The sequence below is a fragment of the Sinorhizobium sp. CB7 genome (assembly GCF_041357635.1).
Classification (GTDB): Bacteria; Pseudomonadota; Alphaproteobacteria; order Rhizobiales; family Rhizobiaceae; genus Rhizobium.
On sequence record NZ_JAULLL010000001.1, the window covers coordinates 226552 to 284222 of the forward strand.

The 57671-nt window shown below is 59.6% G+C and carries 49 protein-coding genes (2 of these 49 only partly in view); 22 read left to right on the top strand and 27 right to left on the bottom strand.

The annotated features are described in order from the left end of the window. On the bottom strand, positions 1-33 hold the 5' end (the start) of the coding sequence (locus AAE029_RS01115) for a hypothetical protein (protein ID WP_371070940.1). The gene continues 669 nt to the left of window position 1, outside the view; only the first 33 of its 702 coding nucleotides appear in the window; the start codon lies at positions 31-33; its stop codon lies beyond the left edge, outside the window. After that, complete coding sequence (locus AAE029_RS01120; protein ID WP_371070941.1) at positions 33-506, bottom strand: MaoC family dehydratase; 474 nt, start codon at positions 504-506, stop codon at positions 33-35. The genes AAE029_RS01115 and AAE029_RS01120 overlap by 1 nt, the downstream gene beginning before the upstream one ends. A gap of 160 nt (positions 507-666) precedes the next feature. Between AAE029_RS01120 and AAE029_RS01125 the strand changes: the two genes are divergently transcribed. The 10 genes from AAE029_RS01125 (at position 667) to AAE029_RS01170 (ending at position 10775) form a co-directional block, all read left to right on the top strand. Beyond that, positions 667-2265, top strand: a complete 1599-nt coding sequence (locus tag AAE029_RS01125) for an acyl CoA:acetate/3-ketoacid CoA transferase (RefSeq protein WP_371070942.1) — start codon at positions 667-669, stop codon at positions 2263-2265. Between the two features lie 43 nt (positions 2266-2308). Next, on the top strand, positions 2309-2521 hold the full coding sequence (locus AAE029_RS01130; protein ID WP_371070943.1) for a TIM barrel protein: 213 nt from the start codon (positions 2309-2311) through the stop codon (positions 2519-2521). Between the two features lie 40 nt (positions 2522-2561). Further along, the gene (gene denD, locus AAE029_RS01135; RefSeq protein ID WP_371070944.1) at positions 2562-3530 is read left to right on the top strand and encodes a D-erythronate dehydrogenase; all 969 of its coding nucleotides are present in this window, start codon (positions 2562-2564) and stop codon (positions 3528-3530) included. Positions 3531-3684: 154 nt separating this feature from the next. Beyond that, a complete protein-coding gene (locus AAE029_RS01140) occupies positions 3685-4596 on the top strand; it encodes a LysR family transcriptional regulator (protein WP_371070945.1) in 912 nt (303 codons plus the stop codon). 122 nt (positions 4597-4718) lie between these two features. Further along, entirely contained in the window at positions 4719-5879 is a 1161-nt protein-coding gene (locus AAE029_RS01145) for an ABC transporter substrate-binding protein (RefSeq protein WP_371070946.1), read from the top strand. Between the two features lie 123 nt (positions 5880-6002). Next, positions 6003-6989: an ABC transporter ATP-binding protein gene (locus tag AAE029_RS01150; RefSeq protein WP_371070947.1), complete on the top strand. Its 987-nt coding sequence runs from the start codon at positions 6003-6005 to the stop codon at positions 6987-6989. Next, positions 6986-7936, top strand: coding sequence for an ABC transporter permease (locus tag AAE029_RS01155; RefSeq protein ID WP_371070948.1), 951 nt, complete (start codon positions 6986-6988; stop codon positions 7934-7936). Before AAE029_RS01150 ends, AAE029_RS01155 begins: the two co-directional genes overlap by 4 nt. Next, on the top strand, positions 7926-8741 hold the full coding sequence (locus tag AAE029_RS01160; protein WP_371070949.1) for an ABC transporter permease: 816 nt from the start codon (positions 7926-7928) through the stop codon (positions 8739-8741). Before AAE029_RS01155 ends, AAE029_RS01160 begins: the two co-directional genes overlap by 11 nt. A gap of 13 nt (positions 8742-8754) precedes the next feature. After that, on the top strand, positions 8755-10182 hold the full coding sequence (locus AAE029_RS01165) for a gamma-aminobutyraldehyde dehydrogenase (protein WP_371070950.1): 1428 nt from the start codon (positions 8755-8757) through the stop codon (positions 10180-10182). 230 nt (positions 10183-10412) lie between these two features. After that, the gene (locus AAE029_RS01170; protein ID WP_371070951.1) at positions 10413-10775 is read left to right on the top strand and encodes an SPW repeat protein; all 363 of its coding nucleotides are present in this window, start codon (positions 10413-10415) and stop codon (positions 10773-10775) included. A 171-nt stretch (positions 10776-10946) separates the two neighbouring features. On the opposite strand, the gene AAE029_RS01175 is transcribed toward AAE029_RS01170, so the two are convergent. Both AAE029_RS01175 and AAE029_RS01180 read right to left on the bottom strand, forming a co-directional pair. Next, the gene (locus AAE029_RS01175) at positions 10947-12932 is read right to left on the bottom strand and encodes a CHASE2 domain-containing protein (RefSeq protein ID WP_371070952.1); all 1986 of its coding nucleotides are present in this window, start codon (positions 12930-12932) and stop codon (positions 10947-10949) included. Beyond that, complete coding sequence (locus tag AAE029_RS01180; RefSeq protein WP_371070953.1) at positions 12932-16576, bottom strand: FecR domain-containing protein; 3645 nt, start codon at positions 16574-16576, stop codon at positions 12932-12934. The genes AAE029_RS01175 and AAE029_RS01180 overlap by 1 nt, the downstream gene beginning before the upstream one ends. A 111-nt stretch (positions 16577-16687) precedes the next feature. Here AAE029_RS01180 and AAE029_RS01185 point away from each other — a divergent pair, with 111 nt between their 5' ends. Then, on the top strand, positions 16688-17227 hold the full coding sequence (locus tag AAE029_RS01185; RefSeq protein WP_371070954.1) for a Pycsar system effector family protein: 540 nt from the start codon (positions 16688-16690) through the stop codon (positions 17225-17227). A gap of 52 nt (positions 17228-17279) precedes the next feature. On the opposite strand, the gene AAE029_RS01190 is transcribed toward AAE029_RS01185, so the two are convergent. Together AAE029_RS01190 and AAE029_RS01195 are read right to left on the bottom strand one after the other, a co-directional pair. After that, positions 17280-17756: a ProQ/FINO family protein gene (locus AAE029_RS01190; RefSeq protein WP_371070955.1), complete on the bottom strand. Its 477-nt coding sequence runs from the start codon at positions 17754-17756 to the stop codon at positions 17280-17282. A gap of 84 nt (positions 17757-17840) precedes the next feature. Beyond that, positions 17841-18077 (bottom strand): hypothetical protein, encoded by a 237-nt coding sequence (locus AAE029_RS01195; RefSeq protein ID WP_371071550.1) that lies wholly within the window; start codon positions 18075-18077, stop codon positions 17841-17843. Here AAE029_RS01195 and AAE029_RS01200 point away from each other — a divergent pair. Both AAE029_RS01200 and fhuF read left to right on the top strand, forming a co-directional pair. Further along, positions 18010-20193, top strand: coding sequence for a TonB-dependent siderophore receptor (locus AAE029_RS01200; protein ID WP_371070956.1), 2184 nt, complete (start codon positions 18010-18012; stop codon positions 20191-20193). The genes AAE029_RS01195 and AAE029_RS01200 overlap by 68 nt on opposite strands. A 3-nt stretch (positions 20194-20196) precedes the next feature. Then, on the top strand, positions 20197-20985 hold the full coding sequence (fhuF, locus tag AAE029_RS01205; RefSeq protein ID WP_371070957.1) for a siderophore-iron reductase FhuF: 789 nt from the start codon (positions 20197-20199) through the stop codon (positions 20983-20985). Between the two features lie 140 nt (positions 20986-21125). Here fhuF and AAE029_RS01210 read toward each other — a convergent pair whose 3' ends face one another. Genes AAE029_RS01210 through AAE029_RS01220 form a run of 3 tightly spaced genes read right to left on the bottom strand, consistent with a single transcriptional unit; the run spans position 21126 to position 23603 of the window. Next, complete coding sequence (locus AAE029_RS01210; protein WP_371070958.1) at positions 21126-21722, bottom strand: TadE/TadG family type IV pilus assembly protein; 597 nt, start codon at positions 21720-21722, stop codon at positions 21126-21128. Then, positions 21722-22231, bottom strand: a complete 510-nt coding sequence (locus AAE029_RS01215; protein ID WP_371070959.1) for a TadE/TadG family type IV pilus assembly protein — start codon at positions 22229-22231, stop codon at positions 21722-21724. Before AAE029_RS01215 ends, AAE029_RS01210 begins: the two co-directional genes overlap by 1 nt. Positions 22232-22238: 7 nt before the next feature. After that, positions 22239-23603: a TadE/TadG family type IV pilus assembly protein gene (locus tag AAE029_RS01220; RefSeq protein WP_371070960.1), complete on the bottom strand. Its 1365-nt coding sequence runs from the start codon at positions 23601-23603 to the stop codon at positions 22239-22241. Between the two features lie 440 nt (positions 23604-24043). On the opposite strand from AAE029_RS01220, the gene AAE029_RS01225 reads away from it, so the two are divergent. Further along, entirely contained in the window at positions 24044-25045 is a 1002-nt protein-coding gene (locus AAE029_RS01225; protein WP_371071521.1) for a helix-turn-helix transcriptional regulator, read from the top strand. Positions 25046-25101: 56 nt separating this feature from the next. On the opposite strand, the gene fhuB is transcribed toward AAE029_RS01225, so the two are convergent. From fhuB to AAE029_RS01240, 3 genes are read right to left on the bottom strand one after another with little or no spacing between them, the layout of a single operon-like run. Further along, positions 25102-27072, bottom strand: a complete 1971-nt coding sequence (gene fhuB, locus AAE029_RS01230) for a Fe(3+)-hydroxamate ABC transporter permease FhuB (protein WP_371070961.1) — start codon at positions 27070-27072, stop codon at positions 25102-25104. Next, on the bottom strand, positions 27069-27968 hold the full coding sequence (locus AAE029_RS01235) for an iron-siderophore ABC transporter substrate-binding protein (protein ID WP_371070962.1): 900 nt from the start codon (positions 27966-27968) through the stop codon (positions 27069-27071). Before AAE029_RS01235 ends, fhuB begins: the two co-directional genes overlap by 4 nt. Then, entirely contained in the window at positions 27965-28438 is a 474-nt protein-coding gene (locus tag AAE029_RS01240; RefSeq protein ID WP_371070963.1) for a GNAT family N-acetyltransferase, read from the bottom strand. Before AAE029_RS01240 ends, AAE029_RS01235 begins: the two co-directional genes overlap by 4 nt. A gap of 166 nt (positions 28439-28604) precedes the next feature. Here AAE029_RS01240 and AAE029_RS01245 point away from each other — a divergent pair, with 166 nt between their 5' ends. Beyond that, positions 28605-29267, top strand: a complete 663-nt coding sequence (locus tag AAE029_RS01245; RefSeq protein ID WP_371070964.1) for a sigma-70 family RNA polymerase sigma factor — start codon at positions 28605-28607, stop codon at positions 29265-29267. Here AAE029_RS01245 and AAE029_RS01250 read toward each other — a convergent pair. From AAE029_RS01250 to AAE029_RS01260, 3 genes are read right to left on the bottom strand one after another with little or no spacing between them, the layout of a single operon-like run. After that, entirely contained in the window at positions 29158-30345 is a 1188-nt protein-coding gene (locus tag AAE029_RS01250) for a PLP-dependent transferase (RefSeq protein WP_371070965.1), read from the bottom strand. The genes AAE029_RS01245 and AAE029_RS01250 overlap by 110 nt on opposite strands. Positions 30346-30354: 9 nt before the next feature. Continuing rightward, positions 30355-31773 (bottom strand): MATE family efflux transporter, encoded by a 1419-nt coding sequence (locus AAE029_RS01255; RefSeq protein WP_371070966.1) that lies wholly within the window; start codon positions 31771-31773, stop codon positions 30355-30357. Continuing rightward, positions 31770-32756 carry a GNAT family N-acetyltransferase gene (locus AAE029_RS01260; protein ID WP_371070967.1) on the bottom strand — a complete coding sequence of 329 codons (987 nt, stop codon included), beginning with the start codon at positions 32754-32756 and terminating at the stop codon, positions 31770-31772. Before AAE029_RS01260 ends, AAE029_RS01255 begins: the two co-directional genes overlap by 4 nt. 222 nt (positions 32757-32978) lie before the next feature. On the opposite strand from AAE029_RS01260, the gene AAE029_RS01265 reads away from it, so the two are divergent. The 3 genes from AAE029_RS01265 to AAE029_RS01275 are packed head-to-tail and all read left to right on the top strand — an operon-like array spanning position 32979 to position 38571. Continuing rightward, the gene (locus tag AAE029_RS01265) at positions 32979-33197 is read left to right on the top strand and encodes an MbtH family protein (protein WP_371070968.1); all 219 of its coding nucleotides are present in this window, start codon (positions 32979-32981) and stop codon (positions 33195-33197) included. 20 nt (positions 33198-33217) lie between these two features. Continuing rightward, entirely contained in the window at positions 33218-37216 is a 3999-nt protein-coding gene (locus AAE029_RS01270) for an amino acid adenylation domain-containing protein (RefSeq protein ID WP_371070969.1), read from the top strand. Beyond that, positions 37213-38571 carry a lysine N(6)-hydroxylase/L-ornithine N(5)-oxygenase family protein gene (locus AAE029_RS01275; RefSeq protein ID WP_371070970.1) on the top strand — a complete coding sequence of 453 codons (1359 nt, stop codon included), beginning with the start codon at positions 37213-37215 and terminating at the stop codon, positions 38569-38571. The genes AAE029_RS01270 and AAE029_RS01275 overlap by 4 nt, the downstream gene beginning before the upstream one ends. Here AAE029_RS01275 and AAE029_RS01280 read toward each other — a convergent pair. Then, the gene (locus AAE029_RS01280) at positions 38544-39275 is read right to left on the bottom strand and encodes a 4'-phosphopantetheinyl transferase superfamily protein (RefSeq protein ID WP_371070971.1); all 732 of its coding nucleotides are present in this window, start codon (positions 39273-39275) and stop codon (positions 38544-38546) included. The genes AAE029_RS01275 and AAE029_RS01280 overlap by 28 nt on opposite strands. Positions 39276-39385: 110 nt before the next feature. Here AAE029_RS01280 and AAE029_RS01285 point away from each other — a divergent pair, with 110 nt between their 5' ends. Together AAE029_RS01285 and AAE029_RS01290 are read left to right on the top strand one after the other, a co-directional pair. Continuing rightward, positions 39386-40114, top strand: coding sequence for a GntR family transcriptional regulator (locus AAE029_RS01285; RefSeq protein WP_371070972.1), 729 nt, complete (start codon positions 39386-39388; stop codon positions 40112-40114). 108 nt (positions 40115-40222) lie between these two features. Further along, positions 40223-41377 carry a M24 family metallopeptidase gene (locus AAE029_RS01290; RefSeq protein ID WP_371070973.1) on the top strand — a complete coding sequence of 385 codons (1155 nt, stop codon included), beginning with the start codon at positions 40223-40225 and terminating at the stop codon, positions 41375-41377. A gap of 57 nt (positions 41378-41434) precedes the next feature. Here the strand turns inward: AAE029_RS01290 and AAE029_RS01295 are convergent, their stop codons facing one another. The 6 genes from AAE029_RS01295 to AAE029_RS01320 all read right to left on the bottom strand — a co-directional run bounded on the left by AAE029_RS01295 (position 41435) and on the right by AAE029_RS01320 (position 48654). Further along, positions 41435-42337, bottom strand: a complete 903-nt coding sequence (locus AAE029_RS01295) for a dihydrodipicolinate synthase family protein (RefSeq protein ID WP_371070974.1) — start codon at positions 42335-42337, stop codon at positions 41435-41437. Between the two features lie 126 nt (positions 42338-42463). After that, positions 42464-43564 (bottom strand): ABC transporter ATP-binding protein, encoded by a 1101-nt coding sequence (locus AAE029_RS01300; protein WP_371070975.1) that lies wholly within the window; start codon positions 43562-43564, stop codon positions 42464-42466. Positions 43565-43573: 9 nt separating this feature from the next. After that, positions 43574-45517, bottom strand: a complete 1944-nt coding sequence (locus AAE029_RS01305; RefSeq protein WP_371070976.1) for a glycoside hydrolase family 127 protein — start codon at positions 45515-45517, stop codon at positions 43574-43576. Between the two features lie 28 nt (positions 45518-45545). Further along, on the bottom strand, positions 45546-46415 hold the full coding sequence (locus AAE029_RS01310; protein ID WP_371070977.1) for a carbohydrate ABC transporter permease: 870 nt from the start codon (positions 46413-46415) through the stop codon (positions 45546-45548). After that, complete coding sequence (locus AAE029_RS01315) at positions 46415-47338, bottom strand: carbohydrate ABC transporter permease (RefSeq protein ID WP_371070978.1); 924 nt, start codon at positions 47336-47338, stop codon at positions 46415-46417. Before AAE029_RS01315 ends, AAE029_RS01310 begins: the two co-directional genes overlap by 1 nt. 68 nt (positions 47339-47406) lie before the next feature. Beyond that, complete coding sequence (locus AAE029_RS01320; protein ID WP_371070979.1) at positions 47407-48654, bottom strand: sugar ABC transporter substrate-binding protein; 1248 nt, start codon at positions 48652-48654, stop codon at positions 47407-47409. Positions 48655-48834: 180 nt separating this feature from the next. Here AAE029_RS01320 and AAE029_RS01325 point away from each other — a divergent pair, with 180 nt between their 5' ends. Beyond that, the gene (locus AAE029_RS01325; RefSeq protein ID WP_371070980.1) at positions 48835-49842 is read left to right on the top strand and encodes a LacI family DNA-binding transcriptional regulator; all 1008 of its coding nucleotides are present in this window, start codon (positions 48835-48837) and stop codon (positions 49840-49842) included. Positions 49843-49899: 57 nt separating this feature from the next. Here AAE029_RS01325 and katG read toward each other — a convergent pair whose 3' ends face one another. After that, a complete protein-coding gene (gene katG, locus AAE029_RS01330) occupies positions 49900-52098 on the bottom strand; it encodes a catalase/peroxidase HPI (protein ID WP_371070981.1) in 2199 nt (732 codons plus the stop codon). 445 nt (positions 52099-52543) lie between these two features. Here katG and AAE029_RS01335 point away from each other — a divergent pair, with 445 nt between their 5' ends. After that, on the top strand, positions 52544-53455 hold the full coding sequence (locus tag AAE029_RS01335; protein ID WP_371071522.1) for an HNH endonuclease: 912 nt from the start codon (positions 52544-52546) through the stop codon (positions 53453-53455). 160 nt (positions 53456-53615) lie between these two features. Here the strand turns inward: AAE029_RS01335 and AAE029_RS01340 are convergent, their stop codons facing one another. The 4 genes from AAE029_RS01340 to AAE029_RS01355 form a co-directional block, all read right to left on the bottom strand. Beyond that, positions 53616-55292 (bottom strand): ABC transporter ATP-binding protein, encoded by a 1677-nt coding sequence (locus AAE029_RS01340; RefSeq protein ID WP_371070982.1) that lies wholly within the window; start codon positions 55290-55292, stop codon positions 53616-53618. After that, positions 55289-56200, bottom strand: coding sequence for an ABC transporter permease (locus AAE029_RS01345; protein ID WP_371070983.1), 912 nt, complete (start codon positions 56198-56200; stop codon positions 55289-55291). Before AAE029_RS01345 ends, AAE029_RS01340 begins: the two co-directional genes overlap by 4 nt. Then, positions 56200-57207 (bottom strand): ABC transporter permease, encoded by a 1008-nt coding sequence (locus AAE029_RS01350; protein WP_371070984.1) that lies wholly within the window; start codon positions 57205-57207, stop codon positions 56200-56202. Before AAE029_RS01350 ends, AAE029_RS01345 begins: the two co-directional genes overlap by 1 nt. 101 nt (positions 57208-57308) lie before the next feature. Further along, a protein-coding gene (locus AAE029_RS01355) for an ABC transporter substrate-binding protein (RefSeq protein ID WP_371070985.1) crosses the window boundary here: on the bottom strand, positions 57309-57671 show its end. It continues 1230 nt past the right edge of the window; 363 of the gene's 1593 nt are visible here — the last part of the coding sequence; its start codon lies off the right edge, out of view; its stop codon occupies positions 57309-57311.

Consider the following 57671-nt stretch of genomic DNA (forward strand, 5'->3'; position numbering starts at 1 on the left):
GATCGCCAGAACTGCGGTTCCTGCGAGAGCCATCACGCCGGATCCTGCGCTGAGGAGGAAAGCTTCTTGGCCCAGCGCATAATGTGTTCGCTGACGGCAACGAGTTCGTTCTTCTGGTTGAAGACCTCGACCTTCGCGACGCTGCGACCCCGCTCCTTGTCGATGGATGCGATGGTGTAGCGCGCCGTAATCGTATCTCCCAGGACGACGGGCTTGAGGAACCGGACCCGGTCATAGCCTGCCGACACTGGAAAATCGGTGAGCCCCTCCTTGTGGATGATGTGAGCAATGCTGATCGTTGAAACCGTTGACATGTATCCGACCGTCAATGCGCCATGCGCAATGCGTTTCCCGATGGACGATTTCTCCTGCATATATTGCTCGTTTACATGCGTGTCGCTGAAGTCGCCAGTAATTCCCGCAAACAGCACGATATCCGTCTCGCCAACGGTCTTAGCAAATGTAAATGACTGATCAATCTCAACAAAATCCAAACCAGATGTCATCGTCTATAGATCCTCCATGATTTGTATGCGGCTTTTGGATGGGCCGTAGAGCGCCTTGACAAGGCCTTCATCAACCGAATATGTATCCGGTTACAACTGAATTGCTTGGCGGTCAATGCCGCAAGCCGAATATTGCGCTCACATCTGGTTGGATCCTGCGATGAAACTCATCACTGCTGAAGAAGCGGCAAAGCTCGTCCGTGATGGCGACAGCATTCTCGTAAGCGGCTCGGGCGGCGGACATGCCATACCCGAGGCTGTGCTGGAGGCCATCGAGGCACGGTATCTGAAAACCGCGGCACCAAAGGGGCTGACGCTTATCCATGTCGTCGGCCTCGGAGATCGTGCAGCAAAGGGCGCTGCCCGCTTCCATCATGAGGGCATGCTTAAACGCTCCATTACCAGCGCCCTGATCGATTCGCCGGTGCTGATCGAGCTTGCCGCTCGTGATAGGATTCAGTCCTATACGTTGCCGCAGGGTGTCCTGTCGCAGATTATGCGGGATATGGCTGCCGGCAGGCCAGGGCTGATCACCAAGACCGGTCTCCACACTTTCATCGACCCCCGGCAAGGCGGTGGGCGCCAGAGTCCGAGCGCGAAGGAAGATCTGGTGGAACTGATGACAATCGACGGCGAGGAATACCTTCGTTTCAAGCCGTTTCCGCTCGACATCGTATTCCTGCGAGGCTCGACGGCGGACGAGGATGGCAACATTACCATGGAGCACGAAGCGATCTTCGGCGAAATGCTTTCGACCGCGCAGGCGGCGCGTCGCAACGGAGGCCTCGTCATCGTCCAGGTCAAGCGAATGGCGAAGCGGGGAACGTTGCCCGCCAAGAGCGTGAAGATCCCCGGTATCCTCGTCGATTATGTGGTTGTCGATCCCGAGCAGCGACAGACCTACGCCACCGACTATAATCCGGCCTATTCCGGCGAACTGCGGGTCCCGCTGCATGCACTGCGCCGCCTGCCGTTCGACCATCGGAAGATTGTGGCTCGCAGAGCTGCGATGGAAATTGTTCCCGGCGCCATCTGCAATCTCGGCGCTGGCATCTCGACGGGCATATCGGCCGTCGCTTCGGAAGAGGCGATCCTGGATCACATCGTGCTGACGAATGAGCAGGGCTTCATCGGCGGCGCCCCACTTACCGGTCCGGATTCCGGCGCCTCGCAGAATTACGATGCGATCGTCGATCAGCCATATCAGTTTGACTTTTACGACGGCGGCGGTCTCGACATTGCCTTCCTCTCATTTGCCGAGGTCGATCCAATGGGCAACGTCAATATCAGCCGTTTCGGGACTAAGATCGTCGGCGTCGGCGGTTTCATCAACATCAGCCAGAATGCCAAGCACGTCGTGTTCAGCGGAACCTTCACCTCGGGAGGGCTCGAATTGAAGACCGGCGACGGAACGCTAGCCATTGCCCAGGAGGGACGCCACAGGAAGTTTGTCAGCAGTATCGAGCAGATCTGCTACAATGCCGAGTTTGCCGAACGACAGGGCAGGACGGCGCTCTTCGTGACGGAACGGGCAGTCTTCCGCGTCATCGATCGCAGTCTGGAGCTTGTCGAAATCGCGCCGGGGATTGATATCGAGCGCGATATCCATCCTTACATGGCCTTCAGGCCCAGGATATCCCAGAACCTGAAACTCATGGACGCGCGTCTTTTCCGGCCGGAGGCGATGAATCTTATTTCGGACATTGAAAGCAACCGAGCGAAGGCAAGCGAAACGCCCATTCGCCGGACGGGAACGTGATCTCAGATGAAGACGGCTTCGCGCCTCGGAAGGCGATCTCACCATGCGTCTCAGACGTCATGCCGAGATTATCGGTCATGTGCAGCTCGCATCCGTGCCCGACCGAACGGAGCTGGACGATGGCAAAATCAATCTCGTCCGTGTCCTGCGGACGCTTGATGCAATCGGTTATCAGGGCCTGATAGGACCTGAATACAAGCCGCGTGCCGACACGACGATAGTCTTGTCGTGGATCGACCGGATTGATCCGGCTTGAGAGAAATTGAAATGGCTTCGAACGAACTGAGGAAATTCTAATGCGTGTTGCTGTGTTGGGCGCTGCCGGTATGCTGGGGCGTAAACTCGTTGATCGGCTCGTGGAGAACAAGGCGTTGAGCGGTCAGCCGATCCAAGCGTTCGTCCTGCACGACATCGTGCCTCCGGTGCCCCCCGAGGGGGACTTCGGTGTCGAAGTACTGTCCTCGGATTTTTCAGCCGAGGGCGCCGCGCAAAAGATAGTTGCTTCGAAGCCGGACGTCATTTTCCATCTCGCCGCGGTCGTCTCCGGAGAAGCGGAGGCCGATCTCGAAAAGGGCTATTGCGTCAATCTCGACGGAACACGCGCACTATTGGAGGCGATCCGGGCGATCGGCGGGGGCTATCGGCCGCGCTTCGTTTTCACTTCGTCCTTGGCAGTCTTCGGTGCGCCCCTGCCGGACGTCATCCCCGACGATTTCGTGCTGAGGCCGCTTTCGAGCTATGGCGCGCAAAAGGCCATCGGTGAATTGCTTGTCGCCGATTACAGCAGGCGGGGCATCATCGACGGCATTAGCATCCGCCTGCCGACCATCTGCGTTCGGCCCGGTCGACCCAACAAGGCCGCATCCAGCTTTTATTCAGGCATTATTCGTGAGCCGCTGAATGGCGAGGAGGCGGTCCTTCCGGTTGCTCTCGACATGCGTCACTGGTTCGCATCGCCCCGTGCCGCCATCGGATATCTGGTGCGGGCGGCCGAAGTCGATAGCAGCAAGCTAGCCGTCCGCAGCTTGACGATGCCGGGCGTATCCGCAACGGTCGCCGACGAGATCGAAGCATTGCGGAAGGTCGGAGGAGAGAAAGCCGTATCGCTGATCCGCCACGAGCCCGACGGCACCATTCATGCCATCGTCAGTACATGGCCGAAGGCTTTCGATGCCCGCAGGGCGCTCGAACTGGGCTTCACCCCGGACGAGAGTTTCGACGAAATCGTGCAGATATACTGCCAGGACGAGCTGGGGCGCGCTTGACGCCTGCCGCCATCCCTGCACGATCGCCGGACGGCAGGATTATCGGAGGATAAGGAATGCTTCTGGGTGTCATCGCCGCAAAGGAGGTGCGATGACACGATTGGAAGACTGCGCGACGCTTGCAACCAGCCGGGCCAGCGTGCTCTAACCGGCCATGGCCTTCACGCTTCGCCAGCTTCAATATTTCGTCGCCGTCGCCGAGCAAGGCTCGGTGACGCGCGCTGCACAGAATCTGTCCATTTCGCAGTCCTCGGTGACCGAGGCGCTGAAGGAGCTTGAAACGGACCTCGGCGTCGCACTTTTCGAACGTCATCCGCGCGGCCTGACGATTACCCATAACGGTCACCAGTTCCTGCGGCACGCGACGAAGATCCTCGCCACCGTCTCCGATGCGCGCACCAGCTTTGCCGGCCAGCAAAGCGCGCTCACCGGCACGCTCAACATCGGGGTTACCTCGCTGGTGGCGGGCTATGTGCTATCCGACCTTCTTGCGCGATACCGCCGGGCATGCCCGGGCGTCGAAATCAGCGCCATAGAGGACAATGGCAGCTATCTCGAGCACCTGCTGGTGGGCGGAGAGCTGGATGTTGCGGTCATGGTAATTTCCAACCTTCGCGACCGCATGGCGCTGCAGGCGGAAATCCTTGAGACGTCGCCCTACCGCCTCTGGCTGCCGATCGGGCATCCGCTCGTTTCGGCCGATATCATCTCGGTTGCCGATATCGCCCGGGAACCGCTGATCATGCTGACGGTCGACGAGATCGAGGAAAATACCGGAAAGCTGCTTTCGGCGCTCGGCGCGCGCCCGCATGTCGCCTTCCGCACGCGATCGGTGGAAGCGGTTCGCAGCCTTGTGGCCACCGGAGCAGGCGTGGCTCTTCTGCCAGATCTCGTCTACCGACCCTGGTCATTGGAAGGCGACCGCATCGAAAGCCGCGATGTTTCAGGTTCTCTGCCAGTCGTTCAGGTCGGCATGGTATGGCGCAAGGGCTCCAGCCTGCCGCAGGCGGCGCGCGACTTCGTGGGGATCGCGGAAGCGATGCGCTCAGGGCGACTGAGGTCCTGACATATCGGAAATTCCGATATCACCCTTCTGATAAATGAATTTGCGAAAGCGACTTTTTCGCGTCACCTTTCCTTCCGGGAACAAAAATGCCGCTGAAGTGGCAGAAAACCGGGAGACTGACGATGATGGATCTCTTGAAATCCTGTACGGCGGCACTCGCCTGCACGAGTTTTGCGACGCAGGTGATTGCTGCCGAACCTTTGAAGGAACTCGGCAAGGGCGAAGGTGCTGTCAGCATCGTTGCCTGGGCCGGTTATGTCGAGCGCGGCGAGACCGACAAGAATTACGACTGGGTCACCCAGTTCGAAAAGGATACCGGCTGCAAGGTGTCGGTGAAGACGGCGGCCACCTCCGATGAAATGGTTTCGCTGATGAATGAGGGCGGTTTCGATCTCGTCACCGCTTCGGGCGACGCTTCGCTGCGCCTCGTTGCGGGGAAACGCGTTCAGCCGATCAACACCGATCTCATCCCCAGCTTCAAGAACGTCGATGAGCGTCTGCAAAACGCACCCTGGAATACCGTGGGCGGAGTGCATTACGGCGTCCCCTATCTCTGGGGGCCGAACGTTCTGATGTACAACACCGATACGTTCAAGGATAAGGCGCCGACGAGCTGGAACGTTGTCTTCGAGGAGCAGACGCTTCCTGACGGGAAGTCGAACAAGGGTCGTGTTCAGGCCTATGACGGTCCGATCTATATCGCCGACGCCGCCTTGTATCTGATGGCGCACAAGCCGGACCTCGGCATCAAGGATCCCTATGAATTGAACGAGGACCAGTACAAGGCCGCGATCGATCTGCTGCGCGGGCAGCGCAAGATCGTCTCACGCTACTGGCACGATGCGATGATCCAGATCGACGATTTCAAGAATGAAGGCGTCGTCGCTTCGGGCTCCTGGCCGTTCCAGGTGAACCTGCTTCAGACCGACAAGCAGAAGATTGGCTCGACCTTCCCCGAGGAGGGGGTCACCGGCTGGGCGGATACGACCATGCTGCACGCCGACAGCGAGCATCCGAACTGTGCTTACATGTGGATCGAGCATTCGCTGCAGCCCAAGGTCCAGGGCGACGCCGCCGCCTGGTTCGGCGCCGTGCCTTCGGTTCCCGCGGCTTGCAAGGGCAACGAGCTGTTGACCGACGCCGGCTGCAATACCAACGGCTTCGACCATTTCGACAAGATCAAGTTCTGGAAGACGCCGGTCGCCAAATGCACGACGGAAAGCGAATGTGTGCCGTACCATCGGTGGGTGTCGGATTACATCGGCGTGATCGGCGGGCGGTGAGCCCGGCCTGATCTACGAATTGCCCGTCATTCTCTCCCTCTCTCCGCAGCGCGGGGAGAGGGGAGGTTCTCCACGGAATGCAGAAGGCGAAAACCGCGCCATACAATGAATATCGGAATTCCAATGACATCCGCCGTCCGCTTTCAGAAGGTATCGCGCCATTTCGGCCAGGTTCGGGCCGTTGATGGAGTCGACCTCGAGATAGCGCCCGGCGAATTCTTCGCCATGCTTGGCCCCTCCGGCTCCGGCAAGACGACATGCCTGCGCCTTATCGCTGGCTTCGAACAACCGACGAGCGGCCGCATCCAGATCTTCGGCGAGACGGCGGAAGGCATCCCGCCCTATCGCCGCAACGTCAATACCGTGTTTCAGGATTATGCCCTATTCCCGCATCTCAGCATCCTCGACAACGTCGCCTACGGGCTGATGGTCAGGGGCGCCGGCAAGGCTGAAAGGGCCAAAGCCGCCGAGCAGGCGCTAGAGCTGGTCAAGCTTCCGGGCTATGGCGCTCGCCGCCCGGGCCAGCTTTCCGGCGGTCAGCGGCAGCGCGTGGCGCTCGCCCGCGCGCTTGTCAACAAGCCGAAGGTTCTGCTCCTCGATGAGCCGCTCGGCGCGCTGGACCTGAAACTGCGGGAACAGATGCAGGAGGAGCTGAAAAGCCTGCAGCGCGTGCTTGGCATCACCTTCGTCTTCGTGACCCACGATCAGGGCGAGGCGCTGTCCATGGCCGACCGTGTTGCGGTTTTCAACAATGGCGGCATTGTACAGGAAGGCACGCCCCAGGATATCTATCGTCGCCCGAAGACCCGCTTCGTTGCCGATTTCGTCGGCTCGTCGAACGTGATCGCTCCGGATCTGATGGCTTCCCTTGGCGGCAGGAGATGCTGGGCGAGCCTGCGCCCGGAAGCGATCCGGCTTGCGAGCGAGGGCGTGGAGGCCACGGTGGAAAATGCCAGCTTCCTGGGGGCTGCGACGCGTCTTTCGGTCGATATCGGGGGCATGCGTCTACATCTCACGCTTCCCGCGGGGGTGGAGGTTCCCAATGTGGGGTCAACCGTCCGTCTCGCCTGGCAGCCGGCCGACGTGCAATACATGGACGAGCCGATATGACGACGGTCGTTGCAACATCCATCCTGCCCGTTCGTGGCGGATTTGCCGGCAGGCTTTCGGATGTCTTCTGGCGTCACCCGAAACTGCTGCTCTTCCTGATGCTGACACCGCCGCTCCTCTGGCTCGGCGTCATCTACATCGGTTCGCTGATCGCGCTGCTGCTGCAAAGCTTCTTCTCGATCGATGACTTCTCGGGGATGGTGAATTACGAGTTCACCCTTGCGACCTACGCGCAACTGCTGAGCCCGAGCAACTTCGACATCATCGGGCGCACGGTCGCCATGGCGGCGCTCGTGACGATCACCTCGGCTTTCATCGCCTTCCCGATCGCCTATTACGCGGCGCGATACGCACAGGGAAAATGGAAGGCCCTCTTTTATCTCGGCGTCATGCTGCCGCTCTGGTCGAGCTATCTCGTCAAGATCTATGCCTGGAAGCTGATTCTTGCCAAGGAAGGCATTCTTACCTGGCTCTTCGAGAAGCTCCACCTTACCTGGCTCCTCGACGGCATCCTTGCCTTGCCCATCGTCGGCGGGAATTCGCTGTCGGTCAGCTACCTCGGTACTTTCATTGTCTTCGTCTATATCTGGCTGCCCTACATGATCCTGCCGACGCAGGCGGCCCTCGAGCGCGTACCCGCCAACCTTGTCGAGGCAGCCTCCGATCTCGGCGCCACACCGCGCCAGACCTTTCGGACTGTGGTTTTTCCCTTGGCGCTGCCGGGCATTGTCGCGGGCTCGATCTTCACATTCTCTCTGACGCTTGGCGACTACATCATCCCGCAGATCATCGGTTCCTCGCGCCTCTTCATCGGCCAGGCGGTCTATATCCAGCAGGGAACGGCTGGAAACGTACCGCTCGCCGCCGCGTTCTCGGTCGTACCGATCGTCATCATGGCCATCTATCTGTGGCTCGCGAAAAGACAGGGGGCTTTCGATGCGCTCTGACCGTGATCGCAAATCCCCGTTGCTTCTGAGGGCCTCCGCCGCCGGCGGATTGCTCTTCCTGCACGTGCCGATCCTTTTGATCTTCGTCTACGCCTTCACGACGGAGGAAAAAAGCTATCAGTGGCCCCCACCGGGCCTCACCTTGCAATGGTTTGCAATTGCCTGGAATCGACCGGACGTGTGGTCGGCGCTCGGGCTTTCCCTTCAGGTCGCCTGTATCGCAACGGCAATCGCGTTGGTGCTCGGCACGCTGTGTGCGGCTGCCGTCAGCCAGACCAAGTTCTTTGGCCGCGAAGCGATCTCGCTGCTCGTCATTCTGCCGATCGCCTTGCCCGGCATTATCACCGGTATTGCCCTGCGCTCCGCTTTCAGCCTGTTCGATATTCCGTTCTCGGTCTGGACGATCGTGCTCGGGCACGCCACCTTCTGCGTCGTCGTGGTTTATAACAACGCCGTCGCCCGCTTCCGCCGTACCTCCGGCTCGCTGATCGAGGCCTCGATGGATCTGGGCGCCGACGGCTTCCAGACTTTCCGCTATGTCATCCTGCCAAATATCGGCACGGCGCTGCTCGCCGGCGGCATGCTCGCCTTCGCCTTGTCCTTTGACGAAGTCATCGTCACCACCTTTACCGGCGGTCAGCAATCGACGCTGCCGATCTGGATGCTGGAAGAGCTCATTCGCCCGCGCCAGCGGCCTGTCACGAACGTGGTCGCCATGGCCGTCGTCCTCGTCACTTTCGTGCCGATCCTGGCAGCCTACTACCTCACGCGCGACGGCGACCAGATCGCCGGAGCCGGCAAATAAAAGGGAGAACATCATGGACACTGCGATGCTGATTGGATCCCGCTTCGAAGCGGGCACGGAAACGGAAGAGCACATTCTGAACCCGAAGACGGGCGAGACAGTGCTGAAGCTGCCGGAAGCCTCGCTCGGTCAGATCGACGCCGCCGTGGGCGCTGCCGAGAAGGCGTTCAAAACCTGGTCGCAGACGACGCCCGCCGAACGCTCAGGCTATCTGCTCAAGGTCGCCGACGCGATCGAGCGCGATGCGCAAGGATTTGCAACCCTTGAAGCGCTCAACTGCGGCAAGCCGATCAATGCCGTGCTAAACGACGAAATGCCTGCGATCGTCGATTGCTACCGCTTCTTCGCGGGTGCTGTCCGCAATTTGCATGGCCCGGCTGCCGGCGAATACCTGCCCGGACATACCTCGATGATCCGTCGCGATCCGATCGGCATCGTCGGTTCGATCGCGCCGTGGAACTATCCGTTGATGATGATGGCCTGGAAACTGGCACCGGCGATCGCCGGCGGCAATACGGTCGTCTTCAAGCCGTCCGAGCAGACGCCGCTGACGGCGCTGAAGATGGCGAAGCTGCTCTCGGAGATCCTGCCCGAAGGTGTCGTCAACGTCATTCTCGGGCGGGGCGAGACGGTCGGCAACGCGCTCATCAATCATCCGAAGATCGCGATGATCTCGATCACGGGGGATGTCGAGACCGGCAAGAAAGTGCTGCAGGCGGCTGCCAGGACGGTGAAGCGCACGCATTTGGAACTCGGCGGCAAGGCTCCGGTCATCGTCTTCGACGATGCCGATATTGAAGCGGTCGTCGCCGGCATCCGCACCTTCGGCTATTACAATGCCGGTCAGGACTGCACCGCTGCCTGCCGTATCTATGCCGATGCCAGGATTTACGACAACTTCGTCGCAGACCTTTCGTCCGCCGTCTCCGGCATCAAGTTCAATCGGGCCGACGACACCGAGAACGAAATCGGCCCGCTGATCTCGAAGCGCCAGCGCGACCGCGTCGAAAGCTTCGTCACGCGCGCCGCCGAGCATAAGCACATGGAAGTCACCACCGGCGGCAAGGTTGCCGGCGACAAAGGTTTCTTCTTCACGCCGACCGTCATCGCCGGCGCGCGGCAGGAGGACGAGATCGTCAGGCGCGAAGTCTTCGGTCCGGTCGTTTCCGTCACCCGCTTCAGCGAGGTCGAGGACGCGGTCGCCTGGGCAAATGACAGCGATTACGGTCTCGCCTCCTCGGTCTGGACGAAGGATATCGGCCGCGGCATGAAGACGGCCGCTCGCCTGCAATACGGTTGCACCTGGATCAACACGCATTTCATGCTGGTCAATGAAATGCCCCATGGCGGCCTGAAGCAATCCGGCTATGGCAAGGATATGTCGGTCTATGCTTTAGAGGATTACACCGCCGTCCGGCACGTGATGATCAATCACGGGTAAGGCGTGGGATGCAGGGATAGCTTGGGGGCGCGACGAGATTCCGTTTCGTCGCGCCTCGCGTCGTTTATTCAGCGATGCCGACCTTCGATGCTGATCGAACCGTATCCCAAAAGCCGCCCTCGGTCCTCGCAAGATCTTGAAAGAACTTTCGAATAAAATTATTTTATAATGTATGGCGCGCATCAGAATGAATGTGCGCTTTGGTCAGGTTTCATTCGTGGAGGTTTGTTATGCCAAACTCACTTATGGAAGGAAAAAAGGTTCAGGACTGGATCACTCTGGTTCTTGCAATCGCCCTCTTCATTTCGCCCTGGGTCATGGGCTTCATCGTCGATACCACGCCTACCTGGAATGCCTGGATCTCTGGCATCGTACTGGGTGTCCTGGCAATCGCAACGCTGGCCATGTTCGCTCAATGGGAGGAATGGGCCGACCTCGTGGTTGGGCTTTGGGTGATCATTTCGCCGTGGGTCCTCGGCTTCGCGGCGAATGGCAGCGCGAGGTGGACACATGTGGTCCTTGGCGTGCTTGCCGCTGCGGTCGCCCTCTGGGCGGTATTGGACGAGCGACAGCATCCGCACGCCCACGCATGACGGTGAAATAAGGATCTGATTGCGGCCTGGCGTGTCGACAGCTGGCTCGGTGAGTGACCGTTCTTCGGCGATATGCTGGGCTGGTTGCGAGAAGGCCGGACCCGCAGTGCCTCTTACCCTGTGCTACGAACGCACGGGGGTTGTCGCTTTGCCGCTCGTTCCTCGGAATGCCTAATCACCACGCGGCCATGTAAGCCCGTCACGCACAATCGCGTAATAAGCTGCCAGCGATGGTATCTCAGCAGACAAGATTTCGAAGGCAGGATCGAGGGGCGTAAGGGTCTTTGCATATTTCGCATCGAGAAAGGCCCGATGGGCGCCCAGGGCCTCTTCGCTCGCATCAGGAACCACGGTGAAAACCGGTGAGGGCTCGGTGCGACCCTTGACGATGATCCGATCGAGTTCGAGGACAGAATAAGTGCCGCTGACCTGCCTTGCCGTCTCCTCGCCGAGAAGCAGTGCGACGCCATAATTCTTCGAGGCGCCTTCCAGGCGCGAGGCGAGGTTGACGGAGTCGCCAAGGCACGAGTAGTCGAAACGTCGTGTCGAGCCCATATTTCCGACCACGCATTCACCAGTGTTGATGCCGACGCCCATCTTCAGGACATGCGGCAGCACCCCCGTTCGCTTCGCTTCTGCCTCGAGCTGCATATTCAGCTTTGCGATTGCGGCCTGCATGGCAAGAGAGGCGGTGACCGCGTGAAGCGCGTGCTCCGGGTCATCCAGCGGCGCATTCCAGAACGCCATGATGCAGTCCCCCATATATTTGTCGATCGTGCCGCCGTGATCCATGACGATGTCCGACAGCGGGGTCAGCAGCCGGTTGATCAAGCCGGTCAGTTTCTCCGGATCGTCTTTCATGGTCTCGGCGATTGTGGTGAAGCCGCGGACGTCGGAAAATAGGACCGAAAGCGTCCTGCGTTCCCCGCCCAGCTTCAGCTGCGACGGGTCGTCAGAAAGCCTCTTGACGAGGTCGGGTGAGAGATATTGCGAGAAGGCGCGCGTTATCCGTCGCTTGTTCCTGCGCTCCTCGGCGAAGTCGAAAGCTGCCTGCCCGAAGGCGACCGACGCATAGGCGACCGTCGGCCCGAGTGGCGAGACGAAGATGTGGCCAAAACGGAGTCCGGCGTAACTGACGACGGCAAAGACGCAGATCGCGATCAGCGATGCTGCCACCGTCAACCAACCGGTCGATTTCCAGACGGTCGCCGCCGCAAGCAGCGCGGCGATCAGGATGGATCCGGCGAACGGCAAGGTACCTGTCCGGGCAATTGCAAGGCCGCGACGGAGATTGTCGTAGATCGTCGCCTGGATTTCGACCCCGGCGGTCAGCTTGCCGGTATGCATCGTATAGGGCGTTGCAAAAGCGTCGGCCCCTCCCTTGTCGATCTCCGGCGCGTTCTGCAGGCTAAGACCAACGAGGACCACGCGATCCTTGAAAATATCCTTTGGTAGGTAGTTTGGTGGATCGAGCGCCTGGTAATAGGAGACGGTTGGATAGCTGCGCGCCGGACCGAAGGACTGGATCATGGCATTTTGCGGGACGGTTACCTCAGGCGCACCAGCGGCCATCAGAAGGGTCGCAGCAAAGCCATCTGCATAAAGCGGGATGTTGCGGAAGATGCCGTCCCCGCCGAGTTCGATGGCCGCGATACCGGTCCTTGCGCCAGCTTCGATCAGTTGTGGCAGGGGCGTCGCGCGTACCAGCTGATCAGCCTGCGGCGTTTGTATCAACGTCTCGTCGCCGGCGAGCACAATGTCCGGCCCCACAGCCGCTGTAATCGCCGCATCATTCTCGGGCGTGGAAGGTTCGGCCATGATGATATCGAGACCGATTGCTCTGGCGCCGGCAGCGCGCAACTGCCGAACCAGTTCGGCATGCAGGCTCCGTGGCCAAGGCCATTGCGCGTTGATGGTGGCAAGCGACGGCTCGTCGATCGCAACGATCACAGGCCCACCTTCCGGTGGCTGCAGATCGTCGACGGTCGATAGGTAATCGAAGGAGCGAAGCTCCACGAGAGGCCAGGCGGGCAGACGCGACAGCAGCGAGATCGCAATCAACGTTACCAGTACCAGGACGAGCAAGCGCACACCGCGACTGCTGAAAGGCCAACCCGGCGATCGAGAGGATTGGCTGAGAGCAGAGGTGGCGTTCATCAGAAGCGGACCTTGAAGATGCCTTTCACGGTGCGGCCCCAACCGGGAACGCCCGGTGCCACCTCGAAATCCTCGTCCAGCAGATTGAACGCGGCCATTTCGAGGGCAAAGCGCTTGTCAAACGGCTCCCAGACGAGGCTTGCGTCAAGCGTCCAGTAATCGTCGAGGCGTAGGCCGAAGGCGCCGCCGTCGCGCTCACCGATATAGTTGGCGGCCACTGTCACTTTGACGTTGGCTTCGTTCACCCAGGTGACAGCAAGCTGGCCGGATTTTTCGGGAACGAAAGGCAGCGAATTTCCAAACCCGGGGCTTGCCGGATCTTCATCTTTGGACGCAGCATAAGCGAGTGTCCCGGAGAGGCCGAAGCCGTAACCTACGGCGACGTTTGCGGTGGTACTCACGCGGTCGATTCGACCGTCCTTGATATTGATCCCGAACGGAAAGGCGATAAAGGGTACAGTTGCGGGATAGGCCAGGTCGAGATCGTGAATCTCCTGATGCTGGTAGTCTACACTTGTGAAGAAACGCTCAGTCCATTGGGCATCCCACTGCAGGGCAATCGTGTCCGTGTAGCCATCGATACCGACAAATGCCTGGTTCGGCTGTATTCCGAGGATGCCGATCGGCGAAAGCGTCGGTGAGCCGAAATCGAAGCCTTGACGCATGAACGCCGCACGGAGCCAATGATCCTCGATTGGAGCCCAGGCCAAGCCGAAACGTGGCTCGAACCTGCTGCCATCCGTCGTCTCGCCATCGGTCAGCGTTCCGAAGAGTGCGTATTCGCCTTTGAGGTCGGGCGTAATCTCGTGAAGCAAATCCACGTAAGCACGCCCGATGTTGATTCTTTCGTCGACCGGACTCGTCGTAGGGACACCAGCGAACGTGTCCGTGGCCTTGACGTCGATGAATCCACCTTCAAGACCATAGCGCCAGGTCAACTCACCGTCTCCATAAAGGTGGCTGATGGCGGCGATGTAATTCTTCTGCGAGCTGTTGGCGACGCGCTCCAGGATCGGAAACGGCACAGGCGACACGAACAATCCCTGGTCGAGATCGGAACTGATATCGGTATAGAACAGAGCCGTGTTGAGAACGTTTCTGTAGCCGAAGGTGTGGCTCCAGCCGGCTCCAACTGCCGAGACTTTCGTCTCGCTGTCCTGGTCCAATCCGATCGGCGGCGCGCTTATATCCTGTCCGAACTTGTTGTCCGCATGATTCCCGTAAAGCACGAAACGGTTGTCGGGGTCGGGCGTCGCTGTCAAATAGGCGTTTCCGGACAGGATGCGAAGATCGCCGGTGAAGCTACCAGGCCCCACAAGTGGTCCGTACTCGCCCTCCAATGGGGTATGATCCCATTTGACGTTTGCATAGCCGCTAACGGGAAAGGGTTCGTTGGCATAGCCTTGAATTTCAGCTTCGCCAATCAGTTCGTTTTCTCCCGCGGAGCCTGTTACGCCGGCGCCAAGCGAACCTTCCAGGAAGGGCCTGCGGAGAAGATTTGCCGATCGAGAGCGCCCCGACAGCATGTGCGGATCCAGCAGCAAACCCTGGAGCAGGGCGGAGAAGCTGTTTGGGTCGAGTTTGTAGTTATCGATCTCTTCGTCGAAGATATCCGTGTTGACGAAAGGTCTTATGTTGCCCCGGATCGATTGGTCGACATATGAGCTGCCGGCAAACGGATCGAAGACAACGTCGCCATAATAACGGCCCCAGGCATTCAACCCCTGCAGCCGAAAGGCGTTGTTGAGCGTCGAGCCGGCGTCCTGGTTGGCGCCGAGCGAGCCGTAGTAGCCGCCGCGCGCCTTGGAACGGCGCAGGAATTCCTGCGCATACCTGATCGCGCCATCCGCATCATAGTCATCGATGGCGACGGCGGTGCGGAAGGCGGAGATGACGGGATCGTTGTTGTCGAGCCGGTCGGCATTCTCGATCGCTTGATTCGAGGGATCGCGGTCGCCCTTTTCATAGTGGCCGGCTGCCAGAGCCAGTTGTGCGGGCGCGTAACCAGGATTGGCGGTAGAGGCAGCCAGCAGATCGTCGATCGCCTTTTCCATTTCGCCCGTCTGCAAATAGTAGCGCCCGCGCGCCAGGAGAGCGATGTCGAAGGCGGGATCCGCAGCAAGCGCCAAATCGATCTCCCGCTTGGCTTCCGTCATCCGGGATTGGTCGAGATAAAGGATCGCGAGGTTGGCGTGGCTGATCGGGTCGTCGGGGTCGAGCTCAATGGACGTCTTGAAGGCGGCTTCCGCCTCGCGGCTGGCGCCGCGGGCATCCTGCAGCATTCCGAGATCGTTCCATGTCATGGACGAACCCGGCGCAATCCTGATCGCATTGTTGAGGTCTTCGAGAGCGCCTTCAAGGTCGCCTTCGTAATTGGCGCGCATTCGAGCGCGGGCCTGCAATCCGTCAGGATTGAACGGGTCCATCGCCAGCGATCTGTCGATCGCCTCCTTCATCTGAACACGGTCGTTGGTGAGGAGAGCAAGCTGCGCGCGCACGGCGGGCAGGGTGGGGTCTGTCGGATAGCGCGCCTCCGCCTGCTTCATCGTCTCGATCGCAGCAGGGATATCTTCGAGGAAGCCAGCCGTGTAAGCCTTCATCACCGCAGCATAGGGGCCGCTGATATTTTCAGGCGGCTTCTCCACATGATTTGGATCGATGAGCGAACGCGAATAGTAAGCGCCATAGGCGGCGATACCGCGCCGCTGCGGATCAAGCGCCGGCTCTGCGCGTGCGAACAGCCTTGCCGCTTCGTCGTAACGCTTCTCGGCCCCGGCGATCAGGGCCTCGATCAGGTCGGCACGGGCGCGTTGTGGCGCGGAGAGTCTCAAAGCGCGAGCTCTCGCCAAGGAATCGAGTGCCTTCTGGCGGCCGTTAAGCGTCATCTGGATTTCCGCGAGCGATAACCAGTCTTCGGCGCCTCTTGCCTCCAATGCCTTGGCTTCGATACGCTCGCGTTCACTGCGCATCTTCCGCGCGGGAAGGGGCGAGGCCGGCATGAAGGTGAATCCGCCTCGCAGCGTCAGATAGAACAGCATCTGCTCGCGATCGTCAGGCGCGACGATGACGAGCTTGCGCGGCGCCTGCCCGATCGTGGCGACTGCCGCTTCGCCCTTTGCGACCTCGACGCTGCCGTGTTCATTCTTCAATTCGACCCGGCCTTCCAGAACGATCAGCGACGTCTGGTCGCCCTTAACCGTCAGCGTCCAGTCCGTGCCGCGGATTGCCGCAGCGGCGGCCGGTGTCTCGACGGTCAGACCCTGGCCGCCGCGCTGAGCACGAGCCCACATCGTGCCAGATTGAAGGTTCAGGATCGTATCGCCGGCCACCGCCATCTGTTTGACTTGCAATGAAGAATTACGGCCGAGGCGGACCTGCGTGTGATCGGCGAAGAGAATGGCGAGCTGGCCCGTGGCGTTGGTGCGCAGCACGTCGCCGCCAAGCAGGTCCTGGTGGAGAGCGACATCCTGCCAATTGGAAAGATCGACGAAGCGGACTTCCTCGCCGACCTTGCGGTCGATGACGGAGCCGGCGGCTCTGGCGTTTCTCAAAGTAGGATCCGCCGCGGCCGGTTGCGTCAGATAAAACACAACCAGCGCGGTAGAAGCGCCCCCACGCGCGAATCTCGTAAACCCACCCCTCATGTTCGAGGGATTTGTCTGGCCGCGATCGAAAAGTCAATTGGGGTATAAGCAATAGATTTGCTTTGTCGACGAAGTGTAATATCAGAGTAACACTTTGGCCGGGGATAAAACATGAGCGAATTTGAAAACTATTCGGAATTATTGAATAGCTATCCTTCAACAGAGTATGTAAGTTCAGAATATTTTGATCATATCAAGAAAATCAATGATATATTTTACGATCAGATCAAGATTTCAGATCAGAAAGCTGCGTATATCTTTACTTTCATGCTCGCTTTTCTTGTAACCTCCAGCGAGGGACGGGAGGTGTTTGCCTGGGCGCGCTATGCCCAAGGTACGCCACAGGGAATTCTGTTCTCCGCGGGCCTGGCGATCGGCTCGATCGTTTCCATCTTGTCGGCGATTCTAGTGGTATTGCCGCGGCATCTGAACTCCTCGACCTCGCTTTTCTGGGGCGCCTGGCCGAAGCATCGCGACAGCTTTCGCGAGGCTGCGGCCCGGCGCGACGAAGCCTATCTCTTTGATCAGTACATGGAGAACGCGAATATTCTCTCCACTATCGCGCGCGGAAAATACCGTTTCGTAACCTATGCCTTCCGCGGTCTGCTTGTGACCGTTATCGCCTATGTTCTGCTGCTCGTGACCGTATAGCGGCGCAGACTTTAACGGCAACAGGCCGCCGTTTCCCTTGATGCGGGTCAGTTCAACGGATTGCGGCAGGCCTTTTCCTGTCGAGAAGAGAGGCGCGTATAAGCTCGGCCTTGCTCGGAGGAGGCGCGGGCGGCGGTGTTTCCTCCATGGCGGCGCGCTCGCCGTCGCGCTGCTTAAGACTTAGAAACCGTTCCTGGGCAGTAAGGCGGTCAGCCGCCGATACGGGTTCGACTGGCGTTCCGTTGATGTCATGGCGCATCGAGTCCGGCTGGGCCGTCGCGAAATAATAGCGCTTCGAATGCAGGAACGCCCCTGTCGCTCGTCTGAGAGCCGTGACCCCGGCCTCCGGCTTCAAGAGAGGGCGTATGTCATTCCAAAGGCCGATCGCAAACGGTCGGATTGGGTCCCCCGCCTTCGCCGGGAGGATAGAGATCGGCTGGATCAGCATGGCGTTGATCGCATCCGCTTTGCGGATGTCGGATTCATTTGCCTCTATCGGGCCGCGGCTGATCGTCCAGGGTCTGTTCATTTCTGTCTACCTCGTCGTCAACTCCTAGACGCTCATTGTGAATGGATTTTGACGTTTGGACGTTCCGAACCCAGCCTACGCTCATCAGCCTGCTTTTGCATAAGAATTCCATAATGGGAAACGTGCAACTTCATCGGGAATAAAACTACTGCCTTCGAAAATCAGATTTAACATGACTAAAATAATCATATTATATTGACATGGCTTTTGTCGTTCTCTAGCTTCCGCGTCAATTGCGACGTAGGGATCAGCGATGAAGGATAATTTGCTTAATGTTTCTCGGAAGATAACTCTTCCGGGTAGATACGTTTTGTTTGCCACGACCGCGATTTCATTGATCGCCGCATATGCTGGACCGGTCGCAGCTCAAAGTGCCCCCGCCGAGGGCAACGCAACGCAACTGAAGCCCATCACGCTGGAAGGCGGAACAACCTCAGACAGCAAGACCGATCGAATCTCAGTGACCGCAAAAAATAGCGCCGGCGCGACGAAGATCAGTACGCCGTTGGTCGAGACGCCCCGTTCCGTCTCCGTCGTGACGGAGAAGGAAATAGAGGAACGTGGTGCGCAGGACGTGATTGAGACCGTGCGATATACCGCTGGTGTTACGACCGGTCCGAACGGTTTCGATCCGCGTTTCGACCAGATCTTCCTTCGTGGCTACAATGTCACGACCGTGGGCGACTATCGCGACAGTTTGCGGCAGCCATATATGAACTATGGCATGTTCCGGAACGAGCCCTATCAGCTGCAGCGCGTCGAAGTGATCAAGGGTCCGGTTTCGGTTCTCTATGGCGCTGGGTCTCCCGGCGGCCTTGTCAACAAGATCTCGAAGTTTCCGACCGAGGAGCGGATCCGCGAAGTTGGTGTGCTTTATGGCACTGAGGACAGGGCCCAAGCCATGTTCGACTTCAGCGGCCTGGTCAGCGAGGAGAATGACGAAATTCTCTATCGCCTCGTCGGACTTGCCCGCCGCGGCGACACCAACTTCGATATTGCCGATGACCGCTATCTTCTGGCGCCATCCATGACCTGGAGGCCGGACGAAAATACGTCCCTCACGATCTATAGCCTGCTGCAGTCCGATGAGACGGACGCCAATGTCGGCGCCGTCAAAGCGCCGGATGGCACAATCCTGCACTTGCGAGAAAGTGATCCTGATTACGATTACCAGAAGGTTCGACAGCAGCAGGTCGGATATCAATTCGAGCATGAATTCGACAATGGCCTGACGTTCCGCCAGAACCTGCGCTATTCGCATCTCAATCTTCGGGCACGCTACCTTGGCATATCGAGCTGGACCGGCACGGTCGCCCATCGCAATGCCAGTTCCGTCCGGGATGAGCTGAATGTCTTCCAGGTCGATAATCAGCTCGAGGCGAAGTTCGATACAGGTGCGCTTGACCATACGCTCCTCTTCGGCCTCGACTATACGAACGTCAATTCAAGCTTCGGCTATGGCATTGGTGCCGTAGATCCGGCCTTTGACTTCGATATCGCCAATCGAACCTATGGCGTCTCAGGGGCAACACCGTCCTATAATTTCATCGTTGCCGATGCCGATTTGCAGCAGCTCGGTCTCTATGCCATGGATCAGATCGAAGCGGGCAATTGGCGCTTCAATCTGGGTGGCCGCCAGACCTGGGTCGAGCAGACGCGTGACACGACTTATCCATCGTTCGGCTCGAGCGCTGCCGAAGACGTCAACAAGCACGCATTCTCTGTACAAGGCGGCGCGCTCTACCTCTTCGACAATGGTATCGCCCCGTTTGTCTCCTATGCCACCTCCTTCGATCCGGTTGTAAATCGATCGGCGTCCGGCGAAATTCTCCAACCCACGAAGGGCGAGCAGTACGAGCTGGGCGTCAAATATCAACCGCCGGGGACCGATATACTGCTCTCCGCCGTCGCCTATCATATCGTCGAGAAGAACAAGCCCGTCCTGGTCGATCCTTTGACGTCGGTCTATGCATCGCTCGGCGAAGTGACCGGCAAGGGCATCGAGCTCGAGGCCCGGGCCGCCGTCGCGGACGGCCTCGACCTGATTGCGGCCTATACCTACAATCACTCGGAGATCACCGCGGGCGATAACAAGGGCAATGTTCCGGCCGTCACCCCGGCCCATGTCGCCACCCTCTGGGCGAACTATACGTTCCAGGAAACGAACCCGTTCAACGGCCTGTCGGTTGGTGCAGGCATCAGGTATCTCAGCTCGAATTACACGGACACTGCCAACACATCGAAGAATGGTTCCAGCTTCTACGTCGATGCCGCAGTGGCATACGATTTCGGCGCGGTCGACAAGAAATATGAGGGCCTGACGGCAGCCTTCAATATCCGCAACATCGCCGATCATCGCGATACGGTCTGCAATGAAGGCTTCTGCTATCTCGGCCAGGGCCGGAACATGACCGCGTCCCTCAAATACCGGTGGTAACGCATGGCGGCAAACATGAATGGGCGGTCATCGGCCCCGACAACAAAGTCTGACGTCCTTCTCGCCCACCAGCCGGTCGATCTCGACGGACTGGTGGGCGATGGCCCGTTTTCGTACTGCCGCGGCAAGCTGCTGCAAAGCTTGCCCTCGTCAGGTTCCGTGGTCGCGTGCAGCGAACTGTGCAACGTTTCGGTCTTTGAAGATATTATCGCGCAATATGCCCGAAAATTTCCGGGCAGCGACCGGCGCGCGATCGTCTCCATGTGGACCCTCTACTATTTCAGCATGCTGACGATCGCTCCCTCCGTGCATCTGTTCGTCCATCGCATTGGACTGTCCCTAGGACTGAACCACCTTTCATTGGTGTGCAGCCACGACACGGCCGAGCCCGCGGCATTCCTCATGACATCAGACACTTACGCGACCGCCGATCCCGGCGCCGATCTCCACGATTTGATGCTGGGCCATGTTGAGCCACTCATTGCTGCGATCGCGGCAAACGCCGCCGTGGCCCCGAAGCTTCTGTGGAACAATGTCGCCGCATATCTTTCCTGGATCCTCAAGGAAATCGCCCATCGATGCGAACCTGGTCTGGTCGAGGAAGGGCTGGCGTTGCTCAACGAGCCGACCTGGCCAGGCGGCGCCCGCAACCCGATGCATGGGATGATCCGCACGGCCCGCCAGCAATGCGGGTTGGAGTTCGCACGCCGCAAAGTCTGTTGCCTGCGGTATAATCTCCCCGGCGTCGGCGGCTGCGGGGAGGCTTGCCCTCTGCCTGACGGGCGGCACTAGAGCGGTTCAGCTTTTCCTTGAATCGCAGAACCGCTCCAACCTTCTGTTTTTCAGCAATTCCGAACGGAAAACCGCTGCGCACTTTTCCTGGAATTGCTCTAGACCATATGCTGGCCGCATGCGGTCCTGACATCGACTGGCTAGCTCTTCAATGCCACGGAGTCCTTGACGCGCGGGCGCATGATGTAATTCCTGCTGTAGCTATAGGATGCGTTACCGGTGATGGGCTCAAGCAAGCTGGAAAACGGCGTGGTCAAGGTAAAGGTCGCGTTGACGGCAATAAGCTGAACGCCCTCCTCCGCAATGCTCTTCGGGATATCGACCGGAGGGTCGTCGCCCTTGGACAGGACGGTCGTATTGTAAGCCTCGGCCCAATTGACCTTGCTGGTCAGATCGTTGCTGACGTCGACAACTGCGAGCTGAATGGCAAGTTTTCCCGTATCGAAAGGCTCGATGATCGTGGCAGCACCCGTCATGATGGCCTTTACATCGTCGTCCGTCCAGTTCGCCTTCTGCGAGATCATGTCGCCGAGCGTGGCGGCTATCTGGTTCATCTTGCGGCTGACGAGTAGTGCCTGGCTCAAATCGACCGTGCCGGCGAGAAGAACCACCATGATAGGGAAGACAAGAACGAACTCGATGGCCGAGGCACCCCGGCTGTCTCGGAGAAAGCGACGTACCATCCTGGATACAGAGCCTCTCTGCGCCAATCCCGGCTCGAAAATGCCGTTGCCCATCAGAACGGCTCGTTCTTGAAGAGTTCGGCGGCGCTCAGTACATAGCGCCCGTCATTCAGTCTGCTGGAGGAATAGCTGAAGAACTGCAGGGCGGGGGTCCAGGGCAGAAAAGCCTGAATTAGAACATAGTCGCCGGCCCCGCCGATGTTGAAATCCTCTGTCACGGAGAGCGTCCCATTGCTTATGCCGGAGATCTTGCTGACCGAGCTCATGTCCGTGATGACAGTGGCGCGCACCAGCAGATTGTCCGAGCAACTGAACAGATAGGTCAAGTCGCCGCACACTGCCGCCTTGAAGGTCGCCAGATTCCAGCCGTTGGCCGACGCGGTTCCGACCCGTACCTGCCGCGCAGTCTTATGCACAGCCTCATCGAGCGCCGAATTGACGAAATACATGATGGCGATTTCGATGATGGCGAAAATCACCATGAAAAACGGAAGCGCGAGGATAGCGAACTCGATCGCAGCCGCGCCCTGCCTGTTTTCCGCGAAACGCCGCAACAGCGACATTGAAGCCTCACTGGGTTAGCCGAACGCTGGTTAGATATTGCTCGAAGATGGACGAAAGGCCGGACTTGATGTCGTCGGACGCAGACGCGGAGAGAAACAGGTCTTCCGAAGAAGCGCAGCCCTTCAGCGCATAGGGAATATAGTCGCGGCGCGTCGTGCTGGTCGATACGCCGGAACGCATGGTCCCGCCCCAGATCGTCGTGAAGCCGCTCGTTTTCATGGTCTCGCCGACGGTCATGTTGTATCCCCAGTCGAGGGGGATCGACAGATATTCGGTGTAGAGCACGCCGATCGTCACGCCGTTATCTTTCATCGTTTGGCACCACTTCGGATTGAGCGGCGAAACCTTCGGCTGATAGGGAAAATAGGAGGAGTCGAAGTAAAGGCAGGTCGAGCCTTGGCTCTTGACGCACTTCCACTTGTTCTGTGGATTGTGGAGCACCCAATCGCGTGTCGATTCAACACCGTCGGTGAGCAGCAGGACAAGTTTGAGGGGAGAGGAAGCACTGCTGCCGTCGCCGGCCGTTCCCACTAATTTCGTCAGCTGCGGGAGCGATGCATCGAAATAGGTCGCATCCTCCGACGTGGCACTGTTGAGATTTTTGGAATCGTCATCGACATATTTGTAAGCGGTCGAGGTGGAAGAGGTGGGGGCGAGGACCTGCTTGGCACTTGCACCGATCGTGTAAAGCCCGACCTGGATATGGCTGGTCGATGCATTCGCGTCGCCGATCATGGCCAGCACTTCCTTGACGGCCTCGACCGACACGTCGGCGCGCAGGCTTATGCCCATTGCCTTCGCAAGCGCGTAGACGGTGCTATAGGTGTTTCCGTTGTACTTGTAGGTCGTTCCCTCCGAGGTGTGGCAAGCGAATTCGCATCTCGCCTGGCTCCTTAAGGATGCTTGACCCGATGTTGTGGCCGCCAACAGCATCGATGCCGACTTGTCCACTACGATATAGACGTCCATGTAGGATAGTCCCGGTCCCACGACCGAGGAAATCGCCGAGACATTCACGGAGTTGACATTCGCAAGCTCCATGAAGGTCGTCGCAACACTGGCGGTTGCGACCGCCTGAATCGTTTTATCTGTCTTGCTGATTTTTATATTGCTGTCGGACAGCGAATATTTGCCAGCCGCAAGGTCCGTCTGAGCGGCAAACCAAGTCTCGACTTTTTGCTGAAGCTTGTCAGTTTCCTTCGTGCCCACGTCCTTGACGGCGGCGATCAAGGCCGCGTCGAGATCGGTCTGCATTTTCGCCTGGATGTTGTAGGCGCGCACATAGTCGATACAGCAGCCGACGGCGAGCAGAAGCGGGACCAGGATCAGCGCAAAGGCGATCGCGATATTTCCTTCATTACTGCCAAGCAATGCGGCACCGGCAGCCAGCCAACATCTCCTTATGGACGCAAATCTCGATCTCAAAATAGGACCACCCACGGCTCGAATGGCCGCAAATGTTGGCGGCGAACACTTATCCGAGGGTAAATGTGACGGGGCGCTGCCTATCCAGATCGCGCAAATCCATCCGCTTTGCGCAGGAACTCTCCAACGATACCCTGCAGTCGCCCCGATCCTCAGAGATATCGTCCCATCGAGACTTGGCAGACGCGGAATTGGAGTGCACTTCGAAAAGGACGCTGATTTCCCTTGCCATGGAGGCCCTTGTCAGGCGCCGGCACAGCGATTTCAGAGGCACGGCATAAATCTTGCTATGCATAAATCTAACGTGAGGGGCGAGGCTACCGGGAGGAATAAATGCAGCTTTCGTCATCAATTGCCGCATCGTTCATCAGATTCGCTTGATTAGCATGCCCGTAAACGCGCCATTTAACTTTTCGCCTCGCTTTCAAGGCTCGACTTTCGAGCATATGACCGAGACTTTTTCCGACACCTTTGGCCCGTTTGATGCATGGCCTCTCGGCCGGGAGCGAAAATTCGTCTGGAAAGCCGATGTCCAGTCGGATGGAACACTGTCGCTCGTCACCGGGCAATATCCTTCCGAATGGTGCGTGCGAGCCGTGCCTGAAACGGCAGAGTGGCTATCGATCATCGTGCCGCGCGAGGGCGCCATCAACGTCACGCTTGGGCGCAAGGCCATCGAAGGAACGCCTGGGCGATTGCTGCTTGTGAACAACCACGAGGCGGAGCGTTTTTTCGTGCTGGGAGAGCCGCATCTGTCAGACGTACTGCGCCTGAATTGGATCGTGATTGCCCAAAAAATGGCGGCAATATTGGACGCACCGCTGACCCGGGCGCTGGAACTGTCGCCGGTCGTCGATCTCTCCTCATCGTCCGGCCAGCTGGTCAACAATCTCGCCCAGACGATCATCAACGGCATGCGAAATAACGGACCGCTGCTTCGTTCGCCAATCGCCATGTCGCACCTGACCGAGGCATTTGCCGACCTCATATTACGGTCAGTTCCCCACCGGTTCTCGCATGTGCTGGACAGGAAAATCCCGCTGATCGCGCCATGGCATGTGCGCCGCGCCATCGAATTCATGCATGCGAACATCGGACAACCATTCACGATGCAGGATGTTGCAGGGGCGGTGGGGGTTTCGGTCCGCGCTCTTGAAACCGGCTTTCGAGCCTTCAGGGCAACAACGCCGGCAGCCCATCTGCGGACCATGCGCTTGCGCGCGGTCCGCGAGGACCTGCTCGATCCCGCAAACCGCCAATCGGTGCGGAATATATGCCTGAAGTGGGGGTTCTTTCATTTCGGCCGTTTTGCGGCCCTTTATCGAGTGAGCCATGGCGAGAACCCTTCGGACACGCGCAAACGGTCCGGCGTTGCCGGACAGCCGTAGTCCGAAAGCTGCGGCAATGGCGCGATCACGTTGTCGTAGCAACGCGCGCTCTGACTTCAGGACCGCCTGCGAAAGAGCAGCAGCAGGATCGGTGTGCCCACCAATGCGGAGATCAGACCTGCCGGAACCTGGTAGGGAAACGCGATCATGCGCCCGACCCAGTCGGCGACGACCAGAAGGATGGCCCCCGAAAGTGCCGCGGCCCAGAGCTGGATCGCCGGCCGGCGGATGCCCAGGCCCTGCGCCAGGTGCGGCGCCATCAGCCCGATAAATGTGAGCGGGCCAACCACCAGCGTCGCTGCAGCGGTCATCACCGCGGCGAGAGCGAACAGCACGGCGCGTGCGACACTGATGTTGAGACCCAGTTCGCTCGCTGTCGCCGGTCCAAGCTGCAACAGCGCGAGCCATCGGTAGAGCAGCGATGCGGCCACAAGGCTAACAAGGGATATGACGAGGGCGGTCCCGGCAATCGCATTGTCGACAAAGTAGGTCGACCCCGCCATCCAGCGGATGAGCGCCAGCCCGCGCGGATCGCCGTTTGCGGCAAGCACGCCGATGCCTGCATCCAGCATCGCGCCAAAGGCGATACCGGCCAGCAGGACACGGTTTGGACCGAAGGCTGAACGCGCGCTCAGCAGGAAGATCAACAGCAGGACCAGGAGCGCGCCGCCGGTGGCAAAGCCAAGCTGGATCGCCAGCCCAGGTGCGGCGAGTGCAAACATGGAGACGGCAATGCCCATTGTCGCGCCGGCGGAAATGCCAAGAACCTCAGGGCTTGCCATCTCGTTGCCGGTGAGCCGCTGCAGGACCAGTCCGGTCGCACCAAGCACCAGTCCGGCACCAAAGGCTGCGGCAACCCGCGGGATCCGAAGCGGAAGAACCTGATCCCATGCATCCAGTGGTAGCCACGTCCAGGCGCCTTCCGGCGAGCGTCCAAGAAAGACGGCGCCAATCGCGGCCGTGAGGGCAAGGGTTAACACGACGGCAACCGTCGTTGGCGCGAAGTTCAGGTTCTTTGACGGCCGGAATGAGCTCGGCAGTGTGCGTGGCGACGTCTCCAGACGTGGCAGCAGAGCAATCAGGATGGGTCCGCCGAGGAGTGCGGTAACAGCGCCGGTCGGGATGAAGTCGCCAGGGGCGACGAGCTTGATCATCTGATCGGTCAGAAGGAGCAGGGCGGCTCCAAGGACAGGAGACCAGATCAACTGGCTGAGCATGCGCCTTGCGCCGGCAAGGCGCGCGATTTGTGGCGCCACCAGTCCGATAAAGCCAATGACGCCAGCCGCGCTTGTAACGATTGCGCTCAACGCAATCGCGAGAGCGAGAGCAAAGGCGCGGGCCCACTTCACGGATAGTCCGAGGCTTTGGGCGCCGGCATCGCTCAATTGCGCCAAGGTCAGCGGCCTGGTCGCAAGTATGGCAAAAGCTGCAAGAAAAAGGACCTTTGGCGCGAGCGACAAAGGGATCGTCCAGCTCTGCTGCGAGAGCGAACCCGCGCCCCAGATGAAGATACCGGAAAGATATTGGTCGTTCATCAAGACAAGAATGGCAGCCGCAGCGCCGCACCAGAGGCCGACGATAAGACCGGAGAGAACGAGCGCGAAGGGAGAGAGGCCGTGTTTCGCACTGATTGTGAAGATTGCGATCGCGGCTAGCGAACTGCCGAGGAGAGCCACACCATCGCGGGTGAAACCTGTCAACGAGGGGAAAAAGAGCATTGCCGAGACGAGCGCCAGATTGGCGCCGGCTGAAACGCCAAGCGTCGTCGGCGAAGCTAGGGGGTTGCGAAGGATCTGCTGCAGGATCGTACCTGCCAATGCCAACGCGGCGCCGGCGAGAAGGGCGGTCGCCATGCGTGGAAGCGTCGCATAGAGGAGCACCAGCCGTTTGGCGTCGTAGCCGGTCGGGCTCCCTGTGAGATGCGGAAGATCCGGAAAAATCTCCAGCAGTGCCAGGCCGAGAGCAGCAAGGAGCAAGAGCGCCGATAATAGAGGCGCGCCCAGGCGACTGAAGCCAATGGTAGTCATCGATGCGCGGCCTCAAGAGTGTCAACGACAAGCGCGCCAAAGCGCATCGCCTCCTGAACCATGCCGAACATCAGGACGCCGGGGATTGTCGAAACACGATGTTTTTGCGCGAACGGAAGGCCTGTCCAGAGCGCGCTTTCCTGGAGACGGGAAAGCACATCGCGCGGTATCAAAGGTTCGACCGCGATCAGATGTGTCTCCTCGTCGAGGCTTGCGAGTTGCTCCAGGCCGATCGTCTCGAACCCCCAGTAACTGGCTTGACCAGTCCAGCCGTTCCTCAAGCCGATCCGCCTCATCGTGCCGCCGTAAAGACCTGGCCCGCCATAAATCCTCGCATGTCTCTGATCCAGGAAATTGATGACTGCAACGGGCGGCGCGGAGAGCCGGTACAAACGCTCCCGCAGGCGCTCGAAGAATGCATCTGCGCCCGCCAATAAGGCCTTCGCCTCGTCTGAGCGTCCAAGCGTCGCGCCGAGCCGGAGCGTCTCAGCGTAGGAACGATCCAGCGCGTCTCCGCCTTCCGCATAGATCGTAAATGTCATGATGGGGGCGAACTCGGAGAGCTTTTCATCGAGCGCGGCAAGGAACGGGGTGCTGAGGATCAATGACGGCTCAATGCTTGTCAGAACTTCGAGATTGATCTCGGCAGTGGTGCCGAGATCGATGACGCCCGCCGGCATGCGCGGTTCTACCACCCATTCGTCCCAATTCCGCAGGGCGACGACAGCGGTCGGGGTCACTCCGAGCGCAAGCATTGTCGAGGCCAGACCGTAGTCGAGGGAAACGACGCGCTCGGCTTTTGCCACCGCACCGCGGACAGGCGTGGGCACAATTGCCAAGGCGATTGATGCAAGAAGGAGATCTCGGCGCCTTAAGACTGCTTCCTGCACGTTCATTGCAGCCGTTCCAGCGGCTTGACCAGAAAAAGACAGGGATGGTCCTCATGCCATAGGGTCGGAAAGACCTCCGCACGGATGAAACCGTTCCGATCATAGAAGTTTCGGGTCGCTTCAAACTGGGGTTCGTCCCGCCCGCGCGGCGCGAGCGTCTTGACAGTGAGGAGCCGTGCACCGGCACTACGGCTGAAATTTTCGGCCTCTGCCAGCAAGTGCCGCCCCGCGCCTTTGCGATGATATTCGGGTCGCGTTGCAATCAAGGCGATTTCAACGGCTCCGGGAAGATGAGGCCTGAGCGCCATGAGCGCCGTAACCACGTCATCCTCGATGTGGCCAAACACCGGCAAATCTTCGATCGCCGCCGCGCTCGCCTCGATGACGGCGGCTTCCGCGAACCAGTCCGGCAGTGACTCCATGATGGAGCGGCAGAGCTCTGCCTTTCCTTCCAAGATCTCGACTGTCTGTCCCATGGGTTGATGTCGTCTCCATGTGTCGAATTAAACTTGACTCCTGTTATCACCTTAAAATAGACAGTGCAATCAAATCGTGTATTGGCTGCCAAGAAAGGGTCCGGAACCAAAACTGCTTGAGACCGACTTAGCCTGATTTTCCATTTGCAAAAAAGGGTACAGGACTATGGAAGCATCGCATTGTGATATGAACAGAAATGGTATCGTAAACGCAATGGTAGAGCACAAGGACAAGCTTCTCAAAACGATTGAAAACATTTTGAAATCAAGGACATTGGCCGAAGATGTCTTTCAGGATGGGGTCGTGAAGGCATATGGGATCGCCGCCTCGGACATTCGTTGCCCGACCGGCTATGCCTTCAGAATGGTTTATAACCTAGCGCTCGATGAAAGCCGCAGGCGCAAACAACAGGTCAACAACCATCGGTCGATAGAGACAATCCAGGAGCTGGGTGCCTCAGTGCCGACGGCGCTCGATCATTTGGTTGCGGCAGAAACATTGCACAGTGTACTTGCCTCCCTCGAAAAACTCCCAAAACGAACCAATGAAGCCTTCATTCGCCACCGGCTCAACGGCGTGCCGCAGAAGGATATTGCGGCCGAGCTTGGTGTTTCCAGAACCCTGGTCAATTTCATGATCAAGGCCGCCGAGGAGCATTGCCAGCTTGCCATCGCCGACCCTGTTCCTCATGCCGGCCTCTCGTCAGGCAAGCGATCGGCTATCGTCTCGCAATGTGAAGGGCCTGCTGCAAATCGCTCCACAACAGCTCCGGCTCTTCTAGGCCAACGGCAAACCGCACGGTTTGCTCGCTCACGCCGAACCGGATGAAGGACGTCATGCGATCGGGGATCTGGAGCGCGACCTTTGCGGGGACAACGAGCGTTTCGGGTCCCCCCCAGCTGACACCCAATCTGATTTCCCTCAGGGCGTTCACGAAGCTGGCGACATCGATATCAGGGTTGAGATCAAAGGAAAAAAGCCCGGAGTAACCCAGGAGCGTGCTCTTTCCCGGATGATCCTGAAACGCGGGATGGCGAACGCGGGCGATGGCCGGATGCATGTTCAGCCGCTCCGCAAGCAGCAGACCGCTACGTTCATGCTCCCGGAGGCGAACGCGAAGCGTGCGCAGGCCGCGCAAGAGGAGCCAGGCTTCGAAGGGTGAAAGCTTCGCCCCGACATAGGGGTAGGAGGTCGCATTGATTTTCGCCATTGCCTCGCGCGTGCCGACAACGACGCCGGCGACCGTATCGCTATGGCCACCCATATATTTCGAGGCGGCGTGAATGACGATATCGACACCGTGCCGGATTGGCTTCTGGAAGAGCGGGGTCGCCCAGGAGTTGTCTATGACTGTCGTGACACCGGCTTCCTTGGCCATCGCCGCGAGTGCCGCGATGTCCTGCAGCTCGAATACCATGGAGCTGGGGTTTTCGAGATAGAGCATCTTGGCGCCGGAAAGAGCCGCGCGGACCTCATCATGGTCGTCCGGATCGACAAAATCGACGGCGACGCCAAGCCTGCCAAGCAACTTTACGAGCAGACGATAGACATCGTTATAGAGGTGGCGAACAGCGACCACTCTGTCGCCGGCTTCGACGATGCTCAAGATCGTCGAGGTGATAGCAGCCGTGCCGCTCGAAAAGGCGCGCCCATCTTCCGCCCCCTCCAGTCGGGCGACCAACAACTCGAACTCGCGAACGGTCGGATTGTCGCCGCGCGAATAGATGAAGTTTCGCGCGCGACCCGCAAATACGTCCTCCATGGCCTCATAGCTGTCATAGGTAAACAGTGACGTCTGGAAGATCGGAGGCGAAACGGCATTGAAGGCTGCCGGCTCAACCGGAGAAAGGAGATCGTCTGCAATCGCTTGGGAGCCGAGATCGCTCGGGTTTATCGATTTGTTCATGCTAGCCTCTCAGGGACAAAAGCGTGGATACAAGCGGAATGAATGCGACTTGCCGGCGCTCAGCGCTTTGAGCGATCGATAATTCCGTAACAGGGCGAAAATCGACAGCAGCCCGGTCAACGTGGAGGAGATAAAGATCGCTCCAAGCAATCCTTCGAACCCCACGTAGAAGGGAAGAACCAGAAGCAGGGGAAAGAGAAGGTAGCCATTCTGGGCCAATCCGATCGCCATGGCTGAACCCGGACGACCCTGCGCCTGGAACAGGACGAGGATGGTTTGCCGAAATCCGAACAGGAGAAATGGAACATGGCTGGCGACGATCGCCGCTGATGCAATCGCCAGAATGTCCGGTTCGCTCGCAAAGAGCGCTGCGATCTCGTGGCGCCAGATAATGACGGCAAGACCGTAGAGGAAAGCAATACCGCTGGTCAAAAGCGTCAGCAGCCCCGACGCGGAGAGGACGCGATGGGCGTCATGCCGGCCCCAGGCGAAGCTCAGGATCGACTGCGCGCCGAGCGAAATCCCGATGACGGGTAGCGCGCCGACCGTCAGCAGGCGCAAGGCGATCCCCAGACCTGCAATTCCGCTCTCGCCCCGATGAGCGCCGGCTGCGGAAAGGATTGCAGCAATGCCGGCCACGGTCACAAGGCTTGTCAATGTCGTCGGCGCACCCATCGCCAGGATCGGCCTGATATGGCGGACGTCGCGCCAATGGAGGTCCATCCTCAGGCTCACCGTCCCCAGGCGCCGGCGGTGATAGAAGCCGTATGCGCCGAGCGCGACGAGCTGAGACAGGATCGTGGCGATTGCCACGCCGGATAGGCCAAGGCCGAAACCGAATATCATGATCGGGTCGAGAACGATGTTCAGGGCAAAGCAGGCGACAAGGGTCCACATGCTGAAGCGCGCGTTACCCTCCGCGATAGCGAGAAAATCGAGGATGATCTGGGCCATCGTCAGGGGAAGCGAGATTGCAATGATCCAGAGATATTGTGCGGCAAGCGGCTGAAGGTTCTCCGTTGCCCCGAAAAGTCGAAGGAAGAAACCTGAAAAGAGCAGCATCGCCATCATGGCAACGATCCCGACCAGGATGCCGGCCGACAGCGTGATCGAAGCAAGCAGGTTTGCCCGCGGAAGGTCACCGGCGCCGAGCGCGCGACCGACCTCCGTTGCAACCCCGACGCCCATTCCCTCGCCAACGGCTGCAACCATCATCAGGATGGGCAGGACGATCATGATCGCCGCTATTTCCTCACCCCCGATCATGCCGACGAAGAACATGTTGATCGTGTGGTGCGCCGCATTGATCGACAGCCCCGCCATGGCAGGCAGGCCAAGCCGCAGAAGCAGTTTCATCAGGTCCGGGCTGGCGAGATCCTCAGGTGCGAGATTGCGCCTCCGGTTGAAGATGCCGCTCATGTCGTTCATGACGCCGGCACCCACAGGTGATCGCCAAAGAACCGCTCACGCGTCAGCATGACGAGCAGTGCTCGCTTGTGCGGGAAATCGAAATGTTTGATCTTTGCAAAGCCTGATCGATCAAGATTACGGATTTGCTGCTCGTGACTGGCTCGCGGCTCACCGACGACGCGCTGGGTCCGGGGATCGTCAAGAAAAATGAAATGCATCAGAGATGGTAGCCAGGCACTGATCCATCTCTTGCCTCGATATGCCGGCTCACCAATCGCGACATGCCATCCGCGATCATAATCGTCGGCATCGTAGAACGGTCCCAGGCGATCTTCCTTTGCCCAATAGACCTCGAAATAGCCAAACGGGATGTCCCCGAACATTCCAATCAGGGGCAGGACATGGGGATCGGCGATCCTTGCCGCCAGGATCTCGCGATGCCTGTCGATGTCGCCTGAGTCCTCCCATATCGCGTTGACCTGCTCGTCATTCATCCATCGATGGAAGCTTGCAAGATCGGCTTCCAGGTCGGCGACCCTGAACGCCACGTCCCGCTCAAGCCAGGGAATGAAGCGCCGATATACCAACCCTGTTGGCTTGGCGGGCCGCCGCGGATGATAACGACCGTTCGTGAGCTCTTTGATCGGCGGAAAGGGGTAGGTAACCTCCGGCAGCCACGGCAAGGGCCATTGCCAAAGAACACCAGCGTCGAGCATGCCGCGGCTGGCAAGATTCGGCGGCAGCAATTTCTCGAGTTTATCGAATACGACCGAGCGGATCGACCGATCTTCCGCCGTGATCGCCTCCGCCGCTGCAAGCAGTATATCACCGGAACCGATCGGATCGCCGTGGTAGAACATCAGTGACGCCGTACCCGCATTCTGCTCGAGCGTGACTTCATGGCGGCCAAAGGCGGTTTCTATATGCACCAAATTTGGCGCAAGGCGGCAGGAACTGCGCAATAGCGCGGAGCGCCTTTGTTTGACGGCATCGAAGTCCATCCGCTTCTCCTTCATCATCAGGCTTGGCATCATCAGGCTTGGTCGCCAACGGGCACGAAGAGCGTCCGTGGGAGAGTGCCCCTTACCGGATCGCTAGAATGACGATCCTTCCGGAAAAGAATTTAGGGCCAAGCGAAGAAAAAAATTCTCAAGTCGCCCCCTAAACTGCGGCGCCGCCGATCCGTCATTTGCGCATGACCATCTTCGCTGCAGGAGCTTTGAATGGAAAATTTTGAGCGAACGGACAACGTCTGGATCGTTGTGCGAGACACCGAACACCGGTTCTCAGTTTGGCCTGAAGACAAGAGGATTCCCGTGGGTTGGACGGCGGCGGGTTTTGCGGGATCGAGGCAGGTATGCCTGGAGCATATCCGTCAGCTCTGGGCCGACCCGCGCCCGCTGAGCCTGCGCACGGCCATGGCCGCCAACGCCAGTCTGTAGAACGCGACCGGGTGTCAAAGATGAACACGCAAATTACCATTCTTGCAGATGCTCGCCCTGCCGATGGTGTCGCGGACGCGTTGCTTGAGACTTTTCCGCTGACCATTGGCCAGAGACGCATCTGGTCGCTCGAGCAGATCGGCAACCGCACTGTCTTCCCGGACCAGGTCGTATCGCTCCGGTTTGATGTCGGCGTCGGGCACGAGACCATCGTTTCTGCCTGCCGAAAGCTCGTCGAGCAAAGGCCGGTTCTGTGCACCCGCTTTCGTCGCTTCGCGGGCGGCCGCATCGAACAGTATCGCGCTGGATCCGACCATGTCCCCATCACGGTTCTTCTCGGCAAGGGAAACGAGCGTCTTTCGGAGGCGGCCGGGCTCGAAGCCCAGGAAGCATTTATCGGCAAGCGGTTTGATCTTTTGGACGGGCCGGCGACACGATGCCAGGTCGTCCCCCTCGCCAGCGGCCAGACGCTTCTTACGATCGTCGTGCATTCCATCATTTGCGATGCCTTCGAACGGGTTACCCTTCTCGACGAACTGAGGCGCCTGCTCGATGAGCCTGCCGCCAGCGAAAGGTGCCATGATGACCTGCGTGCGGGACTGCGAGAGCAGGAATGGCTGCAAACGCCGGTGGCGGCAGAGGCGCTGGCCTATTGGAGAACCAGGATCGGAACCGATTATGTGGCGACGACGCTGCCGACACGGTTCAACAGCGGAGGATTGGCTGGCGTCTCTCGCGCGCAGCATCGCTTTTCGATCCCCTCGGATCTCTGGAGCGCCGTCAGTCGTCATGCAGAGACACGCGGCTATGCGGCCGAACTCGTTCTTCAAGCCGCATTCTGCATCCTGCTTGCGCGCTACAGCGGCAATTACGCCCTGCTCACGGGGATATTGATCGCCCGAAACCAGAAGGCCTATTTGAGCGGCGCAGGCCGCGCCGAGCAAGTTCTTCCGCTTGTTCTGGAATTGCGATCGAAGCAGCCGATCGACGATGTGATGTCCGCGATCGCCGTTGCCACCGCTGACGGGATCGACAAGATTGTTCCGCTTGAGCGAATTGCACAGGAACTCGTCGTCGACGAAGCCGAGGCGCAGGACGCGATCGTCAAGACCATGTTTGAATTCCGTGAGGCGCGAGCGACCCCGAAGCACGCGAGCGACCTGCATCAACTCGCGTCGCGTGCCGACAGCGAGCTTGCGCTGGTGATCGAGGCAGCTTCGGCCGGTGCGGCCGAAGGATTGATAGACTATGCCGAGAACCTCTACGATCCCGCCTTGGTCGCCCGCGCAGCGAAGCATTTTCAGGTCATTCTCCAACAGATCGCCGCTTGCGAGCGGCTGATGATCAAGGATATCGAGCTTGTCGCGGCAGACGAGCTTGACCGGCTCTCCGCTCCCTATGAAGACGATGTGCTCAACGACGATCGGCCGGTTCATGAGCATATCTCTGCCCATGCCCGGCAAACGCCCGACAAGACCGCTATCATCTATGGCGACGAAGAGTGGAGCCATGGCTGGCTGGAAAGCAGCGCCAACCGGCTGGCACACAGGCTGAGAAAGCTTGGCGTTCGGGCGGAGATCACCGTCGCGATCTTCATCAAGCGCTCGCCGCAGGCAATCCTAGGAATTCTCGCGACATTGAAGGCGGGCGGCGCCTATATCCCGGTCGAGCCGGATCATCCGCCTGTGCGCAACCATCACATTCTGCGCGATGGCGGCGTCAAGGTCGTCCTTACGCATAGCTGGCTGCGCCATCGGCTGCCGGATGAGCTCGATGCCGTCATTCTCGAACTCGATAAGCTGGATCTCGACGATGAAGAGGACACGCCGCCGAACGTTCCGATCCACAAGGACCAGCTTGCCTATGTGATGTACACGTCGGGCTCGACCGGGCTGCCCAAGGGTGTCGCGGTCGAGCACGGCCCCTTGACCCACCATCTTCAGAACACGTCCCGCGTCTACGGCATGAGTGCTGTCTCCCGCGAGTTGCCCTTTCTGCCGTTCAGTTCCGACGGCGGACACGAGAGGTGGATGAATCCGCTCATGGAAGGCGGAAGCATCATCCTTCCCGACCAGCCGTTGTGGACGCCTGAAGAAACGCTGACGGCAATGCGAAAGCATGGCGCCAACAATGCGAGCATCCCCACCACCTATCTGCAACAGCTCGCCGAATGGGCCGACATCACGGACAGCGCACCGCCCATGCGCCTGTACTCCTTCGGTGGGGAGGGGCTTGCGCAATCGACGTTCGATCTGCTCTCCCGTGCGCTGAAGTCCGAATGGCTTATCAATGGCTACGGACCGACAGAGACCATCATGACCCCGATGATCTGGAAGGTCAGGGCCGGCACCACGTTCCAGGGCGTGTATGCCCCGCTCGGACGCGCTGTCGGGTTGCGCCGCGTCTATGTCCTGGACCCGGATCTCAACCCATGCCCGATCGGCGTAACGGGCGAGCTCTACATCGGCGGCGAGGGTATTGCGCGCGGCTATCTCGGTAAGCCGGACACGACGGCCGATCGCTTTATTCCGGACCCGTTCTCCCCGGAAGGGGGCAGGCTCTATCGCTCCGGCGACCTTACACGCTGGAGAGAGGATGGCACGGTCGAATTTGTCGGCCGCGTCGACCACCAGGTGAAGCTGCGCGGCTACCGCATCGAACTCGGCGAAATCGAGGCGGCATTGCTTCAGCAGGCAGGCGTCGGCGAGGCGCTGGTCGTCTTGCGCGACGACGAACCAGACAGCGAAAAGGCGCTTGTTGCCTACGTCGTTGCGAAGAAGGGTGATGGGCTGGACGTCGAGGAAATCAGAGCAGGCCTTGAACGGAGCCTGCCGTCCTACATGGTTCCTGCCGCGGTCGTTGAACTGGAGAAACTCCCGACCAACCCGAACAGCAAGCTCGATCGCTTCGCGCTTCCCGCGCCGGCGCCGGTGAAGAGAACGATTGTGGAGCCTGCGACCGCTCTTGAAGAGGACATACGGGATGTCTGGCGTCAGGTCCTGAAGATGGAAGCGATCAGTGTCGAGGATAATTTTTTCCACATCGGCGGTAATTCGCTCGGCGCCATCCGAATTCTTTCGCTCATGCGACAGCGCCGGCCGCAAACGCCCCTGACCATCGCCGACATCTTCAACAATCCGACCATTCGTTCATTTGCAAGCTTGATCGAGCAAGGCGATCAGAGAGACCTGTCGGAGGTCATCGTTCTGCGATCCTCGGGAACGAAGCCCCGGCTCTACTGCTTCCCGGGGCTGCTCGTCAGCACGCGCGAATATGTGAAGCTCGTCGACTACCTGGGGGCCGATCAGCCGGCCACCGGTTTCATCTGCTACTCGCTTTCCGAGAAAAAGGAGATCGGCGCTCCGATCGAGGACATCATCGAAAGCTACGTCGATTATATTCGCACCCATAGCAGGGGTGAGCCCTGCTATTTCCTCGGATGGTCGTGGGGTGGGTTGCTCGCCTATGAGGCTGCGCGCGCCCTTGGCAATGAGGTTGATGTCCGGATGATCGCCATGGTCGACGTCTGCGACCTCGGGTCGGAATTCGCGATTGGCGCAAAGCCGCACTTCAAGCCGGGGGAGCGCGAGCAACTCCACAGAAGCGTTCAGTCGTGGTTGGAGAAGACGGCGATGCGTCCCGAATGGGACCGACTGCTCGCAACCATGGACGCTGACACCTACGATCAGTTCCTTCGATTTGTGGGTGACGAAAAGGATCCGCTTCCAACGGATGGACCGGATATCAGCAGCCGCGAGCACACCTTCTGGGTCCTCATCGATAATGCCTTGATCTTCCGCAGACATCAGTTGGTACCCCACGACGTGCCGATCTTTCCGTGGGCCGCAGACGACAGCCTCAACAGGGGCCTCAATTTGATCGACTGGCGCCGCCTATCCAGGAGAGCACATCCGGCCGAAATCATCACGGGGACCAACCACCTGCACATGATTGGATCGCCAGCCTTCCACAGCAGGCTCGCCCTCCGTTTGCAAGAAACCCAAAAGGATCTCTCATGACTGTCGCTTTCAATTGCAAAGACATTGCGAACGAACCATTGGACCTTGCTGGCATCGGTATTGGCCCCTCCAACCTTAGCCTCGCGTGCCTGCTGGAGGCTGTGCCGGCGGTGCGAAGCCGCTTCTTTGAGCGCCGTGACGCGTTTGATTGGCATCCTGGGATGATGATGCCCGGTGTGGAACTCCAATCGTCGTTCCTGAAGGATCTTGTCACACCTGTTCTACCCACGAGTCCATGGTCCTTCGTCTCCTATCTCGTGGCGCATAAAAGGCTCTATGCATTTCTGAATGCCAAGTACGATGCGGTTCCCCGCAAGGAGTTCGCTCAATATCTTGCCTGGGTCGCAGGCGGCCTCAAGGGATTGTCGTTCGCCAGCGAGGTTCGCGAGGTGGAGCACCGGGACGCCAGGTTCCTGTTGCGGTTCGACAATGCCGTCGAAGAGGCGCGCAACATCGTCATAGGCACAGGCACGTCCCCATTCGTTCCGGACTGGGCAAGACCCTTTCTTGGTATGCGCTGCTTCCATAACAGCGAGGCCAAGTATCGACTTGGTGATCTTCAGGCGGCACGAATTGCCATTGTCGGGGGAGGGCAAAGCGGCGGCGAGATCATCGAGGCGCTGCTTGGCGCAGAGAACAAGGTCGAAGAAATTACCTGGATCAGCCGGCGACACAATTTCGAACCGATCAACGATACGCCGTTTTCCAATCAGGTTTTCTCGCCGGAATATGTTCAGGCATATCTCCAGCTCAATCATGAGCAGAAGCAGGATGCGCTCAAGAACTCGATCCTGACCAGCGACGGCCTCTCGATCTCGACGATTCACGCGATCTACCAACGTCTCTATGCATTGCGATATCTCGAAGGAAGCGCGTTGAACGCGCGCTTGTCACCCAATCGGGATGTCATCCAAATGGAGGCGAGCGGTGGCTCCTATCGTTTGATCGTCCGCAATCAGTTTGACGGCGGCATCGAGGTTCTGCATGCGGACGCAGTTGTGCTGGCGACAGGCTACCGGTTTCGATTGCCAAATGCACTGGCTTCCATGGCCGACAAGATCACCTGTGACAGGAATGGTCATCCGGTCTTGAACGATGACTACACGCTGCAGTGGGCAGGCCCGAGGGCTAACAGGATTTTTGCCCAGAATGCAGGCCGATACTCGCACGGCATTGCGGATTCCCAGCTTAGTCTCATGGCCTGGCGCAGCGCAAACATCATCAACACGCTCCTGGGGAAAAGCCACTTCGAAGTCGAGCCTGATAATGCCCAACTGAACTGGGCGTCGGCGGCACCTGCGACAACGGGCCAGTACGTCAAAGCCGGCTATTCGGAAATCGCAGCGCCGTCCTGAAAATCAGAGAGCCTGAAAGTCGGCGTGCCGAGCTCTGCGTAGACGGACAGCGCGATTATGTGCCGGCCGGAGCCGTTAAACAGGCGGTGATGCCAACGCGGGTCGCGTTCGCCTTTGTGCGCGATCCGCGGGATATCGCCGTCCCAGCTGATCGCGATGTTTTGAGGGTCCTCGTTCAGCCCGAGACCGATGGCTTTGAGATAGCTCTCTTTCAATGTCCACAAAGTTAATCCGGCACGGCGGCGCTCATCGCTCGAGAGCTGCGCGATCCAGCTCAGTTCATCGAACGTGCAGAATGTTTCCAGGGCCGCATCCTCGAGGATGAGGTCGGCAGGTTCGCAATCGATACCGACATGGCCACATCCGCGACCGACGGCCACGGCCACCAATCCATCCGCGTTGGTCAGGCTGAATTCCACACCTTCATCACCTTCGATGCACGCTTTGCCGTAGGCGTTCGAAACAAACCTGAGGCCTTCTGCCGGTTCTGAGAGATACACTGCCAAGGTTCGACGCAGCAGATATCGACCGGCAATGAAGCATGTCCGATCCCGCTCGAATCGATAGGAAAACGCGCGCTCTTTTTCGTCCACCGAGAGCGGTTCCAGCCAATGATCGCTATGGAGGCGATCATTGGGATAAGTCCAGCGAACGATATCAACGCTGACGCGGGCCTGTCCTTCTGACGACATCTTTTCCTGCATCCTCCGATGACCGCAAAGCTCAACTAAGGCAGGCTTTTTACCAGGCATTGCTTTGTAGACAAAAAGTGCGCAAAAGCATGCCATTGGAAAGCTTGGTAGGTGAAATATTGATGGCGGCAAAACAACCCGTACAGATCGCCAGTGAGAAAGGGCCTCGGGAGAGGGGCTCCGGCATGCAGCTCGTCTACACGACGTTGCGCCAGGAGATCCTTGGGATGGCGCTGCCGCCGGGCAGTCCCCTCGACGAGGCGCGGCTTTCAGACCGGTTCGCGATGTCGCGCACGCCTGTTCGTGAGGCGCTGGTCCGTCTCGTGGCCGAGGGCCTCGCGACGACGCTGCCGAACCGGAATACGATCGTCTCATCGATCAATTTCGCGACACTGCCGACCTATTTTGACGCGCTGACGCTGATGTATCGCGTGACGACACGCGGCGCTGCGATGCGCCGAGACCCGGCCGCGCTGGAGAAAATCCGTCGCCATCAGGCCGACTTCGCACGTGCCGTGCGTGAGCATGATGCTGCTTCGATGATCGAGGCAAACAGGGAATTCCATGTCGCGATCGCCGAAATGGCCGCCAATCCCTATTACACGACCTTCTTCGCGAAACTGCTGGACGAGGGGAGGCGTATCCTGCGGCTTTATTATTCGTCTTTCGATGATCGACTGCCGCGCCAATATGTCGATGAACATGAGGAAATGATTGCCATCATCGAAGCTGGCGATGTTGAGAGCGCAGACAGGGTGGCTGCTGCACATGCTGCGCAAATCGTTCGACAGATCCAGGACTATATTGCTCGGGACATCAAGCATCCGCTGGACCTTTCCACCGGGGGCTGACATCTCAAGTAGGAATCTTCATTCCTGCTGCTTCGATGCCTCAGGATCTTGCAATGAGGCTTGATACCAAATCAAAGAATAACGTAAGTAAAGCAAAAGGATATTCCAATGAGCGGTGTTTCCGACTGGCCGCACCCCGTGGCCCGCATCACTGACGAGGAGAAGCGGCAGCGTCTCGATCGTCTGCGTCAGAGCATGGAGGCTCACGGCCTTGCGGCCTTCCTTCTCGGCTCGACCGAGAGCCTGCGCTATTTTACCGGTCTCGTCTGGCATCCGAGCGAACGACTCGTCGGTGCCTTGGTCACGCCGACCAAGCTCATCTATATCGCGCCCGGCTTCGAATGTTCCCGCATAGAGACGCTTCCGCGCCTGGACGGTGATATCGCTGCCTGGGAAGAGCATGAAAGCAGCGCCGAGCTGATCGCCGATCTCGTCGGGGCGGGCGGCAGGCTCGGCCTCGACGAGGAGCTTCCGCTTTTTGTCTATCACGCGCTGGCGCGCGTATTCGAGGCTGATCGACTTTTCGATGGCGGCGTGCTCGTCCGTGATATCCGCATCAGAAAGTCGAAGGCGGAGATCGATATCATCCGCCATGCAATGGGCTTGACGCTGGAAGTCCACCGGCGGGCACATGCCCTAATGCGACCCGGCATTCGGGCTTCCGAAGTCGCCCGGTATATCGACGAGCAGCATCATCTGCTGGGCGCGCCGGAAGGTTCGAGTTTCTGCATCGTGTCCTTCGGCCTTGCGACGTCATTGCCGCATGGCGCCGATGGCGACCAGACGCTTGAGGCTGGTGATGTCATTCTCGTCGACACCGGCTGCCGTCTCGACGGCTACCATTCGGACCTCACGCGGACCTATGTGCTCGACGAGTCGACGCCTGAGGTTGCCCGTATCTGGGCAATGGAGCGCGAAGCGCAGCAAGCTGTCTTCGACGCTGCGAAGGTCGGAGCGCCGTGCGAAAGCCTTGATGATGCGGCGCGTGCAGTGCTTGAGCGTCACGGCCTTGGGCCGGACTATCGCCTTCCCGGCCTGCCGCACCGGGCCGGTCACGGACTCGGTCTTGCAATCCACGAACATCCATACATCGTGCGCGGCAACCGTCTGCCGCTTGCGCCGGGCATGTGCTTTTCCGTGGAGCCGATGATCGTTTGCCCGGGCGCCTTCGGCGTTCGGCTGGAAGATCATGTCTATATGACGGAGAATGGACCGGAGTGGTTTACTCTTCCGGCGAAGAGTCCGACACAGCCGTTTGGGTAGAATACGCGCAAAAAACCGGCAATCCGCCTGGATTGCCGGCTTTGATGTCTAGTCCAATTAGCGCAACTTGGACGGACGCGTTGCGGCCGCCTTTTCCACCATTGCCGTGACTTCGGCGCGGCGCGCACCGGTGAGCGGCATGCGCGGCATGCGAACACGTTCCGAGCCGCGGCCCATGATCTGCTCGGCGAGCTTGATCGACTGGACCAGATCGTGCTCGGCGTCGAGATGAAGGAGCGGCATGAACCAGCGATAGATGCGGCGTGCCTCCTCCCAGTCGCCGCGGTCGGCGGCAGCGACAAGCTGCACGGATTCCTGCGGGAAGGCGCTGGTGAGGCCGGAGACCCAGCCCTTTGCCCCGAGCATCAGGCCCTCAAGCGCAACGTCGTCGAGGCCGGCGAAGATATCGAACCGATCGCCGAAGGCGTTGATCAGATCGGTGAAGCGACGCGGATCCGGGGCGCTTTCCTTGACGGCCTTGATGTTCGGTACGTCGGCAAGCGCCTGCAGTACATCGATCGTGATGTTGACGCGATAGGCCGGCGGATTGTTGTAGAGCATGATCGGGAGCGAAGTCGCCTCGGCCACGGCGCGGAAATGGGCGACAAGCTCTTCCGGCTTCGGTACATAGACCATGGCCGGCAGAACCATGAGGCCGTCGGCACCGAGTTTTTCCGCATCACGGGCATAGGCGACGGCACGGCGCGTATCGAATTCGGAAACGCCTGTCACGACCGGCACGCGCTTGTTGACGACTTCGACGGCGGCCCTGAGGATCGTGCGCTTCTCCTCCGGGTCGAGCGAATTGTTCTCGCCGCAGGTTCCCATGACGATCAAGCCGTTGACGCCGTCCGTGACGAGGGCGTCCTGCACGCGCTGAGTCGATGCGATATCGACCGAGAGATCTTCATGGAATTGCGTTGTTACAGCGGGGAATACCCCTTTCCAGCCTGTGGTCATCGTGAGCTCCAATGTTGCTTTAGGCGCCATATATACAAACTGTCGACAATATCAAGCGGCACGTGAGATCTAAGTGAAGGTTGGCTGCAACGACTTCGATTGCGCCGTTTGCGAGCCGGTCATCCCTCACATGAGCGACAGGGATCGGCCTGTTGCAGGATCGAACAGATGCATCTGGTTCATGTTGAACGACAGGGGCATCGTCGACATCGGCTTCGGTCCGCTGTCGGGATCGATGCAGGCGCAGAGGTTCGTATCGCCAACACTGAAATAGACCATGGTCTCGGGGCCGAGCGGCTCGACGAGATCGATCTTCGCCTCGATATCGGCAAAACCCCGGCGCTGCTGGCGATCGCTGATCGACTCCGGCCGGATGCCGAAGACGACGGACTTGCCGGCATGGGGCGCATAGTCGGCTGCCCGTGCCGCGGGCACAGGCAATTCGCTGCCATCGACCAACCGGACGACAAGGCCGCTTTCGCCCGACAGTAAGGTCGCGGAAAGGAAGTTCATCGCGGGAGATCCGATGAAGCCGGCGACGAACTGGCTGACCGGGCGATGGTAGAGCTCCTGCGGTGGTCCTGCCTGCTCTATGATGCCGCCATTCATCACCACGACACGGTCGGCCATGGTCATTGCCTCGACCTGGTCGTGGGTGACGTAGACCGTCGTCGTCGGGAGAAGTTGGTGCAGCCGCTTGATTTCGGTGCGCATCTGCACGCGCAGCTTGGCATCGAGGTTGGAGAGCGGTTCGTCGAAGAGAAAGACCTTCGGATTGCGCACGATCGCGCGCCCCATCGCGACGCGCTGGCGCTGACCGCCGGAGAGCTGTCCGGGCCGGCGGCCGAGGAGATCACTGATATGCAGCGTCTCGGCCGCCTTGGCGATGCGCGCATCGATCTCGCTCTTCGGCAGCTTCTGCTGCTCCAGGCAGAAGGAGATATTCTCCTTCACCGTCATGTGCGGATAGAGCGCATAGTTCTGGAAGACCATAGCTATGTCGCGCTTGCCGGGGTCGAGACGGTTGACAATCTGGTCGCCGATAATGATCTGACCCGCGGAGATATGTTCGAGACCGGCGATCATGCGCAATGTCGTCGACTTTCCGCATCCAGACGGACCGACGAAGACAACGAATTCATTGTCTTCGATCTCCAGGCTGATGCCACGCACGGCCTCGTAAATGCCGTAGGATTTGACGACGCTTTTTAGTTCCAATCGTGCCATCGTTTTCTCCTAGGCTTCGTGCAACCAGACCGCCATCGCGCCGGGCTCGCGATTGGCCCAGAGGTGATAGGGGATTGCCCTGAACGGCCGCGGCTTCAAAACGGGCGGCGCGGTGCGATAGAGTGCATTCTTCCAGTCGGCAGTGTCGGCCTCGAATGCGATGCCTTCGAGCACGGTCGCGCCGCCGAGCAGACCAGCATCGTAACGCGAAGACACCTCCGCCAGGGCCGGCAGGCGAAGCCGCTGCGGCTCGCTGCCAAGATCAGTCTCCTCGATGCAGTAGACGACGGGGCCGCGTCTGAGCGCAACGCGGCCGCCATCTTCCGAGACCTCCGGATGGGCATAGATGCGGTCCACCGGCATCGCGAGATTGATGCGCGCCTGGTCGCCATTCTGCCATTCCCGTTCGATCGCCGCGTAGCCGTTGGTCGTGCAGCGCTCGACATCGACAGCGGCGCCGTTGACTGAGATCTCGACATTACGGCACCAGCCGGGAATGCGCAGCCGAAGCGTGAAACGGCTCGGCCGATCGACGGCAAGCTGCAGCCTTATGTCGCCATCCCAGGGATAGCTCGTTTCCTGTCTCAGGCGAACGAAGCGGTCGCCGACGACAAGCTCGGCGAAATTGGCGCCGTAGAGATGGACTGCGAGTTCGTTGTCCCTGGTGGAATAGAAATATTGCCCGAGCGAGGTGATGAAGCGCGCGATATTCGTCGGGCAGCAGGGGCAGTAGTGCCAATTCCAGCGACGGTGCTGCCCATGACTCTCCAGCACATTCTCGTAGAAATAATGCTCGCCATCGCGCGAGATGCCGGAAAGCGCGCCGTTATAAAGCACGGTTTCCAGCTTGTCGGTGAATTTGGCGTCGAGATCGATCTGCGCCATGCGATGGCTCCAGAAGCCGAGCGCCACGGCGGCACAGGTCTCCGCATAGGCCGTCTCGTTCGGCAGATCGAATTCGCGCGTGAAGCCTTCGTTCGAGGCGGAAGGGCCAAGGCCACCCGTCACGTAGAGTTGCCGACCTGTCAGGTTGTCGAAGAGCCGGTCGCATGCTGCCTTGAGGGTGGGGTCGTCGTTCTCGTGGGCAAGATCCGCCATGGCCGAAAAGAGATACATGGCCCGCACGGCATGACCCACCACCTGTTCCTGTTCGCGCACCGGAATATGCGCCTGACTATAGGCATAGGTCTTGTAGACGTAATCTTCCGGCCGTTCGCCGCGTTTTCTCGCCTCCTCGTCATAATAGGAGGGCATCTGCCCGCGCTCGTCGACGAAATAGGTCGCAAGCGCGAGATGCCGGGGGTCGTGTGTCACGCGATAAAGCTTGACGAGCGCGATCTCGATTTCCTCATGCGCGTCGTAGCCGCGAAGCTTGCCGGGCTCCCGGCCGAAGGTGTCGATGATGTGGTCGACGGCGCGGATCATGACATCAAGGAAACGGCGCCTTCCGGTTGCCTCGTAGTAGGCGACCGCGCCCTCGAGCAGGTGGCCCATCGAATACATCTCGTGCAGGTCGCGCAGGTTGGTCCAGCGCTTCTCCGGTTCGCGGCGGATGAACCAGCTGTTGAGATAGCCATCGGCCATCTGGCCCTTTTCGAGTTTCGCGACGATGTCGTCGATCTTAGCCTCGAGCTCTGCATTGGGATGGGCCTTCAGCGTGTAGCTCGCCGCCTCGATCCACTTGCCGAAATCGGAATCGAAGAAATGCTGCATCGAAAGCCCGCTCGGCTGGATCGGCCGGACCAGCGGCGCAGCCGGCTTGTCGAAATCGAGCACCTCCAGGAAGCCTTCCTCGTCCAGCCGCTTATGCTGGGTGGGGATGGTGACGTTACGGACCGTTTCAGTCCAGCTTTGCCAGAAGCCGCCGTCGAAGCTGACGCGGGAATGGTCGGCGGGCACATATCGCTGCCGCCCTAACGGCCGGGCCGGTTGAACACGGGGAGAGGTGGACATGAAAACTCCTTGAGCGGAATGATCGCTGTTATTTCACGGCACCGGCCGTCAAGCCGCGCACGTAATATCGTTGCAAGAGGAGGAAGAGCAGGATGCAGGGAACCATGGTCACGGCAATGCCGGCCTGCAGCGCGCCCCAATCGATGATGCCGTAGATGCCCGAGGACACGTTGACGAGCATGATCGGCAGGGTGAATTTGTTCTGGTCGGAGAGAAAGATCAGCGCAGCCAGGAACTCGTTCCAGGAATTCAGGAACGCGAACATGGCGACGGTCGCCACCCCGGGGAGCGCGATCGGCAGCATGATCCGCCTGAGGATCGTCATCTGCGATGCACCATCGATCCTCGCCGCCTCAATCAGCGCCTTCGGCACAGCGTCGAAGGCATTGCGCATCATGAAGACCGAGAACGGGAGCTGGAACGTCACATAGATCAGCACCAGCCCGAAGAGATTGTTCTGCAGTCGAAAGGCCTTCAGGATCAGGAAGAGCGGCGTGAGGATCGATTGAAACGGGATCATCATCGTCGCCATGATCAGCACGAAGAGCACCGACTGGCCGGGAAAGCGGAATTTTGAAAAGCCATATCCCGCCGGTACCGAAACCAGGACCGTCAGAGCCACAGTGCCGGCCGCAATCAGCACGGAATTGCCGGCATAGACATACCAGCCTGCCCCGACATGCTCGAGGCGGCGGTAATTCTCCAGGGAGAAGGCTTTCGAGAACAGGGCCGCGGGATTGGCCAGCGCCTCGGCGGCCGGCTTGAAGGAATTCGCAAAGGACCAGACGATCGGCATCACGAAGAAGACGGCAAAGACGAGCGCCGTCATGAGGAAGGCGAGAAAGCCGAGCCGTTCGCTCGCAGGCTTCGGCGCAAGATTATAGTTCAGGCGGTCCATCAGCCCTCCTCCGGACGCTGGCGCAGGAAGACGAACTGGATAGTGCTGATCGCCACCAACACGACGAGCAGCGCAAAGGAGATCGCCGAGCCATAACCCAGGCGATATGACGAAAATGATGCCAGATAGATCGAGAACACCGCCGAGATCGTACTGTTCGACGGGCCGCCTTGGGTGATGATGAAGAACTGGTCGAAGGCGAGCATCGACGAGGTGACGTTCAAGACCAGCGCCAGCACGACGGAATTGCGCATCAATGGCAGGGTGATGCGCCGGAACCGGCTCCAGACATTCGCGCCATCGATCCTGGCTGCCTCGATGACGTCGTTGGAGATGCTCTGCAGGCCGGTCAGCAGAATGATCATGGTGAAGCCGGCCGTCTTCCAGACCACCATCAGGATGACGACGCCGAGCGCCGGCCAGAAGCTTTCGAGCGGCCGCGGCGCGCTGTCGATCAGTCCGCTTCCACGCAGGATCTGCGCGAAGACGCCGCTATCGGGATTGAGGAGCCACATCCACAGCGTCGATGCCGCACCGAAACCGATGACAACAGGCATGAAATAGATCGTTCGGAAGAAGCCCGCGATCCGCAGCGGCCGGTCGACAAGGAGTGCCAGCGGAAAGGCCACCAGGAAGATCGCTGCGGTGACCAGAACGGTATAGAGCATCGTGAAGCCCAGCGAGTGCCAGAGCTGGGTGTCATTGATGAGCTCGACGTAGTTGGCAAGGCCGATGAACTTGGTGCGCCCGAGCAGCGGCCAATTGTAGAAGCTCATCCAGACCGTCATGACGAGCGGCACGAGGAAGAGTATGACGATGAACAGGAAACCCGGCAGGATGAATGCGAGGCCGAGCCATCCTTTCGGCTCAGGCTCGCCGCCGGAGATTGCAGCAGCTCTGCTGCGACGCACCGAGGAAATCACGGTAGCGCTTCCTTTCTGCTGGTTTGTCGACATGTCCTGCAAAGACCCCGCTTTACTCATGACCAGGTTCAGTTCGGATTCGTCCGCTCGAGAATGCGGGTGAAATCCTCCTGCGTCTTGGCGATGGTTCCGTCGACATCGTCGCCGAAGATCGTGCCCTGGATCAGGTTGAGGAAGGGGCCGGTGCGACTGACGAAGAGCTCGTCCGAGGAGAAGGTGTAGGGTGTGCGTGCCTTGGCGAGAATGTCATAGGCGACGAGGTTTCGCTTGTCGAACTTCGCATAGGCTTCGGCCGCAAGGTCGGTGCGCGAAGGCATGCCCGATTCCTGGGTGATATAGACCTGCTGCTCGGGCTGCATGTAGAAATTGACGAAGTCGAGCGCGACCTTTTTCTTCTCATCGCTGATACCCTTCATCAGAGCGAGCGTGTCGCCGCCTGCAAAGCTCGATTCACCGCCCTTCGGTCCGGGGATCGGCGCGACGTTGAATTTCACATCCGGATATTTGCTGGTGAGCAGGTTCACGATGTAAGAGCCGGTCATCAGGATGCCGACCTTGCCGGAGGCAAAGGCCTCGACGGCGTTGTTGCCGTTGCCGGAACGGGAGGTCGGGTGGATGGCGCCGGCCTTCCACATGTCGCGATAGGCCGCAATGGCGTCACGCAGCGCAGGTGTATCGACCGTCGCGGAGCGACCATCGTCGCTCAGTACGTCGGCATTGGCGGCCCAGAGATGCGGCAGGAAGTCGTAGATCAGCCAGCTTCCCGAATTTGCCACGAAATAGAAGCCGTATGTCTCGTTTCCGAGTGCGGTGATCTTCTTGGCGTCGGCGGCGATCTCCTCCAGCGAGGCAGGCGCCTTGCTCGGATCGAGGCCGGCCTTGGTAAAGAGATCGGTGTTGTAGGCGATGATCGATGCGTCGGGCAGCGCCGGCACGCCGTAGATCTTGCCGTCATAGGTGGCGAGACGGATATGGGAGGGGCTGAGGGCGGAGGCGTAGGGCAGGCCCTTTACGAAATCGGTGATGTCCTCGAGGCCGTCCGCCGCCGCGAAGGTCGGGAGATAGATGAGGTCGAGCACGGCGCCGTCCGGCGCCGCACCGCCGGCGAGGGCAGCGCCGAGCTTCGGCACCATTTGCTCTGCGGTGATCTGGGTCACGTTGACCTTGTCGGAATGCGATGCGTTGTACTTATCGGCCAGGCCCTGGAGGACCGCGCCGGACGACGTGCGAACCCAAAGCGTGATCTCTTCGGCATTGGCAAGCGTCGTGCTGGCCAGGAGCGTGAATGCAGCGAACGTCAACTTTAAATTGATCATGAATGTTCCCCTTTTTCATGCCGCCAACAGCCTCCCGGCGGCGTGATGAAACGTTAGTCGACATTTTCTTGTATGTCGACACTATGTGCGCAGGATTCTCGAAGGAATCTGATAAAACCTTTCAACATCATGAATATTTCTGCTAAAAGGTTTTAGCATGATCGGAAAAGGTGAGCAGCTTTGGTTGAGAAGGATATACGAAGGCGAACGATCCACGATGTTGCCAAGGCGGCCGGCGTCAGTATTTCGACGGCTTCAAACGCGCTGAACGGAACGGGACGCACCAACGCCGAAACGCGGGAGCGCGTAAAACGTGTGGCGGAGGAGATCGGTTTTCGTCCCAACGCGCTTGCCCGCGGGCTTCTGACCAAGCGCAGCCATGCGATCGGCATGCTGACCAACGACACCTATGGCAGGCTGACGCTGCCGATGGCGGCGGGCGTTTCGGAAGTGCTCGTCGATCACGGCCTTTCCGTCTTTCTCTGTGCGACCAACAATGATCCGCGCCTGGCGCGCCTGCATCTGGAGGCGCTCCTCGACCGGCAGGTTGACGGCATCATCTTCACGGCCACTCGCCTCGATCTGAAGCCGCCGGTCGAGCTCTCCAGGCTGCCGATCCCGGTCGTCTATGTCTTTGCGGAAGGGCCACCTGAGAATATCAGTTTCTTTCCGGACGATGCCCAGGGCGCGCGCCTTGCGGTCGAGCATCTGAAGAGCCTCGGCCGCTCGCGGATCCTGCATATCACCGGACCGGAAGATTATCTGGCGGTGCGCATCAGGGCGCAATCCTATCGTGAGAGCTGTGGCGAGGGTGCAGAAGTCCTCTATGGGGAGTGGACCGAGGAATGGGGGCACGAGGCTATCGAAACCGTCTTCTCCCGTCCGGGCGAGAGGCCCGGCGCTATCTTCTGCGGCAATGACGAAATTGCCCGCGGCGTCATCGATCGCCTGCGAGACATGAATATCACCGTTCCGGACGACGTCGCGGTCGTCGGCTTCGACAATTGGGAGGTGATCGCCAAGCAGACTCGCCCGCCGCTGACAACCATCGACATGGAGCTGAAGGAACTCGGACGACGCGCAGGCCTTGCCATACTCGCCCTGTCAAAGGGAGAGGAAATTGCGAGCGGCATCACGCGACTACCCTGCAGCCTCGTCGTGCGTCGGTCCTGCGGGCGATCTGCCTGATAACTAAGCCTTGACGCCGCTGGAACTCAGCCGCGTCAAGGCATCTTTCCGTTTGGGTCAGACGAGGTCAAAACGATCGGCGTTCATGACCTTGTTCCAGGCGGCCACGAAGTCACGAACGAACTTCTGCTGCGCGTCCTGCTGTCCATAGACTTCCGCAAGTGCCCGGAGCTGGGAGTTGGACCCGAAGACGAGATCGACACGGGTGCCGGTCCACTTCAGTTCGCCTGTCGCGCGGTCGCGTCCTTCGAACACGTCCTTGGCGTCCGACGCCGCCGTCCACACAGTGCCCATGTCGAGCAAGTTGACGAAGAAGTCGTTGGTCAGCGTCTCGGGGCGCTTGGTGAAGACGCCGTGCTGAGACTGTCCGGCATTCGCATCCAGCACGCGCATGCCGGCGAGGAGAACGGTCATCTCTGGCGCGGTCAGCGTCAGGAGCTGGGCCTTGTCGACCAGCAGTGCCTCCGCCGGAACGGAGAACTGGGTCTTGAGATAATTGCGGAAGCCGTCCGCGACCGGTTCCAGCGCTGCGAAGGACTCGACGTCCGTCTGCTCCTGCGAGGCGTCCATGCGGCCCGGCGTGAAGGGAACCTGCACGTCGTGACCGGCGTTTTTCGCAGCCTGTTCGACCGCAGCAGCGCCGCCCAGAACGATCAGATCGGCGAGCGACACCTTCTTGCCGCCGGATTGCCCGGCGTTGAACGCGTTCTGGATGCCCTCAAGGGTTTCCAGCACCTTCGCGAGCTGGGCAGGCTGGTTGACCTCCCAATCCTTCTGCGGCGCGAGGCGGATGCGCGCGCCGTTTGCACCGCCGCGCTTGTCGGAGCCGCGGAAGGTCGATGCCGATGCCCAGGCGGTCGAAACCAGCTGGGAAATGGACAGGCCCGAGGCAAGGATCTTCTCCTTGAGCGCGGCGATGTCCTGAGCGTCGATCAGCTCATGATCGATTGCGGGAATCGGATCCTGCCAGATGAGCTCCTCTGCCGGGACTTCCGGACCGAGATAGCGTGCACGGGGGCCCATGTCACGGTGCGTCAGCTTGAACCATGCCCGGGCAAACGCATCCGCGAACTCGTCCGGATTCTCGAAGAAGCGTCTCGAGATCTTTTCGTAATCGGGGTCGATCCGCAGCGCCAGGTCGGTGGTCAGCATGGACGGCGCATGACGCTTCGACCGGTCGTGCGCATCCGGCACGGTACCGGCGCCTGCGCCATGCTTCGGCGTCCACTGATGCGCGCCGGCCGGGCTCTTGGTCAGTTCCCATTCGTAGCCGAACAGGTTCCAGAAGAAGTTGTTGCTCCACTTGGTCGGCGTCGTGGTCCAGGTGACTTCCAGGCCGCTGCCTATCGTGTCGCCACCCTTGCCCGTGCCGAACGAGCTTCTCCATCCGAGGCCCTGCTCCTCGATGCCGGCGGCTTCCGGCTCTGGGCCTACCAACGCGGCGTCGCCGGCTCCATGGGTCTTGCCGAAGGTATGGCCGCCGGCAATCAGCGCGACCGTTTCTTCGTCGTTCATCGCCATGCGGGCGAAGGTTTCGCGAATATCCCTGGCGGCTGCTACCGGGTCGGGGTTGCCATTCGGGCCCTCCGGATTGACATAGATCAGACCCATCTGGACAGCCGCGAGCGGATTTTCGAGGTTCCGGTCACCGGTGTAGCGCTTGTCGCCAAGCCAGGTGTCCTCAGCACCCCAGTAGACATCTTCCTCCGGCTCCCAGACGTCCGGGCGGCCGCCAGCGAATCCAAAGGTCTTGAATCCCATGGATTCCAGGGCGACGTTGCCCGTGAGGATCATCAGGTCGGCCCATGAGATACTATTGCCATATTTTTGCTTGATCGGCCAAAGCAGACGACGCGCCTTGTCGAGATTGACGTTGTCCGGCCAGCTGTTGAGAGGTGCAAAACGCTGCTGGCCCGCCCCGGCGCCACCGCGGCCGTCACCCGTGCGGTAGGTACCGGCACTGTGCCATGCCATGCGAATGAAGAGGGGGCCGTAGTGGCCGAAATCCGCCGGCCACCAGTCCTGCGAATCCGTCATCAGTGCATGGAGGTCCTTCTTCAGAGCCGCCAAATCGAGCTTCTTGAACTCCTCGGCATAGTTGAAGTCCTTGCCCATGGGATCGGACAGGGAAGAGTTCTGGTGAAGGAGCTTCAGGTTCAACTGGTTTGGCCACCAGTCCCGGTTCGTCCTGCCGGCTGGGCTCGTATGCCCGTGTACGACCGGACATTTGCCTGCGTTGTCAGCTTTAGTATCCATGTTACTCTCCCATTGGTGGTGATGTGAATTCCGCCAGCCAGAGCAGGAACATCCTCTGGAAAGCGCCCGGTTTCATGGTCGGTGCGATGACGGGCCGTCAGGAATCTGGCCAGACATCTGGAATGCCATTGCTTCGATCTTCCCTGGGAGAAGACCGCCCTGAAGCAAGACAGGCGAGGGCGTCAGCGTTCTGGATGGCCTGAGCATCGATGATCTGCGCACCGTTAGTCGTCGTTGTGTCAGGCGGCTTAGAATGGCTGCATTCCGATGCCGCTGCAGGTGCTATAGCAAAGGCGCTTCATCAATATAAGTTGGATTTTCCGATCGCGGCGATAAGGTGGGGTTATGAAAGCTCCTGCCTATGAGCTTAGAAACAGTGGCCCGGTTTTCTAAGATCGCTAAACGGTTGTCGAGCGGCGACCGAGAGCATGCTAAGGCTGAAAACATGGGATTCGGAATTTTCATTCACCGCTCAGATTCGATCTACGACGACAGCCCGGCTGAACGATATCAGTTCCCCCGTCAATATTTGGGTCGAGTCCAAGCGTGTGTTGGTGATTGGATTATCTACTACGAGCCGAGAAAAGTCGTTGAGAGCCGCGGCTACTTTGCGATCGCTAAAGTAAGTCAGATCATTTCAGACCCAAAGGCGCCAGGCATGTATATCGCATTGATAGAGCCGGGTACGTATCTCGACTTCATCAATCCAGTTCCGTTTACTAGCTCCGAGGGGGTCGTCGAACGCGGTGTGCTAAACGAAGAAGGCCGAATATCCGGACGAGCCCAGTCGGCCGTGAGACCGATCTCTCCGGCTGACTTCAATCGTATCGTATCGTTAGGTTTCGATGAAGCTGAACCCGAACTGCCGCGAGTAGGGGAGCCGGAGCTAGTTTCTCCATCATCTGGCTTTAATGACGCAACGCAGTCACTCTTTGTATTCGAGCAGGAGCGTGATCGCGTTACCCAATTCATGTCTCGGATCGTGCGCAATCGGCTTTTCCGTCGGCTTGTTCTACAGGCCTATGACAAGCGATGCGCAGTCACCGGCCTTAAGCTTATTATTGGTGGTGGGCGTGCAGAGGTAGATGCTGCCCATATCCGACCGGTTGAGGCTAATGGCCCCGATATTCTGGCAAACGGGATCGCGCTTTCCGGTACTGCGCATTGGATGTTCGACCGCGGCCTGATCAGCCTCTCAGATGACCTGGAGATTTTGATTTCAAGACAAACGAACGATCCAGAAAGCATTCAGTCGCTGGTCAACAAGACAGGTCGAGCAATCGTGCCGCAACGGGCTTTTGCCAGGCCTCATCCACACTTTTTGCGCTGGCACCGCGAGAATTGCTTCAAGCATTGAGGATAATGCAAGCACCGACGATTCAGCCTTGTTTCAGAAACGCCAAAGCGGGGGCACGATCGGTAGCGTCCCGGTCATCGCTTCGAGCTGGGCAGGCGGCGCTGAAATATTGCGATGCGGTCCATGCAGCCGAAGTACTGCTGTCCACCCGTTCGATAACTCACCAAACTACGCCTGTATCTCGCAGCTCGATCGGCAGACGGACGGTTCGCGAGGTCTTCCTGCCGCTCTCGATCAGTGCCTTCGTATAGTCGTGCCGCGGCGACAGGAAGATCTGCTCCGTCTCACCCTGCTCGACGATTTCTCCGCGCTTCATGACGATCGTGCGGTCGCTGATCTGCCTGATGACGGCGAGATTGTGCGAGATGAAGACGTAGGTCAGGTTAAGTTCCGCCCGCAATTGCTGAAGGAAATCCAGCACCTGCGCCTGCACGGAGATATCGAGTGCAGAAGTCGGCTCGTCGAGGATCAGAAGGCGCGGATTGAGCGCAATGGCGCGCGCAATGCAGACACGCTGCTTCTGGCCGCCGGAAACCTCGTGCGGATAGCGATATTTGAACATTTTCGGAAGCTGCACGATGTCGAGGAGTGCCTCGACACGCGCCTCGATGTCGCGGCGGTTCATGTTGGTCTGGATGCGCAAGGGTTCGCCGATCGCGTCGCCAATCGTGTGGCGGCCATTGAGCGCCGAATGCGGATTCTGGAAGACGAACTGCATATGCCGGCGCATCTGTCGCAGCGGTTCGCCGGTGAGGCCGGATATGTTCCTGCCGTCAAAGATGATGTCGCCTGAACTCGGCTCGATGAGGCGCAGCAGCATGCGCGCAAGCGTCGACTTGCCCGAACCGGATTCGCCGACCACGCCGAAGATCTCGCCGGTTTTGACCGAGAGGTTGACGCCGTTGACGGCCGCAAACTCGATACCCGCCTGGCTGCGATAGACTTTCTTGAGGTCGATCGCTTCCAAGAGCGCGCCGGGCTTTGCGGTATGCGCTGCGGCCGGTTCGGCGGCGACCCTGTCGGGGGCGGTGTCGATGTCAGGCACGGCGGCGAGCAGGCGCCGGGTATACTCATGCTGCGGACGGTTCAGGATATCCGCTGTCAGGCCCTGCTCGACGAGCTCGCCCTTGTACATAACCGCACAGCGCTTCGCGACGGTGGCGATTGCGCCGATGTCATGGCTGATCATGATGACGGTGAGATTGAGCTTCTCGACCAGTGAGTTGATGAGATCGAGGACCTGCGCCTGCACCGTCACGTCGAGCGCCGTCGTCGGTTCGTCGGCGATCAGGAGGTCCGGCTTGCCGGCCAGCGCCATCGCGATCAGCACCCGCTGGCGCATGCCGCCGGAAAGCTGGTGCGGATATTGGTCGAACAGTCTTTTCGGGTCGGGGAGGCCGACCTGATCGAGCAGCTCTTCGGTGCGGGTGCGACGCGCGGATCTCGAAGAAACGCCCTGGCCGGCGGCCCGCTCATGCGCGGCGATGACATCGGAAATCTGCCGCCCGATCGAAAAGAGCGGGTTGAGATAGGTCATCGGGTCCTGGAAGATCATCGAGATCCGGATGCCGCGGATCTTCGTCCAGTCCTTCTCCGACAGCGCCGTGATGTCCTGTCCATCGAAGGTGATGCCGCCTTCGACGACCTTCGAACCTTTCGGGCCGATGCCGAGCACGGAGCGCACGAGCACCGTCTTGCCCGAGCCGCTCTCGCCGACGATGCCGAGCGTGTCACCGCGGTTGACGGTGAGGTTGATGCGCTTCAGCACATGCACCGGGCCGTCGAAAGTGGCGATGTCGAGCCGATAGTCTTTGATGTCGAGAAGAGGTCCGGTCATCGGTCGCGGCTCCGGGGATCGAGAATGTCGCGCAGGCCGTCGCCCAACAGGTTGAAGCCAAGCACGGTGAGAAAGATGGCGGCGCCCGGAAAGAGCGAATACCACCACCAGTCGGGCATATAGGTGCGCGCGACCGAGATCATCGCGCCCCATTCCGGCGAAGGCGGCTGCGCACCGAGGCCGATGAAGCCGAGGCTTGCCGCCGACAGGATCGCCATGCCCATGTCCATGCTCATCTTGACGATGATCGGCGAGAGGCAGTTCGGCAGAATGTGATGCCAGAGGATCCAGGGCGTCTTCGCGCCGATCGATCGAGCCGATTCCACGAAGAGTTCCTCCTTGACGGAGAGAGTCTTGGCTTCGACGAGACGGACATAGCCGGGCCACCAGACGAGCGACAGCGCCAGCACGCAATTGGTGATACCGGGACCGAGGGCTGCGACGATCGCAAGCGCCAGCGCAAGGCCAGGCACCGCCAGGAAGAGTTCCGTGATGCGCATGATGACGGCGCGCAAAAAGCCGCCGCGATAACCGGCGATGATGCCGAGCGGCACACCGACCAGCGCGCCGATGCCGGTGATGATGACGCCGATCCAGAGCGAAGTGCGGGCGCCCATGATGACGCGAGAGAAAATGTCCGCACCCATCTCATCGGTGCCGAACCAGTGGGCGGCACTTGGTGGCATGAGCTTGCTGGCCATGTCGATCGCGCCGCTTGCGGCTTCTGGATAGGGCGCAAGCAGCGGGCCGAAGGCAGCAAGCAGGAGAAAGAGGATCACCAGTGCGAGGCCGAGCATGGAGGAGAAGCTCTTGCGGAACATGTGGGCATAGAGCCGCCACTGGCGGATCTGGCTTTCATGCCGCTCGTGGAAGGTGAGGGGACGGGAAAGTTCGACGGGCGTCGTCATCACGCGCTCCTGAGGCGAGGGTCGATCCAGGCATAGGCGAGGTCGACGAGAGTGTTGGCGACGATGAAGAAGAAGCCGATCATCAGCGTCACGCCGATGACGGGTTTGAAATCCGACGAGAGTGCCGAAGAGACTGCATAGAGCCCGATGCCCGGCCAGTCGAAGACGGTTTCGACGAGCACGGTCGAGCCGAGCATCCAGCCGAAGCGAAGGCCGATCATGGCGAGTGTCGGCAGCATGGCGTTCTTCAGCGCGTAAAGCGCGACGATGCGGAAGGAAGATATCCCGTGGGCGCGCGCGGCGACGATGTAATCGGACTGCAGCACCTCGATCATCTCGGCGCGATTGACGCGCAGGATGGAGGCAAGACATGGGAAGGACAGCACGACGGCCGGCAGGATAATGTGCTGGAAGGACGTCCAGAACGTATCGAAACGGCCGGAAAGCAGGCTGTCGACGAGGAGCAGGCCGGTGACGGTTTCCGGCGGGCGGGTGATGAGCGGCAGGCGGCCCGAAACCGGCAGCCAGCCGAGATCGACGGCGAACATCAGCTGCAGGATGATGCCGAACCAGAAGGCTGGCAGCGCCACGCCGGAGATCGAGAAGATGCGGGTGATGTGGTCGAGCGGGCCATCCTTGTAGACTGCGGACAGCATGCCGAGCGGCACGCCGACGATGATGCCGAGCGCCATGGCGACGAAGACCAGCTCGAGTGTCGCGGGAGCGTAGCGCAGCACTTCTTCCATGACCGGTCGGGTCGTGACGATCGACTGGCCGAGGTCGCCCCTCAGGAGATCGCCCATATAGACGATGAATTGTTCGGGCAACGATTTGTCGAGGCCGTACTCGGCGCGGATCGTCGCCACCATGTCCTCGGTGGCGTTGGGGCCGGCCACAAGGCGGGCCGGATCACCGGGCGCGACATTGGTGATGACGAATGTCAGCGCTGCAATCCCGATCATTGTGCCGACCAGGGTCAGCAATTTGCGGAAGGCGAATGTCAGCATCGTCTTCTCCGGTCCTGTTCCTTAAACTGAGCATGGCCCGCCATCGGTGATCCGGGCCATGCGTGTCACTCTGGCTTACTACAGGCGACGTGGGCCAGTGTTTATTCAGCCTTGATCCACATCGGATAGAGGTCGACCTCGCCGGTGAAGCGGACTGGGCTGAACTGGAAGCCCTGCAGGTAGTCGCGACGGGCCCAGCGGCGGTTCTGCAGCATGCCGAAGACTTCCGGCTGGTCGGCGACGATCTGCTTCTGGATGTCCGCATAGAGCTTGGCGCGATCGTCCCAGTTGGTGGCGGCTCGCGCCTGGTCGATCATCTCCGTCACCTTCGGATTGTCGTAGAACATCATCGCGTAATACTGGCCCCAGCTCGCCTTGTGATACTGGTAGGCGACCGCATCCGGGTCGGTCGAGACGGGCGTCGTAAAGACCGAGGTCATGGCGGGCGATGTCTCGACCTTGGA

What these genes read in the sequence shown, in the direction of transcription:
- AAE029_RS01300 (WP_371070975.1), bottom strand. Translation starts at nt 43,564, where the DNA reads ATGGCACGATTGGAACTAAAAAGCGTCGTCAAATCCTACGGCATTTAC.
- AAE029_RS01125 (WP_371070942.1), top strand. Translation starts at nt 667, where the DNA reads ATGAAACTCATCACTGCTGAAGAAGCGGCAAAGCTCGTCCGTGATGGC.
- AAE029_RS01345 (WP_371070983.1), bottom strand. Translation starts at nt 56,200, where the DNA reads ATGACGACGCCCGTCGAACTTTCCCGTCCCCTCACCTTCCACGAGCGG.
- AAE029_RS01200 (WP_371070956.1), top strand. Translation starts at nt 18,010, where the DNA reads ATGAAGGATAATTTGCTTAATGTTTCTCGGAAGATAACTCTTCCGGGT.
- AAE029_RS01290 (WP_371070973.1), top strand. Translation starts at nt 40,223, where the DNA reads ATGAGCGGTGTTTCCGACTGGCCGCACCCCGTGGCCCGCATCACTGAC.
- AAE029_RS01170 (WP_371070951.1), top strand. Translation starts at nt 10,413, where the DNA reads ATGCCAAACTCACTTATGGAAGGAAAAAAGGTTCAGGACTGGATCACT.
- AAE029_RS01255 (WP_371070966.1), bottom strand. Translation starts at nt 31,773, where the DNA reads ATGAACGACATGAGCGGCATCTTCAACCGGAGGCGCAATCTCGCACCT.
- AAE029_RS01275 (WP_371070970.1), top strand. Translation starts at nt 37,213, where the DNA reads ATGACTGTCGCTTTCAATTGCAAAGACATTGCGAACGAACCATTGGAC.
- AAE029_RS01265 (WP_371070968.1), top strand. Translation starts at nt 32,979, where the DNA reads ATGGAAAATTTTGAGCGAACGGACAACGTCTGGATCGTTGTGCGAGAC.
- AAE029_RS01130 (WP_371070943.1), top strand. Translation starts at nt 2,309, where the DNA reads ATGCGTCTCAGACGTCATGCCGAGATTATCGGTCATGTGCAGCTCGCA.
- AAE029_RS01185 (WP_371070954.1), top strand. Translation starts at nt 16,688, where the DNA reads ATGAGCGAATTTGAAAACTATTCGGAATTATTGAATAGCTATCCTTCA.
- AAE029_RS01215 (WP_371070959.1), bottom strand. Translation starts at nt 22,231, where the DNA reads ATGTCGCTGTTGCGGCGTTTCGCGGAAAACAGGCAGGGCGCGGCTGCG.
- AAE029_RS01165 (WP_371070950.1), top strand. Translation starts at nt 8,755, where the DNA reads ATGGACACTGCGATGCTGATTGGATCCCGCTTCGAAGCGGGCACGGAA.
- AAE029_RS01245 (WP_371070964.1), top strand. Translation starts at nt 28,605, where the DNA reads ATGGAAGCATCGCATTGTGATATGAACAGAAATGGTATCGTAAACGCA.
- AAE029_RS01250 (WP_371070965.1), bottom strand. Translation starts at nt 30,345, where the DNA reads ATGAACAAATCGATAAACCCGAGCGATCTCGGCTCCCAAGCGATTGCA.
- fhuB (WP_371070961.1), bottom strand. Translation starts at nt 27,072, where the DNA reads ATGACTACCATTGGCTTCAGTCGCCTGGGCGCGCCTCTATTATCGGCG.
- AAE029_RS01320 (WP_371070979.1), bottom strand. Translation starts at nt 48,654, where the DNA reads ATGATCAATTTAAAGTTGACGTTCGCTGCATTCACGCTCCTGGCCAGC.
- AAE029_RS01340 (WP_371070982.1), bottom strand. Translation starts at nt 55,292, where the DNA reads ATGACCGGACCTCTTCTCGACATCAAAGACTATCGGCTCGACATCGCC.
- AAE029_RS01160 (WP_371070949.1), top strand. Translation starts at nt 7,926, where the DNA reads ATGCGCTCTGACCGTGATCGCAAATCCCCGTTGCTTCTGAGGGCCTCC.
- AAE029_RS01210 (WP_371070958.1), bottom strand. Translation starts at nt 21,722, where the DNA reads ATGGGCAACGGCATTTTCGAGCCGGGATTGGCGCAGAGAGGCTCTGTA.
- AAE029_RS01225 (WP_371071521.1), top strand. Translation starts at nt 24,044, where the DNA reads ATGCCCGTAAACGCGCCATTTAACTTTTCGCCTCGCTTTCAAGGCTCG.
- AAE029_RS01150 (WP_371070947.1), top strand. Translation starts at nt 6,003, where the DNA reads ATGACATCCGCCGTCCGCTTTCAGAAGGTATCGCGCCATTTCGGCCAG.
- AAE029_RS01180 (WP_371070953.1), bottom strand. Translation starts at nt 16,576, where the DNA reads ATGAGGGGTGGGTTTACGAGATTCGCGCGTGGGGGCGCTTCTACCGCG.
- AAE029_RS01350 (WP_371070984.1), bottom strand. Translation starts at nt 57,207, where the DNA reads ATGCTGACATTCGCCTTCCGCAAATTGCTGACCCTGGTCGGCACAATG.
- AAE029_RS01270 (WP_371070969.1), top strand. Translation starts at nt 33,218, where the DNA reads ATGAACACGCAAATTACCATTCTTGCAGATGCTCGCCCTGCCGATGGT.
- AAE029_RS01335 (WP_371071522.1), top strand. Translation starts at nt 52,544, where the DNA reads ATGGGATTCGGAATTTTCATTCACCGCTCAGATTCGATCTACGACGAC.
- AAE029_RS01235 (WP_371070962.1), bottom strand. Translation starts at nt 27,968, where the DNA reads ATGAACGTGCAGGAAGCAGTCTTAAGGCGCCGAGATCTCCTTCTTGCA.
- AAE029_RS01120 (WP_371070941.1), bottom strand. Translation starts at nt 506, where the DNA reads ATGACATCTGGTTTGGATTTTGTTGAGATTGATCAGTCATTTACATTT.
- AAE029_RS01295 (WP_371070974.1), bottom strand. Translation starts at nt 42,337, where the DNA reads ATGACCACAGGCTGGAAAGGGGTATTCCCCGCTGTAACAACGCAATTC.
- AAE029_RS01285 (WP_371070972.1), top strand. Translation starts at nt 39,386, where the DNA reads ATGGCGGCAAAACAACCCGTACAGATCGCCAGTGAGAAAGGGCCTCGG.
- AAE029_RS01140 (WP_371070945.1), top strand. Translation starts at nt 3,685, where the DNA reads ATGGCCTTCACGCTTCGCCAGCTTCAATATTTCGTCGCCGTCGCCGAG.
- AAE029_RS01155 (WP_371070948.1), top strand. Translation starts at nt 6,986, where the DNA reads ATGACGACGGTCGTTGCAACATCCATCCTGCCCGTTCGTGGCGGATTT.
- AAE029_RS01175 (WP_371070952.1), bottom strand. Translation starts at nt 12,932, where the DNA reads ATGAACGCCACCTCTGCTCTCAGCCAATCCTCTCGATCGCCGGGTTGG.
- AAE029_RS01280 (WP_371070971.1), bottom strand. Translation starts at nt 39,275, where the DNA reads ATGCAGGAAAAGATGTCGTCAGAAGGACAGGCCCGCGTCAGCGTTGAT.
- AAE029_RS01310 (WP_371070977.1), bottom strand. Translation starts at nt 46,415, where the DNA reads ATGGACCGCCTGAACTATAATCTTGCGCCGAAGCCTGCGAGCGAACGG.
- fhuF (WP_371070957.1), top strand. Translation starts at nt 20,197, where the DNA reads ATGGCGGCAAACATGAATGGGCGGTCATCGGCCCCGACAACAAAGTCT.
- AAE029_RS01190 (WP_371070955.1), bottom strand. Translation starts at nt 17,756, where the DNA reads ATGAACAGACCCTGGACGATCAGCCGCGGCCCGATAGAGGCAAATGAA.
- AAE029_RS01305 (WP_371070976.1), bottom strand. Translation starts at nt 45,517, where the DNA reads ATGTCCACCTCTCCCCGTGTTCAACCGGCCCGGCCGTTAGGGCGGCAG.
- AAE029_RS01240 (WP_371070963.1), bottom strand. Translation starts at nt 28,438, where the DNA reads ATGGGACAGACAGTCGAGATCTTGGAAGGAAAGGCAGAGCTCTGCCGC.
- denD (WP_371070944.1), top strand. Translation starts at nt 2,562, where the DNA reads ATGCGTGTTGCTGTGTTGGGCGCTGCCGGTATGCTGGGGCGTAAACTC.
- AAE029_RS01260 (WP_371070967.1), bottom strand. Translation starts at nt 32,756, where the DNA reads ATGGACTTCGATGCCGTCAAACAAAGGCGCTCCGCGCTATTGCGCAGT.
- AAE029_RS01145 (WP_371070946.1), top strand. Translation starts at nt 4,719, where the DNA reads ATGATGGATCTCTTGAAATCCTGTACGGCGGCACTCGCCTGCACGAGT.
- katG (WP_371070981.1), bottom strand. Translation starts at nt 52,098, where the DNA reads ATGGATACTAAAGCTGACAACGCAGGCAAATGTCCGGTCGTACACGGG.